Below are 57,308 nucleotides of genomic sequence, written 5' to 3' on the forward strand. Positions count from 1 at the left end.
TTCGTGTGAAAAATGCGGAGGAGAAATGTATCCCGAGTATTACAAAGGAGTACACGGTATAGAGTATAAAATTTCGGATATTCGCTAGACAAAAAGGGACCGGGCGGTTTTTGCCCGGTTTTTCTTACTGCGAAATCTCAGTCTCACAACCAACTGAAAGGACGAAGAGGAAATGTGCCAAAAATCAACGCAACACAGATCAATGCCACTGCTTAACATAGATATTTTAAGATTTTTGCTGCCATGTACGAGACATTTTGCTATTATTTAGTTGCCCGTTGCATTAAAAGGTTTTTGTTGAAACCGAACGAATTAAGGATTGTATCTAATCATTATAAATAATTGGTTATGTTTTAGGAGGGATATGAAATATATGGATATTTTTCAAGCTGCTGCACATAATGATTTGGTCAGTGTGAAAAATTTACTTAATGCAGGTTGGAACATTAATAGAGGAGATGAAGATGGATATACAGCGCTACATTGGGCAGTACAAGAGGGGAATTTAGAAATCGTAAAATATTTGTTAGAGCATGGAGCAAACATCGACAGTTTGGATCATGAAAACTACACACCTCTTGAAATTGCTTGCATAAAAGGGTATAAGGAAATGGTCGATTTACTAATAGCATGTAACTGTAATTTAGAATTACATCGTGATGGATTTACTCCTTTACATGCAGCCGTAGCAAGGGGGAGCGTTGAAATTACAAAGCGGTTACTCAAACAAGGGGTACAAGTAAACCAACAAGACCAAAACGGAAAAGGCTATTCCCCATTACACTGGGCTACGCAAGAAGGCTATATAGAGTGTGTGAAGCTATTGGTTCAATTTGGTGCGAATGTTAACTTGAAAGATCAATATGGTTTTTCTTCATTGTATATAGCCTCAAGTGAAGGGTATACGGATATAGTTAGCTTTTTATTACGTAACAACGCAAAAGTAGATACTATTTGTGAGCAATCTGGTAATTCCACACCTTTAATGATTGCTAGTATTTATGATCATCCTGATGTTGTAACACTATTGATTCATCATAATGCCGACATTGAAGCGAAAGATGATGAAGGCAGAACAGCGCTTTTTCAAGCTGCTTTAAATAAAAATAAAGAAGTTATAAGCATTTTATTAAAAAAAGGAGCGAATAAAAATATCATTGATGTAAATGGTAGGCGTCTAGTTGACATTTTAAGTGAAGATTAAGAGATTTGTTCAATGATAAAGAAATGGAAGTAATCTCAATCTATTTACTAATCCGATCAATAGCTAACTGAAAAGTCTTCATAAAAAAACAAGTGGAGGGTACTGACTTCGACTGTCTTCACTTGTTTTGGACTACAGTTCTTAATAAGAAAAATCCGCAATATATGACAAAATCCACAATTAAATAAAAAATCCCCAAAACAACTGAGATTGAGCATTAGCAACTGACTGTGCCAACGGCTTTTTCAACCTCCTCTTTTTCCTTTGAAAAATTTATAACACAATTTTTACTTCGAGCATGACTTTCCTTGTATATTTTTAGTTTTATTGGTGAAAAATGGATCTATAAAGAATGGAGGGTTATGTCATGAGAAGGATTGTATCTATGTTTCTAATATCGTTATTGGTTACATCATTCATTACCCCTGCTGTGTTTGCAGAAGAGAAAACAGGTGTTGAATTAGCGGATGATGCAAAATCCGCCATCCTTATTGAAAGAGATACTGGCACAGTACTTTATGATAAAAATAGTAATGAAAAATTACCTCCTGCAAGCATGACGAAAATTATGACGATGCTTTTAATTATGGAGGCAATTGAAAGTGGAAAGTTAAAAATGGATGAAAAAGTTCGCACGAGTGAGTATGCTGCTTCAATGGGAGGCTCACAGGTTTTCCTTGAACCAGGTGAAGAAATGACAACAGAGGAAATGCTAAGAGCAATTGCTATCGGTTCCGCTAACGATGCATCTGTGGCAGTAGCAGAAAGAATAGCTGGCTCAGAGGAAGCGTTTGTAGAAGAAATGAATACAAAAGTGAAAGAGCTGGGACTTAAAAATACCCAGTTTCAGAATACAACAGGATTACCTGCAGAGAATCATTACAGTACAGCACATGATATGGCCATAATCGCGAAAGAATTATTGAAGTATGAGGATATTACCAAATTTACTGGTACATATGAATCCTATTTGCGAGAAAAATCGGATAAAAAATTTTGGTTAGTGAACACAAATCGGCTTGTTAAATTCTATCCAGGAGTTGATGGATTGAAGACCGGGTATACGAGTGAAGCGAAATATTGTTTAACTGCAACTGCCGAGAAAAATGATATGCGAGTTATTGCTGTTGTATTTGGTGCTCCGACATCAAAAGCGCGAAATGCCCAAGTGACGAAAATGCTCGACTATGCTTTTAGTCAGTATGAAACACATCCATTATATGAACGCAATGTCTCCATTGAGAAAGCGAAAGTGAGTAAAGGAGATTTGAAAAAAGTAGATGCTGTAACAAGTGAGCCAATTTCCATCTTAACGAAAAAGGGTGAAAGCGTTAAAGATGTTCAACAGGAAATTGTAATGAACGAGAATATTAAAGCTCCTCTTAAAAAGGGTGACGAAGTTGGTCAACTAAAGCTTATGAAGGATGGAAAAACGCTTGTCCAAAGCCCATTAATTGCAAGTAAAGATGTCAAAAAGGCCAATTGGTGGATTTTATATAAGCGCTCCTTCGGCATGTTTACGAAGGCTGGAGATTAAAAACTTCATGACAACGCGTGTTAGAGGCTTTTGTCGAAATGTCTTTTATTCCAACTTTTTTTAGCGAATTGTTACTAGTTTTGTCTGCAAGAAGGAAATCGAGCACCAAATAACGAATTGACTCACTATGAAAGACTAAGGAGGTTGGAGTAGTGAGTCTAGACATTGAATTGGAAGTCAAGCAAGATGTTTTATGCATTCGTCTTAGTGGTGAGTTGGATCATCATTTCGCAGATGAATTGCGTGAACGGGCAACAAAGGCAATTGAAGAACATCAAATTCGTCATATTGTCTTGAATTTAGAATCTTTAACCTTTATGGATAGTTCTGGTTTAGGTGTGATTCTTGGTCGATATAAGCAAATTAAGCAAAAACATGGTGAAATGGTCGTCTGCGCAATTTCCCCAAGCGTCCAAAGATTATTTGATATGTCAGGCTTATTTAAAATAATACGTCTAGAGCCGACTGAACAATTTGCTTTGGAAAGATTGGGGGTAGCATAGTCAATGAAAAATGAGATGCATTTGCAGTTTAATGCGCTGAGTCAAAACGAATCATTTGCCCGGGTTACGGTTGCTGCGTTCATCGCACAATTAGACCCGACGATGGATGAATTAACAGAAATTAAAACCGTTGTTTCTGAAGCGGTGACGAACGCCATTATCCACGGATATGAAAATAATGCTGAGGGAATCGTCTATATTTCCGTCAAACTAGAAGACGATTTTGTCGAGATGACAATCAAAGATCATGGTTTGGGCATTAACAATATTGATGAAGCTCGTCAACCGTTATTTACTACAAAGCCTGAGTTGGAAAGATCCGGTATGGGCTTTACGATTATGGAAAACTTCATGGATGAAATCGAGATTCACTCCAGTTTAGGAGAAGGTACAGAGGTTCGATTAAGAAAGCATTTAACAAAGAGTAAAATGTTATGCAATTAAGGGAGTCTTGCCTATGGATGTGGAGGTAAAATCAGACAAAAATCAAACATATTTAAAGGACCATGAAGTCAAGGAGCTGATCAAAAAGAGCCAAGATGGCGATGGCGACGCAAGGGATATGATTGTGCAGAAGAATATGCGCCTTGTGTGGTCGGTCGTTCAACGATTTCTTAATCGTGGGTATGAACCGGATGATCTCTTTCAAATTGGCTGCATTGGTTTGTTAAAATCAGTGGATAAATTTGACCTCTCCTATGATGTGAAGTTTTCCACCTATGCGGTTCCGATGATCATTGGTGAAATCCAGCGGTTTATTCGTGATGACGGAACGGTTAAAGTCAGTCGCTCTCTAAAAGAATTGAGTAACAAAATCCGTAAAGCCAAGGATGAACTTTCGAAAAATCTCGGGAGAATCCCGACGATTAATGAACTGTCTGAGTTTTTAAATATTCCTTCCGAGGATATTATACTCGCTCAAGATGCGAACCGTTCGCCTTCCTCGATCCATGAGACTGTTTATGAAAATGATGGTGATCCGATCACTTTACTTGATCAGATCGATGATGGAAATGAAGGCAAGTGGTTTGACAAAATTGCTCTAAAGGAAGCGATTCGTGAGCTTGATGAACGGGAAAGATTAATCGTCTATTTAAGATACTATAAGGATCAAACCCAATCTGAAGTGGCAGAGCGCTTGGGGATCTCTCAAGTGCAAGTATCGCGCCTAGAAAAGAAAATATTGCAGCAAATGAAAGACCATATGGACGTCTAGTCCATATGGTCTTTTTACGTGTTTTTCTGAGTTCCCACTTTTTGGTGTTCATGAAGGAAATAGCTGTAACTCATACTATTTATACAAGGAAATCAATGTGTGGGATGTGATTGTAATGGAAGAAACCATTTATATTCGAATGCGACATCGGGTTCAAATTCGACCGCACGATACGGTTTACTTAAGAGATGTGGCGCAGATTATTGCCGATGAAAAAATATTGAAAAAGCTACAGGAATTAGCGATTTATCATGTAAATGAACAAGATTACAACATCATTATAATTGATGTGATCAAAGTGATCGAAAAAATTACAGCGGTTGTTGACAAATGTCAAGTTCAGACGGTTGGCCCGTCCCAAGCGATAGTGGAAGTCATCCGGAAGAAAAAAGGTGTCTCGATCCCTTTTTTTATTTTAATATGGTGCTTGCTTTTTTTCGGTGCTGCTCTTGCCATTATGTATTTTCATGAAGATGTGGCGATGCAGGCAACACAGCAGCGAATATATACAATTATTACTGGAAAAGTAGTGGATAAACCGTTATTGTTTCAAATTCCGTATTCGTTCGGTCTTGGTCTTGGAATGGTTCTTTTTTTTAATCATGTATTCCGCAAGCGTTTGAATGAAGAGCCTAGTCCCCTCGAAGTTGAAATGTTTAATTATCAACAAGATTTAGATCGCTATGTAAGCTTGACCGAAAATAAAGAAAGTATGAAGAGAATTGATGACGATTAAAATTGCGTTTATTATCTTTATCGGACTTGCAGGGGGGCTCGCAGTTGGCTCAGGTTTTGTTGCCTTTTTAACTGTGCTAGGGATCATCCCAAGACTTACGCAATTATCGAAAACAATGAAAATGATCATCGGCTACCAATGGGCCGTTGTTTTTGGTGCAGTAGTAGGAGGCTTTGTTAGTTTAAGGGATTGGACGTTTCATTTTTCTCCATACACGTTAATTCCTTTAGGTGCAGCAGGGGGGATTTTTGTGGGCATGATGGCTGCGGCGCTTACAGAAGTTCTAAATGTCTTTCCCATTTTAGCAAAACGAATTGGCTTAGAAGAAAAGATCGTTCTTTTAATGATGGCCTTTGTATTTGGTAAAATATTTGGCTCACTATATCAATGGCTTTATTTTGTTGGAGATTGATTCTGCGATGCCACAAACAAGTGCGATAATTTATCTTCACATGAAAGGAAAGGGTTTATGGGTGAACGAAAGCGCATCATAATCATTACAGACGGGGATGAATATGCCAGAAAAGCAGTTGAACATGTGGCAACAGAAATAGGAGGTCGCTGTATTTCAATGTCTCATGGGAATCCAACCGCTTTAACAGGTTCTGAAATTGTAGCTTTGATTAAGAAAGCTCCTTATGAACCAGTCCTTGTGATGTTTGATGATAGCGGTCTAGTTGGTGAAGGTTACGGAGAAAGTGCTTTGAAATTTGTGGCCAAGCATCCAGATATTGAAGTATTGGGTGTGTTGGCAGTAGCAGCAAAGACGCGGCAAGCAGAGTGGACAAGGATTGATGTTAGTGTTGACCGTTATGGAGAGTTGACCCCATATGGAGTCGATAAATATGGAGAGGCAGAACTGGAAATAGGAAGGTTAAATGGTGATACGGTTTACAGCTTAGACGAGCTCGATCTGCCTGTTGTCGTGGGGATTGGCGATATTGGGAAAATGGCAGGTAAGGATTCATATGAAATCGGTGCACCGATTACGAAGAAAGCGATTGAAATAATTTTAGAAAGGAGCGGATTTCATGAAAAGTAAAGGTCCTGTGGATGTGAAACCGATCCCTACTAGTCCTGAAGATGTAGAAAGCTATATGAAAGAAAGGATAGGTCTTGGTGAGAGCTTTGACTTAGGCGTTAGAAAAGTGAAGGTTCTCGGTAAAGAGGTTCAGTTTTATTACGTAAACGGTTTATGCGATACCGAATTTGTCATTTATATTTTAAAAGAACTTGTCGAGTTAAATGATAGAGAAAAGAAATCCGCAGATGTTTTTCATATTATTGAGAATCGCCTTCTTCATCAGTCGGTAGCTGTTGTGAAAACAATGGATGAATTAGTTGATCAGGTTCTTTCTGGCTTAATTATGATTGTAGTTGAAGGGGAAACGAGTGCATTTGCGGTAGATGTCCGCAATTATCCAGGAAGACAGCCGGAAGAACCAGCGACAGAGAAAGTCGTTAGAGGTTCGAGGGATGGATTTGTGGAGAATATTATTATGAATACAGGACTTACTCGCTTGAGAATAAGGGATGAACGATTAAGATTTGAAATTTTAAAAGTGGGAGAGCGCTCAAAAACGGATGTTGCGATTGCTTATGTAAAGGATGTCGCAAATAAGGATCTAATCGACATCATCAGAAAAGAATTGAACTCCATTGATGTCGATGGCCTAACAATGGCGGATAAAGCGATCGAAGAATATTTAGTGAAACAAGGCTATAATCCGTATCCTCTTGTAAGGTATACGGAAAGAGCAGATGTAGCGGCTACCCACTTATTAGAAGGTCATGTTCTCATTTATGTTGCGACATCTCCAAGCGTCATTATTACACCAACGACTTTTTTTCATCATCTGCAACATGCGGAAGAATATAGACAATCTCCGACGGCCGGTACTTTTATTAGATGGTGCCGATTTTTAGGGGTATTTGCTTCGTTATTTTTATTGCCTTTATGGCTAATCTTTGTTTTGGAACCATCTTTATTACCGGAACGGTTGGAATTTATTGGTCCGAATGAAGAATCGAATATTCCCATCATCCTGCAAATCTTCTTCTCGGAGCTAGGGTTGATGTTTTTGCGCTTAGCAGCTATCCATACTCCGACTCCGCTGGCAACAGCTATGGGGTTAATTGCCGCAGTATTGATAGGACAAATTGCTATTGATGTCGGCCTATTTGTGCCTGAAGTAATTTTATATGTAGCCGTATCAGCGATGGGAACCTTCTCCACTCCGAGTTATGAATTGAGTATGGCAAATAATATCGTAAAACTATTTTTATTAATATTGGTTTCAGCATTTAAAATTTCGGGATTTGTGATTGGAATGACTGCCTTCATCGTTTTCCTAGCAAGCATTCGCTCTTTAAGAAGCCCATATTTATGGCCGTTCATTCCTTTTAGTCCGAAAGCTTTTCTGCAAATCCTAATTCGGAGTTCAACTCCAGGATCAAAAATTAGGCCGAGCATTGTTCAGCCTCGTAATCGCCAGAAACAGGCATCAAACCAATAAGAATGGTATTTGTTAATCCCTAGTATAGAGATTGAAATTGATGTTTCCTCTTTTATATGGTAAAGTAATTTTTATTCATAATGAATCGAGTTCACAATATTAAAAAAAGACTAAATTTCTAGCTCTAGAATGAGGGGATACAAATGTTTTTACATGGAACTTCTAAAGTAAATGATAATGGTCATTTAGAAATAGGCGGAATTGACACAGTTGATATTATCAGTGAGTTTGGTACTCCTGTATATGTATATGATGTAGCTCTTATAAGAGAAAGAGCTCGTGGTTTTAGAGAAACCTTTGAAAAATTAGGGGTTAATTCTCAGGTTGCTTATGCAAGTAAAGCTTTTTCTACAATTGCTATGATCCAATTAGCTGAGCAAGAAGGACTCTCTCTTGATGTTGTTTCCGGTGGGGAGCTTTATACAGCTCTCTGTGCCAAATTTCCTGTTAAAAGAATTCACTTTCATGGAAATAATAAGAGCCGTGAAGAATTATTAATGGCACTTGAGCATGAAATTGGCTGTATTGTCGTTGATAATTTTTATGAATTGAATTTATTGGACGAATTATGCAAGGAGAAGCAGGTAAAGATGGATATTCTTCTTCGTGTTACTCCAGGTATTGAGGCTCATACCCATGACTATATTTTAACAGGGCAGGAAGATTCGAAGTTTGGTTTTGATTTACAAAATGGGCAAGCAGATACAGCTGTTAAAAAAGCACTTGATTCAGAAAATCTCAATTTATTGGGAATACATTGTCATATTGGTTCACAAATTTTCGAAACAACTGGTTTCATATTAGCTGCTCGAAAAATCTTTGCAAAATTACATGAATGGTCCGATACCTATCGTTTTGAATCTGAAGTATTAAATTTAGGCGGAGGTTTTGGGATTCGTTATACGCAGGAAGATGCTCCAATCCCAGCAGCACAGTATGTGGAGGAAATCATAGTAGAAGTGAAGAAGCAAGCACAGGCTTTTAATATGAAAGTTCCTGAAATTTGGATTGAACCGGGTCGTTCATTAGTTGGAGATGCAGGGACAACCCTTTATCAAATTGGTTCACGGAAAGAAGTGCCTAATGTTCGTAATTATTTGGCCGTTGACGGGGGAATGAGTGATAATATTCGCCCTGCATTATATGAAGCAAAGTACGAGGCGATTTTAGCGAATCGTCCGCTAGATCAAGTAGAAGAGACGGTTTCAATTGCTGGGAAATGCTGTGAATCAGGGGACATGTTAATTTGGGATTTACCTTTGCCAAAGGCTGGACAAAACGATATTTTAGCAGTATTTTGTACAGGAGCTTATGGTTATTCGATGGCGAATAATTATAATCGAATTCCAAGGCCTCCAGTTGTATTTGTTGAGGATGGTCGAGCACAGTTAGTTGTGAGAAGAGAGACCTTTGATGATATTGTCCATTTAGATGTACCGCTAATGGAACAAATAAAAAAATAAGCTCCTAAAAGCTTGGCTGTAAATAAAACTTGATTTGATCGAGTTTGCTTACAGCCTTTCTCTTTTTAACTCAAATCCATTTGAAAGATGTGATTGCTATTGTGGTAGTGATAAAATTTCATCTTGATCCTGTACTTAAACATGAATGAGCTAAAGAAGAGTTGACATAGGGATATAGGATACGGCCGAGAGCTTCCTCCAAGTGGAGCATACGAAGAATGATGTGGGCCACAAATGAGTATATTGATGTAGATATTAAAACGGCCTAGAACTCTAGGCCGATTAAAGTATTTGGATTATTCTTCTATCTACTGACGATAAGGGGAGCTTTTTAATTTCCGCCGCCAAAGAAGCTTTTAATAGCATCAATAAGGCTGACAAAAAAGCGTTTTAAACTGTCAAGAAATCCTTGACCTTCCTCACTTTCGAGGAACTTTGAGATTTTGTCCTTTGCTTGGTTGAGTTGTTCCCCAACTTGATTCCAGTCAATATCTAAATTTTTGAGTTTATTAAATAGAGCCATTAAGCTGGAAATTTCCTCTTCCGTTAATGTAATTCCAAGCTCATTGGCAGCTTGTTCAATGATGGCGCGTAAATCTGCATCTGTTTCGGGTGCATTTTTAGCGATTTCTTCTTTTATTTTTGCGATTAAGGCAGCGGCGTTCTCTTGACCAACAGATTCGCCAAGCTCAGCTGTTTCCACCATTTCTTCATTGGCAGCTTGCTTTACTTCTTCAGGGATTGTTGTATCCGCTGAAATTTCATAAGCTTTAATAATTCCAGTTAAAGCAGCAGTGCCGGAAACAGATGAAGGTGCTGTAATGTAAATGCTGGCATCTTTTACCCCAGCCGTAATGAGTGCGTTAATATACATTTCATCTGTAACCCAGTTAATATTTTTTGTTTTAACTTCTAAACCAGAGCCTTCTTTTCCAACTGTTATGGCCGATGAAGATATTGCCTTTGTACCAATTAACGATTTAGCAATGTAATTTCCAAGGTATTGATGCTCTTCAGAATTGGATACATAAATAATTTGTACATCATCAGGGGCTTCCATCTCAGCCAGTAAAAGATTTTTCTGTTGCTCGGTAAGGTTTTCTCCGAGCGTAACAATCATATCTCCTTCTACCATATCAGCAAAGCCTTGGATTGGTAGAAGCAAGAAAGCACAGAGAAGGGCTATCGCAATTTTTAGTTTCTTTAGCATGAAGTTTCCTCCTAATTAAAAAATCCTTTTATTTTTCACAGAGCTTCTTCGAACTGATAGACGAATGAAAGTTCAAGAAAGTTTCAATTTTATCGGTAAACGAAGAAGCTTCTACTACTATCAATATGTGCAAATATAAGCTGTTTGATAAGATATTTATAATATATGAAAGCCCGTTTAGCCTTATATTGATTTGATGCAACAAAAAATGGTTCTATATGGAATAAATCTATTATAGACTACCTATAAATAGATGCAAACTTTTCTCTCATGATAATTGAAGGATTGAAGAAATTCTATAAATCTTGTATGATAGTAACGATTAATGTAATGCTTCGCGATGTGTCTGCTGTCTTTTCCCATAAGAACCAAAATCTCTAAAACATCATACACTACATAAGGAAAAGAACTAAATGTAGATGAAAAATGAAAAGGGAGTTTAGTGAGCTAATCGTTTAAAATGAGGGAAAAATGGAAAAAATAGGTGTAGATGTTTATTCCATTAATGAGGGATCTAAATGTTAATTCGTTATAAAAAAGGTTTTGAAAAAATTGCCATGGGTTTGTTGTCGTTCATGCCAAATGAAAAAGATTTAAAGAAATTACAAAACACCATGAAGCAATATGAAGCTTCAGATAATTGGCAGCTTTTTCTCTGGAAAGATGAGGATGTCATTGGTCTAATTGGAGTTTCAATTACTGATGATGTGCACGTTGAAATACAACATATATCTGTAAATCCTTCCCATCGCCACCAAGGAATCGGAAAAAGCATGGTTAGAGCGTTAAAAAATCTCTTTCCTGATAAGGAATTAACTGCGAATGAGGAAACGGCTAAATTTATTGATAAATGTGATGTAGTCGAAGAAATGAAAGAAGACAGTGAATAATTATTCGCTGCCTTTTTTTTGTCTTAATTTAATTGCTTGTGCCCTTTCAATCATGACTTCACTTCGATCCCGAAGTAAATGGCGATGAACAATTTCATCGTTTGAAAGATCGCTTTTTTCACACCAGTTAAACCCTTTTTGCTGACAAGCTCTTTTACATGCTTCAATAAGTGAAGAATCTTTTATAGGTAATCTCATACTTACGTATTCTTTCCGTTCCTGAATATGCGTAAGTCGTGCTTTTAACATTATTAATAATTCTTCTTTGGACAATCCAAGTGAATCAAGATTATGCTGTTCGATAATTTTGAGCGACTTTTTCAGGGTCCGAGCTGCACCGCTAAAATTTCCTCTACGATGGTGATAATTCGAAACGGCAAGAAGAATCAACCCAACTAGAACAGAGTTTTTATTGTTTTTATCAACCTTTTTCCAATATTCCTCTAATATTTCATGACATTCAAAATAATCACGATCACCGTGAAAATGAACTAAGAACTCGATATACTCTTGCGGATACATCCGTTTCCTCCTAATCTCTTTTCCCTAAGTTTACCGCAGATTGAAATCGTGGTCGACCAAAAGCTATGTAATAAATATACCCAGAATAGCTCTGGGTATATTGCAAAAAAGTCTGTTAAGTGTATAGTTAATTAGAACCAAGCGGCACCAACAATAATGAGCAGAATGAACAACACCACAATTAAGGCAAAGCCTGAACCAAATCCATGTCCTGAAGACATATAAATCCCCTCCTACTTGTTTATCTTTTTAATACAGTAATAGCGTATGTTGGTGTGTATCGATCTGTTTGGGCTATTTTCCTAATGGAATGGTTTTAAAGGGTGGAAGTTAGTGGAAACCCCGCGCTATTGCTAAAATTTTATTGGATATCCTTCGTGAATCCTCTATACTAATAATAGTATTTATACATTCGAGTTAATTATATAATGTATTAAGGATAGCACCTGAGGCTATAGAGAAAAGCTCCTGTACTTCGTGATCGGGCTTTTGCCATTTTTTTAACTTGAGTAAACAATGCTGTTATAATTATGAAATCTAATAATAAAAAAGCTTTGGTGGAAAAATATGGAGCACTATAATGTAAAGATTGATGCGTTTGAAGGACCACTTGATTTACTTCTTCATTTAATCAATCGACTTGAAATTGATATTTATGATATACCTGTTTCTGAAATTACAGAGCAGTACCTGTTTTATATACATACGATGAAAGAACTTCAGCTTGATGTGGCGAGTGAATATTTAGTAATGGCGGCAACTCTTTTAGCGATTAAAAGTAAGATGCTGCTACCAAAGCATGAAGAATCTTTAGAGGATGAGTTCGAGTTTGAATATGAAGAGGATCCGAGAGATGAATTAGTTGAACGCTTAATTGAATATCGCAAATATAAAGAAGCCGCATCAGATTTAAAGAGCCTTGAATTAGAGAGAGGTTTAATGTTCACAAAGCCTCCAAGTGATTTAGCTGATTTTTCTACTGAAGTAAGTCCAGAGAGAAGAGATTTGGATGTCTCTCTTTATGATATGCTTGGAGCACTTCAAAAGCTTTTAAGAAGAAAAAAACTGCAGAGACCATTGCCAACGAAAATTTCACGCCAAGAAATTCCGATCGAGCAAAGAATGGATGAAATTTTAAGAGATTTGCAGCTTAATAAGGGAAGAAGGAGTTTCTTTGACCTGTTTCCTAGACGAGAGAAAGATCATATCGTCATTACCTTTTTGGCTGTATTAGAATTAATGAAGCGAAGAGAAATCATTGTTGAACAAGAAGGGAATTTCTCAGAAATTTTTGTGATGGGGAAGGAGTAACATTTTTGGAAGTTGTAAATTGGAAAGGAATCGTTGAAAGCCTTCTTTTCGCAGCTGGGGATGAAGGCTTGTCGATCAAACAGATTTCACAAGTATTAGAAATAGAAGAAGTATATGCAGGGGAGATTCTTCTGCAGCTTACAGAGGATTATGAAGCTGATCAAAACCGTGGTATAACAGTCGTGCAATTTGCTGGTCATTATCAGTTAGCAACAAAAAAAGAGAATTCTTCCTATTTAAAGAAGCTCGTCGAGTCGCCAACAACGAGTACTTTATCTCAAGCTGCTCTTGAAACACTGGCAATTATAGCCTACAAACAGCCAATTACACGGGCGGAGATTGAGGAAATAAGAGGAGTGAAGACGGAGAGACCGATTCATACATTGGTAGGAAAAGCTTTAATTAAGGAAGTGGGCCGAGCTGAAGGAACAGGTCGGGCTATTCTTTATGGGACGACGAAAGAATTTCTAGATTATTTTGGATTGAGAAGTATTGAGGAGCTCCCGCCTCTTCCAGAGAAAGTAGATGAAGAATATATTCAAGAGGAAGCGGATTTGTTTTTTGAAAAATTCCAGGAGACCCTTGATACTTGATTTTCTGACACAGACTAAAGAGAATATGATAGAATAAAAGAAGAATTTGCTTTAAGATGATGAATGACATAACAAAATAATGAACACGATCATCAAGCGTTAATAATTTTTAAAGAACAGAGGATGGTTACATGTTTATTACGGAATGTAAAGGGTATGAATTAGAAAAAACAAAATCAAATACTTCAGAGGATTTTTTTAATAAAAGTGAAGTTATATTTAAAGATGCAGGGATCGAGAAAACTTTCCAAGTTTTGTATGTACGATATTTTGATGAGTTTATTTCGGAATTTACACCATATCAAAGCGAACCTATTTTCGAAGCAGGAAGCAGGTCTGTTCAATTTAAAGATATTGTCGCATTAGCTTGTCTGATTAAAAATCCAGAATTTCGTAATCGTAAGCGGGTTTACATGAATTCGAAGACTGAATTCTCATCATTATTTAAAGAGCTGGATTTTGGAAAATTAACCTCCATTTTTACAGAATTAGAAAATGGGAAAGGTTTTGAACTCCGCTCTCCAGTGGAATTTATTGTCCAACCTTAGTAAACAAGTGTTATCACTAATAAGCATTTTCTTTATTTTTCTTCCGTGAAGACAACGAAAGCTGTCTAATTTATTCATAGGGGTGTATGAATTGGCAAATACAATGGTCAAATCACAACTTGAGGATGTAAGAGATTTTCTAGTAACGACAGTTAATACGCTCGAGGATTTTTTAAATCAAACTACCTTGAATTCTCTATTGGAGGAGGAACAGGGGAGTGAGGCGTACTATAAAACAATTTTGTCTAATGTTCGTAAACTTTTAGTTTACTGTGAAGAAGGATTGGAAGCTTGTGTAGTTATCCTGCAAACGGATACTTTCCCCAAAGGTGCCGCAGAAAAAACACTTTACCGCATATATCATCAATGTGTAGAGGAGTTTTTTCAACCGAAAAGTGATGCGTGGTTTGAAGATAGTCGTGCAGCATACACTGGCCACAATTCGATTAAGTTTCAAGAAAAAGTTCCAGAAACGGTTGTTAATCTATTAAAAGGATTAGAGGGAAGTTTCCAAAGTATACGAGAAGAACTCGAATATTATGAAACGGACTACCGTACGAAAATGATTCAATCTAAATAAATAATCCGCTTCTCCAAAAAAGCTGGATCAAATGTTGATAAAACATATTGATCCAGCTTTTTTTAGTGCTTACATCTATCGCAATCAGGTTTTGCTTCTGCTCCCTTCTCTCCGCCAAGTCAAGGGGGTGTATTGCATAGTGGGGAAATACATCTCGTTAAGTACAACCCGAGTTTAATGGCACAAAAGAACCCAGTGATTTTATTTTATCAAGTTTTTTATTTAGTTACGGATTGTTTAATTATAATTTCTATGCTTTATTTACGAGGCCCTTCTTTTGTGTTTGGTTACCGATTATAATTTTAATTCACACAAAAAATCGCCTAATCATACGATATGAAAGAATATGCAATCGTTCTGAAGTGTATTGATATAGTAACGAAATGAGGGTGAACAATGGGGAGATTTGAAGAGTATGTCAAAGAGGTTATGGAATGGAACGAGGAAATGAAGAAATTTATGGAAACTGAGCAAATTGATCGAGAGGATGAAATGTGGACAAAGCTGGATGATTTGGCAGAAGTGATGGAGTGTATGCAGCAACCTGGACAATTAACGAGTGAGCAATTGCTGACACTTCAATCGAGGGTTGAGGAACTCCATGATGATATGGAGGATTATTTTATTAAGCGGCAAGCACTCGGTACGATTTACATGAATGAGCCTTTTGTGGAAGCTGGAAAACATGAATTGCCTCCTTTGCCTTACGCGTACGATGCCCTTGAACCAGTTATTTCAGAAGAAATTATGAGGCTACACCATACCAAACATCATAAATCCTATGTTGACGGTTTGAATAGAGCGGAGAAGAAATTAGAAGAGGCGAGGAAAAAGGGAGATTTTTCACTTGTTAAACATTGGTCAAGGGAACTAGCTTTCCATGGTTCCGGTCATAACTTGCACACGATATTTTGGAATAATATGAGTCCTAATGGTGGAGGAAGACCTTCGGGTAAGTTGCTAAAAGAAATAGAGAGATATTTTGGGAGTTTTGAAGCCTTTAAGAAGCATTTTACTGAAGCGGCGAAAGCGGTTGAAGGAGTTGGTTGGGCCCTTCTCGTATGGTCACCAAGGGCTAGGCATCTTGAAATCCTCCAATCAGAGCGGCATATGCTGTTAACTCAGTGGGACACGATTCCTTTATTGGTATTAGATGTTTGGGAGCATGCTTACTATTTACAATATAAAAATGAGCGTGGCGATTATGTCAATAACTGGTGGGAGATTGTCAACTGGAATGATGTTGAGCAGCGATTTTTAAAAGCAAGGCAATTAACGTGGAAACCATATTAATAATGGCTCACAACCTTAAATATTCATAAATAAAACGAAGGCTCTAAAGAAGGATCTTTGCGTTTGTGCTACGCCTATAAAAACGCAAAAATTTAAGATAAGAGCCTTAAAATTTTTTTCTCATGTAGTTTTTAGTCATATCACATCTTGTCCCGCATAAACTTGTACAAACAAATAGTGCGAGGTCATGCATAATGAACATGAAGTGGAAGCTTATTATCTTTATTTTGATTTTTTCGCTCTTACTGACAAATATACCTCAGACGGCAGAAGCTTCTGTTTCGGTCAGTGCTAGAAATGCGATCTTAATGGAGCAGGAATCCGGTAGAGTCTTATTTGAAAAAAGCGCTCATGAAAAGCGTAGAATTGCTAGCATTACGAAGATTATGACAGCCATTTTAGCGATAGAATCTGGAAAGCTTGAGGATATGGTAACGATCAGTGATAGGGCAGAAGGAACCGAAGGCTCTTCTTTGTTTTTGAAAAAAAATGAAAAGGTTAAGTTGGAAGATTTGGTATATGGATTAATGCTTCGATCAGGTAATGATGCGGCAGTTGCTATCGCTGAGCATGTAGGAGGTAGCCTAGAAGGCTTTGTTTTTTTAATGAACGAAAAAGCAAGGGAGATTGGGATGGCAAACTCGCATTTTGCCAATCCTCATGGGCTGGATGATTCTGATAGCCACTATTCAACTGCATATGATATGGCGATTTTAACAAGATATGCGATGGAAAATGATACATACAAAAAAATATCTGGAACTGAAGTACATCGTGCCCCAAATCCTACCGAAAAATGGGACAGAGTTTGGCGTAATAAAAATCGCTTACTAACTGGTCTTTACGATTACTCAACCGGTGGAAAAACCGGCTATACGAAATTGGCGAAGAGAACTTTAGTTAGCACCGCTATGAAGGATGATATGAGTTTAATCGCTGTGACATTGAATGGACCAGATGATTGGAATGACCATATTGGCATGTTTGAGATGGCCTTTAAAAATTATGAAATGGTGAAAGTGATTGAAGCAGGAATAATCGAAGAAATTGATGATGATTTTTACAAAGAAAAGATTTATTTTGAACATGATTATCGTTATCCAGTGACATCAGAAGAAAAGGAAAAATTTCAAGTCGACATGAAGTTGCAAACGCCAAAAAGAGAATGGGAGGAAATGAGGGGTATCCCAACTGTAGTAGGGAAAGCAACCATAACTTTTGATAATAAATTGATCAAAGAGCTTCCTATTTATTATGCGATTGCAGATACTGAACAGCCCTCATTATTCGAACGATTCAAAAGCTTATTTACTGCTATGATCGGTGTGAACCACAATGGTTAATTTAATTTGGGTTTTTATGACAGTTTTCGGAGTGGTCTTCGCCATTTTTAATGGCACTATGAATGAGGTCAATGAAGCGGTATTTTCAGGGGCAAAAGAAGCGGTAACCTTGTGCATTGGATTAATAAGTATTTTAGTATTTTGGTTAGGAATGATGAGAATTGCTGAAGATGCAGGGATGCTAAAAATATTGGCAAAGCTTTTTCGCCCTCTTGTTAAAAGGCTTTTTCCAGAGATTCCAAATGATCACCCTGCTATGGGCTATATCCTTTCTAATATGATGGCTAATATGTTTGGATTAGGGAATGCAGCCACTCCGCTGGGGATTAAAGCAATGGAAGAAATGCGCCAATTAAACGGTGGATCAAATGAAGCAAGCCGTTCAATGATTACTTTCTTAGCAATTAATACATCGAGTCTTACATTGATCCCGACTACGGTAATTGCGATCCGAATGAATTATAATTCAGCAAATCCAACAGATATTGTAGGGACAACCCTCATTGCCACCCTTTGTTCAACGATAGGGGCAATATTGATTGATCGGTTCTTTTACTATCGAAGAAGTCGTAAAGGATGAATGATATATGGGTATTGTATCTGTAATTTCCTTATGGTTTATTCCAGTTTTAATCGCATTTATATTAATGTATGGAACCTTCAAACGGGTGCCAACATATGAGAGCTTTGTCGAAGGTGGAAAGGAAGGAGTCAAAATTGCTGTCTCTATCATTCCTTTTCTCGTAGGGATGTTAGTGGCAATCTCAGTGTTTAGAGCATCCGGAGCTTTAGATTTCCTAATGGGCTTTATACGACCAGGGCTTGAAGCGTTAGGTATTCCTGCAGATATTGCACCATTAGCAATTATCCGCCCGATTTCAGGGACGGCTGCTCTTGGTATGACAAGTGATATTATGGCAACTCATGGCCCAGACTCATTTATCGGGCGACTTGCAGCAACCATTCAAGGAAGTACAGATACGACATTTTATGTGTTAACTGTATATTTTGGAGCAGTGGGAATTAAAAAAATGGGTGATGCTCTAAAGGTCGGGTTATTGGCTGACTTCGTTGGCATTATTGCAGCTATCGTTGTTGTCACGGTAGTGTTTGGAGGATAAAAGATGAGCGATTTAAAAAAATAGCTTTTAATAAAAATAGTAGGAAGCACAGAGAAGTGCTTTTACAACCATACTCAAGTTTCGATGCTAGAACAGTTGAATAAGCTTCAATCCAAAAAAGTAAGTGAAGAAAAATGAACCATTTTTCTTCACTTACTTTTTTACTTTATCGTTATATTTAGAGGAATTTAAAACTTCACTCATCTTCTGCCATTGGCGCCCATTCAAAAAACAGTTGGCAACTCAGTTATGCCTATTTAGACGTCTCTTTTCAAGAAAATCTCGCCCTTATCTTAATAAGGTTTACTTTGAAAATAACGTGACTTATGTCATAATTCAGAAGGAAGAAGAAATGATAGACAACAACTAATTGAGGTGGCGGAAATGGAAAGATTACAGAAAGTCATAGCCCACGCTGGTTTTGCTTCGCGGAGAAAAGCGGAACAGCTCATAATAGATGGACAGGTGAAAGTAAATGGAAAAGTAGTGAAAGAATTAGGGGTTAAAGTATCTTCGACAGATAAGGTTGAGGTAAACGGAATCCCGGTAGAAAGAGAGGAGCCAATATACTTTTTGTTTTATAAACCACGAGGTGTCATCTCAAGTGTTAAAGATGATAAAGGTCGAAAGGTTGTCACCGATTTCTTACCGGACATTAAGCAAAGAGTGTACCCTATTGGGCGATTAGATTATGATACGACGGGGCTCCTTTTATTAACGAATGATGGAGAATTTGCGAACTTGCTTATGCATCCTAAAAATGAAATTGAAAAAGTATATGTTGCAAAAATAAAAGGCATTCCAGCACGAGAAAAAGTGAGAAGTCTAGAAAGAGGAGTGCAGCTAGAGGACGGGAAGACAGCTCCAGCTAAGGCGAAGGTTATTAGTATTGATAAGAAAAAACAAACCTCGATTGTAGAATTAACCATACATGAAGGAAGAAACCGTCAAGTGAGAAGGATGTTCGAAGCGATTGGGCACCCTGTTATGAAATTGAAACGGGAAAGATATGGCTTTTTAACATTACAGGGATTAAGTGTAGGAGATATGAGAGAATTGACTCCGCATGAGGTGAAACAACTAAGAACCTTATCAACAGCTACGGAAAAATAGGTTTTCTCTAGCATATTTTCAAAATAAAAGGTGTGAATAATTTCACTTATGACAAGGAAAAATTCATAGAAGTGTCACACATATTGGCAAAGATAACACGGTCAATATGTTGAAAAATGTTATAATTATTTCAACTTGTGTTCATTTAGCTTGTTACTCGGAGGGGAGAATACATATGAAAAAGCAGCGTTTATTGATTCGAACCGTGATATTGCTAGTTTTAGGAGCTGCTGTCGTCTATACTCTGTATGCTAATTTTACGAAAGATGATATTCAGAAAGTAGCAGTAGGCAAGAAGGCACCAGATTTCGTCTTAACTGATATGAATGGGGAACAACATCGCTTATCCGATTATGAAGGTAAAGGAGTTCTCTTAAACTTTTGGGCTACATGGTGTAAGCCTTGTGAAAGAGAAATGCCTTATATGGATAAACAGTATCAGGAAAACCAGGAAGAGGATGTACAAATTTTAGCTGTAAATATCGGTGAATCAAATGTAGTCGTTAATGAGTTTATAAAAAAGCATGATTTAACATTTCCAATTTTAAATGACAAAAAGCAAGAGGTACAAACCGTTTATGGAATCGGTAATTTACCCATTACGTTCCTTATTGGTCCGGATGGAAACGTCGTCAATGTCCATGAAGGTGAGATTATTAACGAACAAGTCGTTATAGATATGATCAAAGAGATAAAACCATAGGGTACGAGGAGTTTTTAAAATGAAGGAAGTTAAATGTGAGTGTGGCCATGTTAATCCACACGGTACAGTGCTTTGTGAATCATGTGGATTAACATTAATTGAAGAGAAAGCACAGGGAAAGCTTCACGATATGCGGTATGAGGGAAGTGCACGTCGTTCTCAAACTTACAATAAAACCATTGTCGATAAAATTTGGAATTTCTTCTCTTCTGTTAAAGTAGGAGTATGGTTAATTGTTATTACGCTAGTTGCATCGGCATTAGGTACGATATTTCCTCAGGAAATGTATATTCCTACGATCATGACTGCAGCTGAATATTATGAGGACCAGTATGGCTGGCTTGGCAAGCTTTATTATGATCTTGGTTTTCATAATTTATACAGTTCATGGTGGTACTTAGTTTTAATCGCTTCAATCGGTGTTTCCCTTGTTATTTGTAGCATTGATCGAGCTATTCCACTGTATCGAGCACTAAACAAGCAAAGAGTAACACGTCATGAAAGCTTTTTAAAACGTCAACGCTTGTTTACGACCTCTGCTTCTGAGAACATAGACGCTTCTTTCGAAAAGGCAAAAGAAAATTTAGCAATGAAGCGCTATAAAATACGTGAAGAAGACGGAAATATTTTAGCGGAAAAAGGTCGTTTCTCCCGTTGGGGTCCGTATGTCAACCATTGTGGCTTAATTATTTTTCTTTTAGGTGGAATACTGCGCTTCGTTCCTGGCATGTACATTGATGATATGCTTTGGATTAGAGAAGGAGAAACGAAAGTAATCCCTGAAACAAACGGGGAGTATTATCTAGAAAATAAAGAATTTACACTAGAAGTGTATGATAAGGATAAAGACAACGAAGCTTTTAGTGAAGCAATTGAAAATGCCGGAATGGTTCCGAAAAATTTCCAATCGGATGTCATTCTTTATAAAAAGGCAGATGATTCTCTTCCAGGTGAAGAAGCAAAATTAGAACAAATTAAAGAATTCAATATTCGGGTGAATGAGCCTTTGAAATTTGATGGCTATGCTCTCTATCAAACAGAGTATAGGTTAGGTGAGTTATCGACAATGTCCTTCACGATGATGAACAAAAAAAGCAAGGAGGAATTTGGAGAGCTTACTATTGAACTAAATGATCCACAAACAAAATATGACCTGGGTGATGGATACTCGGTGGAAGTAATGAGCTATTTCCCCGACTTTGAATTTAACGAAAGCGGAGAACCGACTACGAAATCACGTATCCCAAATAATCCGGCCTTCGTATTTAAAATGTTCTCGCCAGAAAAGCCAGAAGGTGAAATTAGCTTTGTAGCTATTCAACAAAACCTTGAGCCTTTCGGTGATAACGAATACCAGCTTCGCTTCTCAGGAATTGAAACAAATGATGTTACGGGGTTAACGGTCCGAAAGGATTTAACACTCTGGTTATTCGCTCTCGGCGGTTTTATCTTTATGATTGGAGTTGCCCAAGGCTCATATTGGAATCATCGACGAATTTGGTTAAGAAGAAAAGATGACGAAATTTGGGTAGCTGCTCATACCAATAAAAATTGGCATGGACTCAAGCGTGAAATTAGTACAATATTGGAGGGGACAGGGATAGAGGAACCGTTGGATCAGCTTCAAGAGAATGAAAACCAAGATTCCGAGAAAAAAAATAGTAATCATGAGTAGTGAAATATGCAGATAAGTAAGGAGGAAGTAGGTTGGCTAGTTTAAGTTCAAACCTTTTATTAATAGCATTTATTTTATACTTAGTGGCCATTCCTTTTTTTGGAGGAGCGATTAGGCAGAAAAAAGGATTGGATGAAGAAAAGAAGTCTTTTGATAAGTGGGCCAAAATTGGAATTGTTATTACCATTATTGGCTTCATAGCGCAATTAGGCTTCTTCATTACGAGATGGATTGTAGCGGGACATGCTCCATTAAGCAATCTGTTCGAATATACGACGTTTTTTGGAATGTGTTTAGTTGCTTCATTTATTTTAATATACTTTATTTATAAAACATCGATTCTAGGAATGTTTGTTTTGCCGATTGCGCTATTAATCATTGCATATGCAAGCATGTTCCCAAGAGAAATCTCACCTTTAATACCAGCATTACAGAGTCATTGGCTCCAAATCCATGTTTCAACTGTTGCATTGGGAGAAGCAATACTCGCAGTAAGCTTTGGCGCTGCACTCATTTATTTAGTTAAAGCCATTGATCATACAAAACGTAGCAAAAGTACTTTCTGGCTAGAAGTGATTATGTATTCAATTGTATCGGTTGTTGCATTTATTGCCGTTACGTCTACTTTTGCTATTACGGATTACAAGGCTTCCTACAGCTATATCGATAAAAATGGATATGAAGCAGAAATGGATTATACAATTCCAGCAGTTATTGGTCCAAACGAATGGAAGGTAATAGAAGATGGAACATTTGAGCCATGGGTTCAAGTGCCAGGTATTATAAATGCCAAAAAATTAAATACTGTAGTTTGGTCATTAGTGGTAGGGTTGGGCTTATACTTTTTAATTAGACTGATTCTCAGAAAAAGAATTGGTGCTGCCCTGCAGCCATTAACGAAGAACATTAAACTCGATTTAGTTGATGAAATTAGTTATCGTTCAGTCTTGATTGGCTTTCCGGTCTTTACTTTAGGCGGTCTAGTATTTGCAATGATTTGGGCGCAAATCGCTTGGACTCGTTTCTGGGGTTGGGATCCAAAAGAGGTCTGGGCATTGATTACATGGCTTTTCTATGCCGCTTTCCTACATCTTCGCTTAGCTAAAGGCTGGCATGGTGAGAAATCGGCATGGCTAGCTGTTATTGGTTTTGCGATCATCATGTTTAATTTAATCGCCGTTAACTTAGTTATTGCTGGGCTACACTCCTATGCTGGTTAAGAAATAAGGTTATTAGAAATTTATATATTGCCTTCACTTTTTGTGGAGGCATTTTTCAAAATAGGATGTGAGCGTTTTTAACCTAGACACTGCTGATGTTTCAACGTGTTTACATTAGTGTCTAACTTTTAGTCAATCGTTTATAATGAAGTATAAGCACGTAATACTTTTTAGAACTTATGATGGAAGTATTGAAAATGGATATGATAGGGGGAGCGATTATGGATAAAGAAGTAAAAATTTTGGTTGTCGATGATGAAGAAAGAATTAGACGTCTTTTAAAAATGTACTTAGAAAGAGAAGATTATTTAATTGATGAAGCTGAAGACGGCAATGAGGCATTAGCAAAAGCGATTGCCAATGATTATGATGTGATTTTGCTCGATTTAATGATGCCTGGAAAAGATGGGATTGAGGTATGTCGAGAATTAAGAGAAAAGAAAGCGACTCCAGTTATTATGCTTACTGCTAAAGGAGAAGAAGTGAATCGTGTCCAAGGGTTTGAAGTGGGTACAGATGATTATATTGTAAAACCATTCAGTCCTCGTGAGGTTGTACTCCGCGTGAAAGCTTTGCTAAGAAGATCTTCAAGTACGTCGTATTTACAAACGGAAACAACCACAAAAGATGTCATTGTTTTTCCTAGTCTGACGATTGATAATGACGCTCATCGAGTTTTGGCAGAAGGCAAAGAAGTTAGTTTAACACCGAAGGAATATGAACTTCTTTATTTTTTAGCAAAGTCTCCAGATAAAGTATTTGATCGGGAACAGCTCTTAAAAGAAGTTTGGCATTATGAATTCTTTGGAGATTTGAGAACGGTTGATACGCATGTTAAACGTTTACGTGAAAAGCTGAATAAAGTCTCAGAGGATGCTGCCAGTATGATTGTAACAGTATGGGGTGTAGGTTATAAGTTTGAGGTTGTCAATGAATGATGTTTTGGCGCAGTGTAGTTGGTAAGCTCTGGTTTACCATTCTTTTTCTTGTTATATTTGTCCTGTTTATTTTAACAGTGATGCTGCTGGAATTCTTTGAAAATTATCATATCAATGAGACGGAGAGTAATCTTCAGAAAACAGCTACACGTATTTCGCACTTTTTGGAAGAACAGGATGAAAGTATCGGCCTTCAGTTGGCTTGGGAACTTCTCGATGATAAGACAGAGGCGATGATTATTTTTGATGAACAAGAGTATTTTTCTTCGCCCACAATGGATGAGAACTTTGGATTACCTGTAACTTACTTTTTAACAGATCCTGAATTAATGCATGTTTTTACTGAGAACAAAACAGTTAAAAAAATGGCCAATTTTCCAATGGCAAATGATGATGAGGATTCGCGCTTATTAATCATCGGTACACCGATCGACATGGTAGGAAAAGAACAGGGTGCAGTTTTTATCATGCAATCGTTAACGGTGATGGAGGAGACATCCAATTCAACGAAGAAGTTTATTTTACTTGCTGCTGGAGTAGCCATTATTTTGACGACTATTTTTGCATTTTTCTTAGCGACAAGAATTAATGCTCCTCTGCGTAAAATGAAAGAGGCAGCCTTTGAAATTGCAAGAGGAAAGTTCGATACAAAGGTACCGATCTTAACAAATGATGAAATCGGGGAGTTGGCGACCGCATTTAACCAAATGGGGAGACAGTTAAAGTTTAATCTTAACGCCCTCAGTCAAGAGAAGGAGCAGCTATCCAGCATTCTTAGCAGTATGGTCGATGGAGTTATAACATTTAATCGTGACGGTACGATTTTGATTACGAATCCTCCTGCTGAAAGATTTTTACAGGACTGGTATTTTGAGCAGGATGGGAAATCAAGAAGTGCGGAAGAAGTTCCTTATGAAGTAATGGAGCTTTTCAAGCTTGCGGTAAACACAGAACAAGAGCAAGTCGGTGAAATCTCTGTTCAAGGAAGATTCTGGGTCATTATTGTAAGTCCTTTATATAATAATACCTTTATTCGTGGTGCTGTCGCAGTTGTTCGCGATATGACCGAGGAACGTCAACTTGACAAGCTGCGACAAGATTTTATTGCCAACGTCTCACATGAATTAAGAACGCCGATTTCGATGATGCAAGGCTATAGTGAAGCGATTGTAGATGGAATTGCCGAATCAGAAGAGGAAAAGATGGAAATGGCAAGGGTAATTTATGATGAATCGCTAAGAATGGGCCGCCTTGTAAATGAATTATTGGACCTTGCTCGTATGGAAGCAGGACATATCCAGCTTGATATTAGTTTAATAGAAGTGAAATCATATTTGGAAAGAATTATTCGAAAATTCCAAGGGTTGGCAAAGGAAAAGGGAATTCATTTAAAAGGTGATTTTTACAATTTGGAATTGACCTATTATTTTGATGGGGATCGAATTGAACAGGTTTTGACTAATTTAATTGATAATGCGATTAGGCATACAGAGGATAATGGCATCATTGTCGTTTCGGGGAAAATAGAAGAGAAAGGGCTTCATATTGAAGTATTCAATTCTGGCAAAGGCATTCTCGAAGAGGACCTTCCCTTTGTTTTTGAACGCTTTTATAAAGGGGATAAAGCAAGGACAAGAGGCCGTTCTGGAACAGGGTTAGGACTTGCTATCGCTAAAAATATTGTTGAGAGCCATAAAGGACATATTTCCGTTCACAGTAAAGACGGACATGGAACGACATTTTCCTTTTTCATTCCTCGAAATTTATAAGAACAACAAGAAAACTGACGACTCATCTTGATTCACAAGGAACATCGAAAAGCGGAAGCGGCTCGTTCATCTCCGTACAAACTGGAAGGACAGCGACTGAGATAAAGGAAAACCGAGAAGCGAAAGCGAATCGAGTTTGACTTATCGTAGGGAGGTGGGCTGAAGTTTGCAAGGAGATAGCCGCTGGAGCTAGCCAAATCGAAAAGCGGAAGTTCCCTGTTTAGCGCCGTATGGACTGGACGGGGCTGACTGAGATAAAGGAGATACGAAGAGCAAGGCTAGGTAATCTGGATAAAATAATATCGGGTCATAGCTCATCATCATCTTTTAAAAAAGGGAGGAGTTTTACAAAACTTCTTCCTTTTTTTATTGAAAAATACTATATTAGTGATATTAGTGTATTTCTTTTAAAGAAATGGAAATTGACGAAGTGACCTTGAGTGATCAACATAAATGATTTGGACAATCATAGTTACAAAAATTTCGACAATATGAATGTAACTTTTGTGGATAATATTACGACTAATTGGTTGAACGGGGAGGGAAACCAATGGACTCCGTTTTTGATGAGCTGTATTCAAAATATCATCATGACGTTTTTCAATTTATTTTTTATATGGTGAAAAATAGGGAACAAGCTGAAGATCTTGTTCAAGAGGTATATATAAGGGTACTAAAATCTTATGACCGTTTTGAGGGGAAAAGTAGTGAAAAAACATGGCTATTTTCAATTGCGAGAAACGTAGCAATTGATTATTTCCGAAAGCAAAAAGGATGGCGGCAGAAAATTGCTGAAAAGTTTGATTGGACTACTGGTCAGATTAAAGATGATAGTCCTATCCCTGAAGAAATTGCTTTACAAAATGAGGAAATTTCATTGATATATCAGTGTTTAGACCATTGTACAGTTGATCAAAGGATGGTTATCATATTGCGTTATATTCAAGAATTGACCATTATTGAAACTGCAGAAGCTTTAGGTTGGACAGAAAGCAAGGTTAAAACAACTCAACACCGAGCCTTAAAAGTATTGAAAAAAGAAATGGAAGAAAGAATGGCAAAGGAGGGGACAACAAGTGAGAAAATCAGAGTGGAGCGATGAACAGCTTGAGAAATTACTACGAGAAATGCCCAAGATCGAAGACAATCGCGATCCTCGTGATATATATCAAAACATTTCACTTAGATTGAGTAAGAGAAAGCAACGCTCCTGGCTCATCCCTTCTGCTGCTACTGCTGCAGTGATTTTAATAGTAGCAGTACTTTCTTCTAATCTTTTAGGCGAAAATTCTTCCTCTGAACAATCAGCGGAGAGTGGAAATGCGACAGAGCAAGCTGAACGATCAGAAATGAATATAATCAAAGATGAGGATGCAGGTGTCGTTTATGACAGTGCAGTTGAGGAAAAGCAAGATATCCCTACTAATGATGAGGCTACTGAAGAAGGAGTGACTTCTTCAATCACTGATATTAAGCAAGAGTACACTGCCGTATATGCTGAAGATGTAAATGGTGCGGAAGAAAATACACTTACTTTTGCGATACCAGATGAGCAAAATCAAATTATCGTACCTATAACTGTACTCATCCCAAAGGAGAAGGGAAAGTCTCTTTTTGAGCAGTATACAGAGACAATGGCAAAGTTACATGAAAAGGAATGGGGACTTGCGGAGACGTTCCCATTAAAAAATGTGGAACTATCGGTCATCAAAGATGATATTTTAAAGGTGAATGTTCCAAGTGGTCAAACCTATCAAGGTTCTGCAAACGAAATAGCTTTTACTTCTGTTATTAAGAAAACTGCTAAATCTTTAGGGTTAACGGGAATTGAATTATATACAGATAATCAACCAGGAATTGAATTGGGGAATGAAGGGGAACTCCCTGGCTTAGATCTTTCGGATGATGGAAATTATGCTTACTACTTTTACTATTCAAATGTGAATCCAGAAGTCCCTTATTTAGTTCCGTATGAAAAATCATTCACGAATATTGAAGCGGCATTAAATGCAATGAAGGAAAATGTTGATACTCATCAGTTAAGTGCGTCGATCCCTCAAAATATTGATATTGAAGAAATACACGGGGAGAAGGGGATGTTAACCCTACAGCTAAATGAAGATTCTGATATGACTAGCACAAAAACAATCCTTCAGACAATTGAAGCAATCTTACTAACAGCGAAAGAGTTTAATTATAATAAAGTAAAAATTGAGTATAGTAAACTTGAGAAAATTGGAAAATTCGTCTTTAATGAGGAAATAAATGTTCCGATTGCTCCTAATAAAAGAGAAATATTAAATTAAGATCTCTAAAGGCTGATTTTTTGTCTTAGTTTGTAAGACGTCTCATTATTTGAGCTGAAAATGTCTGTCTTGCGGCGTAAGTGACAAGTTTATAGGTGTGGGGGGCACTATTTGAAGTACCCTGTAAAAAAACAAGTGAGCTAATGGCCCACTTGTTTTTTTGAGATAAATATTGTTCCAAAAGTAAATTAGAACTGAGTTATTAACCGATACCTTTCCTTAGGATGCGTTAATGTGTAGCAATGATTTAGGGGGCGCAACCTATTCTTACATAGTCATACTTTATGCCTGCTAAAAAGATTAGTTTAACTTCAAAGAAATGAACTTTCGACAACCCATTTTTTTGTAATTGGACCGAAATCAATAATTTTTGTATAAAAAAACGAAAACTATCCAAATAATAACAAATGTCTTTCTAAAAAAGAATTTTACATAGCGAGGAGAGGATTTGACAGGTTTTTCATTTTACTCCGCTTAATTAGTAGTTCTAACAACGTACAAGCTGTCATATCGTGTAGGGAAAAGCTCAAATTAAGGAGGATTCTAATGAGAGACTTTGCAAAGCGTTTGTTAATTGCTGGGATTATGGCCTTTTTTATAAGCCTGTTATTTATAGGAGGAAAAAATATTCAAGCAGAGACAATAGATATAAAGGAAGCCGCAGCACATTGGATGTGGCCGGCGGATGGGATTGTAACCGATACATACGGAACACGGAATGGACAGCATAAAGGAATTGATATAGCAGGAGGATTAGGAACACCGATTTATGTAGTAGATGAAGGAACGGTTAGTAGATCCTATTATTCAAGCTCATATGGTCATGTCGTATTTGTAAAACACCCAAATAATTTTGAAACGGTTTATGCCCATCTTAGGAAACGAAATGTAAGTGAGGGTCAGAGTGTTAAACAAGGGGACATTATTGGGGAAATGGGCAGCACGGGTCGTTCTTCAGGAGTACATCTACATTTCGAAATACATAAAAAAGAATGGACGGTTAATAAAGAGAACTCGCTCAACCCTGTAGCCATTCTTGGAGAAGTTGGTGTAGGAGAAACCGTTCAAGCAATGGTACAGCAAAAGGAGCATGTTGAGGTTGCAGGAGTGATGGAGGAAACGGATGCTATAGGCGAAGCAGATGAAGCTTTAAATGAGGATATAGCAAAATATTTACTCACTGACGATTATCAATTATTAGTTAGTGAGGAAAAAGATTTGGAAGATGAGATAGAGAGTACGAAAAGCAAGGAATATAAAGAGGAAGAAACGAAGGGTGTTATTCACGTCGTTCAAAGTGGAGATACTTTATGGGAATTAGCGGAAAAATACGAATCGTCCGTTGTTACGATTATGGAATCGAACCAATTAGTAAATGATGTAATTCTTCCAGAGCAAGAATTAATCATTGAAGAACCCTCTGAAGAGCAATATATTGTTAAACAAGGGGATTCATTAACTAGTATCGCAGAGGAAGTTCATTTATCAGTTGAAGAACTGATGGAGATCAATCATTTAAGCAGTGAAATAATTCAGCCACAGCAAATTTTAACGATTAAGCAGCAATAAACAATCGGAGGAGTTTTTTCCTCCGATCGATAGATATGAATAAGTTTAAAGAGTAATTTGATTCATTAAAACGATGTCGTCTAGTTCAGATAGTAATTGGAGAGCGGTCGAGTCCAGTGGTTTGTCAAAAGACAGCACCATTATAGCTTCTCCACCTACTTCTTTTCGACCTACTTGCATAGTCGCAATATTGATGGCGAGATCACCTAATATTTTACCAACACGGCCAATGACACCGGGGCGATCCATATGTTGGATGTATAATAAATTTCCTTCTGGATGGAAATCAATATTAAAGTCATTCATATGAACGATCCGCGGACCATAATGATCAATATAAGTACCTCTTAATGAAAATTGTCTATTTTCAATCTTGGCTGTAACGGTAATACAATTTGCATATCCAAAAGAGTTTGTTGAAATTTTCTCTCCGACGGTTATGCCTCGCTCCTTTGCGGTCAGCAGGGCATTTACTTCGTTGACATGTACGTCAATACGGTTTTTAAAGAAACCAGATAATAGCGCTTTTGTTAAATATGAGGTTTCGAGTTCAGTGACGCTACCGGCGTAATTGATTGATAACTCCTCGATCCCTTCTTTTACACATTGTGATAAGATCGAGCCCAGCTGTTTTGATAAATGGTGAAACGGTTGAATCTTATCATAAATATCCTTAGACATTGCTGGAAGATTAATGGAATTTGTAACTGGACGATCTTCAAAATAGGTTCTTACTTCTTTAGCGACTTGTGTTGCCACATTTAATTGGGCTTCTTTCGTGGAAGCACCTAAATGTGGAGTGACGATGACATTATCAAATTTTAGAAGGGGATGCTCTCCAGGAGGCTCCTCTTCAAAAACATCCAAAGCAGCTCCACCAACATGGCCGTTTCCGAGATAGACAGCTAATGCCTGCTCATCGATTATGCCACCGCGGGCACAGTTAAGGAAATAGACCCCTTTTTTTGTTTTTTTAATGGCTGTTTCATTTATCAAGCCTTTTGTTTCTTTCGTAAGAGGAGTATGTACAGTAATGATATCCGCCTGTTCCAGTACTTGTTCAAGAGTACAGCTCTCAACATTAATACTATGGGCTCTTTCTTTTGTAAGAAACGGATCAAAAACAAGCACTGTCATTCCAAATACTTTTGCGCGTTTTGCTATTTCTGTTCCAATTCTCCCTAAGCCTATAATTCCTAAAGCTTTCCCATTTAGTTCATTTCCAACGAAAGCATTCCTGTTCCATTCTAAATTTTTGACAGATGCGTGCGCTTGAGGGATGTTGCGAATTAATGAAGCCATCATTGCAAAAGTATGTTCAGCAGTTGAAATGGTGTTTCCGTCCGGTGCGTTGACGACAATAATTCCGCGTTTTGTTGCCGCGTTAACATCTATATTATCAACGCCTACTCCCGCTCGTGCAATGATTTTTAATTGAGGCATTTTTTTTAGGAGTTCTTCGGTTACTTTTGTAGCACTTCTTACAAGTAAAGCATCGATTGTCTCTAATTCAACATCTGTGTCTGTTACTTTTTTTTCAATTACTTGAGCATCTGCATAGTCTAATAATGGCTGTAAGCCTTCTGCGTTAATCGCATCGGCTACTAAAACTCGATACATTTGAACATCTCCTACCAATTATCAATTTTCTGATTATTTTACAAAACGAATATTAATCTGTCAATGAGGAATTAATGTTCGTTATCATAAGAAAACGCTTACTTGGGGTATGTGTCACAAATAAATAAGAATCGCAGGCAATAGCGTCTGCGATTCTTATTTATTTGATTTATCTTTTATTAAATACATCCGTTAAAACAGGTACAATTTGTTTTTTGCGGGAAACAACCCCTTTTAATAAGGCGGTATGATTCTCTAATTTCACACCGTAGGCTTCTTCGACAGCATCAGCTGAGCGACCAAGAGCAATAGCAGTAGAATCACTATTTAATATGTCCGTGATGACAAAGACAAATAAATCTAAGCTCTTATCAGCGATGACAGCTTGAAGAGCCGATTCGATTTCAGCTTGCCTGGAGAGAACATCTTGGATATCCACAGTATTAACCTGAGCAACTTCAACTTTACTATTGCCCATTTGGAACTCTTTTGCATCGAGGGAGATGAGCTGTTCAACTGATTTTTTGCTTAAGTCAGCACCAGCTTTAAGCATGTCTAAACCATATTTTTCTGGATTTACTCCTGCGATTTGAGCTAGTTCATGTGCCGCTTGAATGTCTTCATCTGTGCAAGTAGGAGATTTAAATAATAAAGAATCGGAAATAATTGCCGATAGCATTAGTCCGGCTATATTTTTTTCAATTTCTACATTATTTTCTTTAAACAGTTTCTTCAGAATCGTCGCAGTACAACCGACTGGCTCAGCTCGATAGTAGAGCGGTTCACTTGTTTCAAAATTAGCTATTCTGTGGTGATCAATAACTTCTAAAACACGTACATCATTAATGTCGTCTGCACTCTGTTGTCGCTCGTTATGGTCGACTAAGATAACACTGCTTGCTTCAGCTGATACGGATTGAACAAATCGCGGAACTTCTTGCTCAAATGTTTTTAGAGCGAACTCAGTTTCTCCGTTAATCTCACCTAAGCGGATAGGCTCGGTATTCAAGCCAAGTTGATTTTTTAAGTAAGAATATGCAATGCTTGAGCAAATGGTATCCGTATCCGGATTTTTGTGACCGAAAATAAGTATTTTATCCATTTTTATCTCCTTCTATATAAATGTTTATGTTTTTTTCTGAGGCGATAAAATGCCTATCTTTTTATGAAATTACTATTATAATTTACCATAAAATCGGTGAAAATAACAAAAAATATCGAGCATAAGGTTAACTTCTTCACAAAGTTGCTTCAGTACGCTATAATAATGGTGTAATTAAATATTGGTCTATCTTCGGGGCAGGGTGTAATTCCCGACCGGCGGTAATGAGAGTTAGTCTCTGAGCCCGCGAGCCAATTATAAGCATAAGTGAATTTAAGAAGTTTCTTCTTGAGCTTAACGAAATGCTTTGGCAGGATTTGGTGCAATTCCAAAGCCGACAGTATAGTCTGGATGGGAGAAGATGGAGGTTCTGCAAGCGTTCAAATTTGCTAGTTTGAATGTTTATTAAGCGTGCCGTTTTATTCTCCCTCAAGTAAACTTGGGGGAGTTTGTTTTTGGAGGGAATATTCAAGATGTAAAACATCTAGCCATTTCGAAATAATGCGATAAAAACGAGCATTAATCCATAGATTTTTTCACTGGAGTTTATCTTCCAGAAGAACGAATTGGTTGTGCATTTTTTCACTTTATTTATTGAGAAATGGATTCAACTAGGTTGTGAGCATCTTGTTGTTCTTTATCAATGGGTATAGCTTAATAACGCTGAACCTTTCTTCTTTAGGAGAGATGGATCCCTTAAAAGGAGAGAGGAAAATGAAGAAGTACGACATCAAAGCTTTAGTTTCAATCGGAATGTTAAGTAGTATCGGATTTGTTCTGATGCTTCTAAACTTTCCATTACCACCTTTTCCAAAATTTTTAATGGTCGATTTTAGTGATATTCCAGCTTTAATCGCTGCATTGATTTTTGGACCAGTTGCTGGGATATTGGTTGAATTATTTAAAAATGTATTGGATTATATTTTGACAAGCAGTGATACCGGTATTCCAGTTGGCCATTTTTCAAATTTCGTGGCAGGAGTTCTATTCGTCATTCCAACATACTATATTTATGAAAAATTAAAAACGAAAAAAGGAATGACCTACGCATTAATTGTTGGAACGATATTGATGGCTGTTGTCATGAGTGTATTAAATTACTTTGTTATCCTACCAGCCTATACAATGTTTATGGGGTTCCCGGCAATGTCCGGTGAGGAAACAAGGCAAATGATTGTCGCCGGTATACTTCCATTCAATATTGTTAAAGGGATTTTAATATCAATCGTTTTTATGCTTCTCTTTACTAGAATGAGTACTTGGATTGGAAAGCAGAGAGCATATCGAATATAAATAAAAAATAACAGAGAAAAGCTCATGCCTTTAAAAGAAAAACTCCTCTCACAAAAAAGAGAGGAGTTTTTCTTTTGTTTCCGAAATATCGATTGCTTCGATGAAACACTCTTTCAAGTGGTTAATCTGATCGGTGCAAGTAGCCAAAGCCTAACAAACTTTAGATATTTACTGCTTACGATTAGTCGGCCAAGAATTGCTATCACAATTAAGGCTTCCTATATCGAAAGGACAGCCCCTTCTAGTTAGAAACGGCACGAGTTGACCCTTGCGCTTGCTTACTTCTATTCAAACTTTAATGGATCTCCATCAAATGGTTCGTCTGCAATTTTAATGGAATCAGTTGGACAGCCTTCAAAAGCATCCATCATATCGTCTATTAAAACATCTGGAATTTCAACAATTCCTTCGTTATCATCAAGCGTTACAAATGCGATACCCTCATCATCATAATCGTAAATATCTGGCGCAGCAGCTCCGCAAGCCCCACATGCGATGCATGTTTCTTTGTCAACAATTGTATATTTTGCCATGTAAAAACCTCCCAATGAATTAAACATTTATTTTCATACATTTCATAAAAGCTTCTGAAACGTATTCCCTCATTCTTTATTGTAAAACTGTATGAGTAACATTTCAATAAAAAAATAATGAGAATGCTTATCATAACAACGTTTTGGAACGGAATAGGAGCCTTTATTTCATTTTCATGTTAAAATAAATAGGGAAACACGTCGAATTATGATATATAAGAATACCGTTAAAAACGTGTTGTTGCTCTCTCGTGAGGAACTTTTTTTCAAAATATAGTAATAGGGTGATAGGATGCCAACTCGATTTATATATTTTGTTGTTCTTTTCTGTTTACATAAAATAAATGACGAGAGAACTATATACTCTTTATATCATCTCCTATCTGGAAAGAAATCTTTCCAGACGATACAAGATGCCCATCTTTTCCAAATTGCGCAATTTTATAAAACATGTGATTTCTTAACAAGAAAGCAATTTGATGAGATCATTGAGGAGCTTGAAAAACAAAATTTAGTTACGGCAACGAATGAGCAGTATTATAAGCTTACAAGAGATGGTTTAACCTATATGAAAAAAGAGTCTGAAAATCATCCGTTTTTATCCTATTTGAACGGTTGGGATTACCAATACGCTAATATCTTTTGGCAGAGGATCTCGTTATTGGTTCAAGTAACTTCACATTTGGCTAACCAAGATCGAAATTATATTCCCATCCAGCGAAAGAAACCTTTGCTCAAATGGTTGAAAAATTATCTTCTCCATAATCGATTTAATCGCAAAGAACTTAGCGATCGCTTATATCATGAGCTCATTCATGTTTTGGAAGATTGCCGAGAAATCGATCCAAGTGTTTTTGTCATTCGTTTAACTGGATTTGAGACAATTGGTTTGACAGAAAAACAGGCATGTGAGTCCTTAAAAATAGAGCAAACCCTGTATCATTTTCAATTTCAGGCATTGTTACATTATATTTTGTTTAGAATTCAAAAAGAACCGAAAACATTCATGTTGTTAGCATCGCTTATAACAGATATTGAAACAAATCTTCTTTTAACAGATACAAGTAAGAAAACGTTGGTACTCTTAAATAAAGGATTTTCACTCGAACAAATCGCTCAAATCAGAAAATTGAAAGTTAGTACAATACAGGATCATATTGTTGAACTTGCCCTGCAAATGAATTCATTTCAAATTGAACCGTTTGTAGGGAAGGAAAAAATAAAACTGATTACGGCTGCGCATAAACAGGCAACTTCTAAACAATTGAAACAGATCCGTGAATTGGTTCCAGAAGCAACCTATTTTCAAATCCGATTAGTTTTGACTAGGCTTGGTGAAGATAATGAATTTTGAGCTAGAGAAAAAATTGCAGGAACATTTCAGCTTTTCTGCGTTTCGCCCCGGACAGAAAGAGGTTGTGTCATCTGTACTAAATAAGAAAAATACGATTGCTGTTTTACCTACTGGCACAGGGAAGTCATTGTGCTATCAGCTTCCAGGATATGTACTTTCAGGTATCGTTGTGATCATTTCACCACTTTTGTCGCTCATGCAAGATCAGGTCGAGCAAATGCATATGCAAGGAGAAAAAAGAGTAATAGCGCTCAATTCATTTTTAACTGGCGCAGACAGAAGCAAAGCTTTACGTCAGCTAAACAAATATAAATTTATTTACATTTCCCCTGAAATGTTAAACCTTGATGAAATAAAACAAAGGTTGCAAGGCTTGCCGATTTCTTTGTTTGTGATCGACGAAGCTCATTGTATTTCACAATGGGGATATGATTTTCGTCCAGATTATATGAAGCTGGGAACAATAAGAGAGCAACTTGGTAATCCACTTACATTAGCTTTGACAGCAACAGCTACGAAAGAAGTAGTTACAGATATTGCCCAAGTATTAAAACTAACTTCTTGGGATGAACATATTTTTTCAATGGATCGTCCCAATATTGCGATTAAGGTAGAGCAAGTGGCTGCTCCTGAGGAAAAGGAACATCACCTGATAAAGTTGCTTTCGTCTCTTCAAGGACCAGGTATTATTTATTTTTCCAGTCGCAAAAAGGCAGAAGCGCTAGTTGAACGATTAAAGGCAGATGGTTTTCATAAAGTTATGGCTTATCATGGGGGAATCGATCAGGAAAGCCGTATCCTTATTCAACAGCAATTTATCCATGGACAACTCGATTTAATTTGTGCAACCAGTGCATTCGGTATGGGTGTAAATAAAGAAGACATCCGCTTTGTCATTCACTATCACATGCCCTTGCAAATGGAATCTTATATACAAGAAATTGGTCGTGCTGGTCGAGATGGAAAAAAAAGCTTAGCGATATTACTATATTCACCAGGAGATGAGGCACTATCCTATCACTTGGTGGAAAATGAACTTCCAAATGTGGTTCAGATTGATTGGATTAGCCAATGGATGAAATCGAAGAACCGAAGTGAAGAAGAAATGCGGGCACTTGTTGGGTTAAATGATATTCAATGGCGCTTAATAAGTGATTTCTTTGAAAATCTTGAAAACACCGGTGCTTTGGACTCGTCAATAGAGAAGTTCAAGCTCTTTGTTGAAGAGAGAACGCGACTAAAAAGAAAAAAGATTGAGGAAATCAAGAATTGGATACACTCTTGCCAATGCCGAAGAGAAAATATCTTGAATTATTTTGGTGAAAAAAAGAAAAGAACGATTAAGGATTGCTGTGATGTGTGTGGCATCAATTTAGACCAGTTTCAAAAAAGAGATGAAGATGCGGCCAATTTTTCTTTCTCATTTGATTGGAGAGCCTATTTATCCAGCATTTTATTAAAAGGGTGAGCGTGTAAACATGAAAAATAAATATACGGAAATAGTTCAGGAGTTAAGCGATCGGGAAATCACGTTTCACCTAATAGCAACCCAAGTACTGCTACTAGTAATGGCGCTAGTAATAGGGTTTTTTTTGTTTGATGATTTTTCATCATTTTGGGAGTTGTTTATTTGGGATGATAAGAAAATTTGGTATGTTGGCGTTGGGGCTGGATTAGCCATTGTCGCATTGGACCTCCTGCTGATGAAGGTGCTGCCACCTTCCTATTATGACGATGGCGGCTTGAATAAGCGAATGTTTAAAAATAGAACTGTGTGGCAAATTGCCGGAATTGCTGCAATGGTTGCAGTCAGTGAAGAAATATTATTTAGAGGTGTGCTCCAAACCCATTTTGGACTAGTTGTCACAAGTCTTTTGTTTGCATTAATTCATTACCGATACTTGTTTAACAAATTTCTTTTCGTAAATATTTTACTTCTTAGTTTTTTTATTGGTTACATTTATATGATGACAGAGAATTTGCTTGTCACGATTGTTTTGCATTTTATTGTTGATTTTTTATTAGGATTAGCCGTTCGCAACGATAAACAACCACCTCATGAACAGGAGGGAATGATATGAATAAAGAAGAGCCGTACCGTGATCAGGCGGAACGTTTAAGAAAGAGAATTAGTAAAAAAGAGGAATCTGAAACGATTAATGATTCATCGCAGGAACTGCCGCCAAGAAGCAGGGTTCATTATCAAAAGGCAAAAAGAACAAAGGTGAAGTTAAAATATCCTCTGATTCGATTATTAGCTATTTTTTTCATTCTCCTACCAATTGTGAGCTTTAGCATTTATTCTATTAATGAAAGCAAATCGAATCGTTCTGCATCTGTTGATCATCCTTTAGCAGGAAATATTGAGGCGGTTGATGTTAAAAATGATGAGCCAAGCGAACAGGGAATGGAAGAAGAACGAACGGGTGTTGACCTCGATGAAGATTTGCCGGAAATAGAAGAAGATGAAGTAGTTGGGGAGCCAGAATCGGAAAAAGTTGAACCGGTGAAGGTGGATAGTACGCTTCCAGAGAAGGAATCTCCTAATGATAAAGCACCTGTGAAAGAAGAGATTATTTACCATACAGTACAAACTGGAGAAACGCTCTTCCGAATTTCAATGAAATATTATCAATCACAATCAGGAATTGAAATCATTAGAGAAGCAAATGGGATCCAAGGAAATGAGATCCGGATTGGACAAACTTTGAAAATACCGATAGAACAGTAGGGATTAAAGACGATGTTATGGTTGAAGTAACATCGTCTTTTTTTGTTTAGCAGTGAGCTAAATATCAATAGATCAATATAATCGCTATGTTTTAAATCATAACTAGAAGGACAAGATCATATATTTTTATAAATAGCATGACGAGGAATTGTTTAGAATGGGGAGGAAGTTAATGGAAACATCGATTAAAATGCTTGATGAGAGAACCGATAAGGCAACGAAGCAAATGCTCCAAAAGGTAGTGGAGCGAAAAAGAAAATTTGATGCTTTTACATTCAGGCATTTCCTTGTTATTTGGTTAACGATATTTTCAGCTTTTATCTACCTCTTCATCTTATATAAAACGTTGGTAATCCCGTATTCGTATTCCTTTGCAGCCATGTTTTCAGCATTTCTGGCTCAGACCTATAATTTGTACGCCCTTATTTTTATTTTTGGATTGTACGGTTTGATGAATTTGTTAAAAGAGAAGAAGGATAAGGCGGAAAAGGAATACCATGCGTTGCGTTGTGAAATTATTGATAAGAGCAAGGATCTATGGAAACAGGAGGACGCGTGGAGAAATCGTCATCTTGTTTTTGAAATGATGAAAAAGAATTACGATATCAATCTTTATCATGAAAATAAATAAACACTTATCCAAGGGTAAGAGGCAGGGATTTTGCCGCTGCCTCGAAAGATTAAAAGAATTTCTTTTTATCGCGCTCGTCTTTGAGAATTTCGACAGCTTCTCTGAAACGTTGAGAATGGACAATTTCTCGTTCTCTTAAAAACCTCAATCCATCATTTAAATCCGGGTCATCGCTCACATTAATGATCCATTGGTAAGTGGCTCGCGCTTTTTCTTCAGCGGCGATATCTTCATATAGATCTGCAATTGGGTCTCCCTTTGCTTGAATATAGCTAGAAGTCCATGGAACTCCAGCAGCATTGTGATAAAAGAGGGCATTATCATGATTGACATAGTGGTCACCAAGTCCAGCAGCTTTCATTTGTTCAGGAGTCGCATCTTTCGTAAGTTTATAAATCATGGTAGCAATCATTTCTAAATGGGCAAACTCTTCTGTGCCAATGTCCGTAAGTAAACCGATTACTTTGTCTGGAATCGAGTAGCGCTGATTTAAATACCTGAGTGCGGCAGATAATTCTCCATCTGCCCCCCCATACTGTTCAATAAGAAATTTGGCGAGCATTGGATTACATGTGCTGACTTTAACAGGGTATTGGAGCTTTTTTTCATAGATCCACATATTCTATCCCTCCTATTTTTCAAGTGTTGAAGTTTTATAGCTGCCATGGCCAAGGAGAGTCATCCCAATCCCATGGTTGCCCAGAATAACTATGTCCGAATTGCATTAAAGGTCCATACACGGCTTCGACTGCTTTTCTTAACTTTTTCCTTTCCTTTACATAGTGATTAAATTGATTAATCGCTTCTAAATCGTTGTTATGAGTATCTAAGTATAAGCTTAGCTCTACCAGCACAAAATCAACTGCTTGAAGTTGTTCCATGAGTTCATAAAACTCCGGTGGCAATTGTTTTTTCATGAGGGTTTGCCTCCCTTAGCTAATTCTCTGGCATTGTAATAAGGATCATATAGAGGCTTCCAAAGTGTTCCAGCTCTTAATGCTTCCATTGGAGTGAATTGAGGGAAATTATTTGGTTGAAATCCTATATATAAATGTGGTGGAGTTGAGTAGCTTTTTACCTTGATAGGTTTACAAGGATCAAATGGACTTACATAAGGGGAATAGGTTTTATTAGGTGTAAACATAGTTGCCCTCCTTTTATAGATATATCATTCAATTTTATGAAAAAAAACGACAGACATGACAGTTATTTTCACGAAAAGGAAAGGAGTTCTTTTTGATTTTGTAGAATATATTAATAGTGTACATATTAAATCGGAGGTGAAAAAATGTTTGTAAAGAATATCATGATTCCAAAGCATCAAACATTTACCGTTCAGGCTGATGAACCATTAAGAGCTGCCTTGGACAAATTAGAGGAGCACAAAATAGATGGTCTGCCGGTATTACAAGGTCATCAATATGCCGGCATTGTGACAAGGCATAATCTCTATGAGAATTTTTTTACCTCTAACCAGTCAAGGGAAGAATTTTTAGAAAAAAAGAGCTGTGGTGATATCGCAACATATAGAGATAAATATTTAAAAGGGCAAGAAATTTTTGAGAAAACTCTGCTTGAGTTAAAAGATTTTCCATTGCTTGCAGTTGTTAATGACAAAAATGAATACTTGGGAATTGTGACAAGATTTGATGTATTAGAGCAATTTCAATCCGCTTTTGGTGTCAGAAAATCAGGGGTGAGAATTGCTTTCACCTCGATTGAAACGGAAGGGCGTCTTGCTCGTCTTGCTGATATTGCTCATCAATTTCATGAGCATATCATTTCACTTGTTACATTCGATGAGACGGATAAGCTTGTGCGTAGAATTGTGATGAAAATTGAGAAAAAGGATAATGTTGATAAATTCGTAAAAAAACTTGAGGATTCTGGATTCCGAATTCTTGATATTTATGAAGATTAAATAGTTGTCACCAGTTTTGATAAGCAAGAAAAATGGACCCCTCTCATAGATTGTTATGAGGGGATTTTTTCTATTTTTAATAACTTTATGGTATGATTCCATTAGATTTTAGAAGAAAAGCGTAATCGGGAGGAACTATGGTTTTCATATTTGTTTTCATCATCTTGTCTTTAGCCATCGGGCTTATTATTTATATGTATAAGTTGGCCCATTCTGATCAAGTCCTTTATCAAGAAATTTCATTTGCAAACTTTCCGGATAGCTTTGGTGAAATAAAGCTGTTTTTTATTTCTGATATCCATAAGCGATTGATATCAGAGGATATTGTTACGGAAGTGAAAGGAAAAGTAGACCTAGTGATTATAGGTGGGGACCTTTTAGAAAAAAGGGTGCCAATTGAGCGTGTTGAACAAAATATTAAATTGCTGACGGAAATAGGACCAACCTATTTTGTGTGGGGGAATAATGATTATGAAATTAATCCACGGCTACTGGATGCTGTCCTTTTAAAGTATGGAGTAAAAATCCTCGATAACACGGCAGTCTCCTTCGAATCCGAAGAAGGGGCTCGTTTTGTTTTATTAGGGATTGATGATATTTCAAGAAAAAGAGCTCGTTTAGATTTGGCTTTACAAGACGCTGGTCCAGAAGGGTTTAAAGTTTTGGTAAGTCATGATCCGAAGATTCAAAAACAAATCAAGCGTGAAGATCAAATCGCGCTTGTGTTAAGTGGGCATACACATGGAGGTCAGATTAGAATTTTTGGCATCGGTCCTTATGAAATAGGGAAGTTAAGGAGAACCGAGGAGACAGCAATCCTCGTGAGCAATGGTTACGGTACAACTTCATTGCCGCTGCGCTTAGGTGCCAGCCCCGAGACTCATGTCATTACGTTAAAAAAGGAATGGAAGAATAGCAAAAACCCTAATTAGACGACTCACCATCCCTATTTATTTACATAAACTACATTAAGAGTTGTCACAGTAGGGGGCAAAAAATATGCGCATAGAGCGGTTGAATTATAATAAAATTAAGATCTTCCTTACGTCAGACGATTTAATGGAACGAGGCCTTACAAAAGAGGATATTTGGAAGGATTCCTTAAAATGGCATCAGCTTTTTCACGATATGCTTGAAGAGGCGAGTGATGAGTTTGGTGTTAAAATTGAAGGCTCTGTTGCAGTTGAGATTTTTTCTATGCATGCTCAGGGGATGATTATGATCGTTACGATGGAAGAAGAGGAAGATCAATCCCTACATGATGGGTTTATAGATATGGCTGTTATGGCTAATAATACTGATGAGATACTTTTTGAGTTTAACGATTTTGAGGATGTAATCCAGCTATCGCGACAATTACAGAATTTAAATGTTCGTGGTGGAAGCTTGTACAGTTTCGAACAAAAATATTTTTTATCGTTCAAAGAGGATGCGCTTCGTCAGTCAGATAGCATGATCGCTGTCTTATCGGAATTTGGTGATATTTCGTTAAGAAGTATTCATTGGTTAGAAGAATATGGCCAAAATGTCATGAGCGGCAATGCAATCGAGACGGTGATTGAACACTTTGTAACGAAATAAAAGGAATAAAGGCTTCGATATAAGAGTATTACTCTTATTGGAGTCTTTTTCTGTCTTCTTCGGAAAAGGTGAAACGGCCTTTTTTATCTTAAAAATGATGATGCGATGCGAGCGATTGAAAAAACAAACAATATCGTTACTAATTATTGATGATTGTTTAATTTTGTACAAGTCACAGATTGCTCTTATATGAACTAGAAGTACGCATTTATGAAGTGGACTCATCATTATAACATTAAAATGATAGCGGTTACAATTTTTATTAAATGTGTGTAAAAAAGGCTCTCATTCATCTTGCATTAATTATCCAAAGGTGTATACTTGTGACTGAAAGAGGACAATTATTGAAAGCGATTTTAGGAGGTTTATTTTAGATGGTAGCCGAGAAAGGTACTGAAAATATAAATCATGAAGACAAGCTTGATGTCTTAAAGTCTACTCAAACTGTCATACACAATGCTCTTGAAAGACTTGGATACCCTGAAGAAGTCTACGAGCTCTTGAAAGAACCTTTAAGATTGATGACGGTCAAAATTCCAGTAAGAATGGATGATGGATCTGTAAAAGTCTTTACTGGCTACCGGGCCCAGCATAACGATGCTGTTGGTCCTACAAAAGGTGGAATTCGTTTTCATCCGAATGTGACGGAAAAGGAAGTAAAGGCACTTTCCATTTGGATGAGTTTAAAATGTGGAATTGTTGATTTGCCATACGGTGGGGGAAAGGGTGGAATCGTTTGTGATCCACGGGATATGTCATTTAGAGAACTTGAGCGCTTAAGTCGTGGTTATGTGCGAGCAATCAGCCAAATTGTTGGTCCTACAAAGGATATCCCGGCACCAGATGTCTTCACCAATTCACAAATTATGGCATGGATGATGGATGAATATAGCCGTATTGATGAATTTAATTCTCCGGGATTTATTACAGGAAAACCGCTTGTTTTAGGTGGATCTCATGGTCGAGAGTCGGCAACAGCAAAGGGTGTAACCATTTGCATTGAAGAGGCGGCTAAGAAAAAGGGAATTGAATTAAAGGGTGCTCGTGTTGTTGTCCAAGGATTTGGGAATGCGGGAAGCTTCTTATCAAAGTTCATGCATGATGCTGGTGCAAAGGTCGTCGGGATATCAGATGCATACGGTGGTTTATATGACCCAGATGGCTTAGACATTGATTATTTACTTGATCGTCGTGACAGTTTTGGAACGGTAACTAAATTATTTAATAATACAATCTCAAATAAGGAATTATTGGAGTTGGATTGTGATATTTTAGTACCTGCGGCAATTGAGAATCAAATAACTGAAGATAATGCTCATAATATTCGAGCGAAAATAGTTGTTGAGGCTGCTAACGGCCCGACAACATTAGAAGCAACACAAATCCTAACTGATAGAGGAATCCTTCTTGTACCAGATGTTTTGGCATCTGCGGGCGGAGTGACGGTTTCTTACTTTGAATGGGTGCAAAATAATCAAGGTTATTATTGGACAGAAGAGGAAGTAGAAGACAAATTAAGAGCCGTTATGGTAAAAGCTTTTGAAAATATCTATAGCACAGCTCAGACTCGTAGAGTAGATATGAGGCTTGCAGCATATATGGTCGGTGTAAGAAAAATGGCGGAAGCATCCAGATTCAGAGGCTGGATTTAAAAAGAAAAGCGGAAGCGACTCGTTCATCTCCGTACAAACTGGAAGAACAGCGACTGAGATAAAGGAGATACGAAGAGCGGAAGCGATTCGCTATCGACTTATCGTAGGGAGGTGGGCTGAAGTTTGCTAGGAGATAGCCGCTGAAACTGGACAAAGAAAAGCGGAAGCGGCTTGCTGACAAGTGGCTTGAAATGGTAAACATTACAATAAAAAACGAGGACTTGCCAATTGGTGAGTCCTTCCTTAGTTATAATCAAGGAGTGTTTTTCATGAAGAAAGAAGAAGTAATCATCGTTGGTGGCGGCCCGTGTGGAATTGCTGCGGCAATCTCTTTAAAGAGGAAAGGACTGCATCCGCTCATTATTGAGAAAGGTAATATTGTTAACGCTATTTATCATTATCCAACCCATCAAACATTCTTTAGTACGAGTGAGAAGCTTGAAGTAGGAAATTATCCATTCGTAACGGAGCATTATAAGCCAAAGCGAAATCAAGCGTTAGTTTATTATCGTGAAGTTGTGAAGAGAGAAGAGTTGCGTGTAAATACATATGAGAAAGTACAGTCAGTAAAAAAAGAAGAGGATGACTTCTTTACTGTAACTACTGATAAACAATTATACTCTTGTCAGTATGTCGTGATTGCTACAGGTTATTATGATAACCCTAATTACATGAATGTTCCTGGTGAAGACCTACCTAAAGTATTCCATTATTTTAAAGAAGCTCATCCTTATTTTGATAAAGATGTTGTCGTTGTTGGTGGGAAAAATTCGAGTGTAGACGCGACCATTGAACTTGTAAAAGCAGGAGCTAGAGTGACAGTTCTATACAGAGGATCCGAATTTTCTTCAAGCATTAAGCCGTGGATTCTTCCAGAGTTTGAATCTTTAATTCGCCATGGAGTTGTGACAATGGAATTTAATGCTCAGGTCAAGGAGATCACAGAAGATAAAGTCATTTATGAAAAAGAGGGCCAGCAAGTTGCGGTGAAAAACGATTTTGTGTTTGCCATGACTGGTTATCACCCCGATCACGACTTTCTTAAACAAATGGGTGTTGAGATTGATGATGAGTCTGGGAGACCAATCTTTAACGAAGAGACGATGGAAACGAATGTTCCTGGTATTTATATTGCAGGGGTCATTGCAGCAGGTAATAATGCCAATGAAATTTTTATTGAAAACGGTCGTTTTCACGGAGAACAAATTGCCAGTGCGATAAGCAAAAAATAATTAATAATGTATTTAAGAATCCTGAGTTTTTTGTTAAACTCAGGATTCTTGGTATATGAATGTTTAATATAAGTAAAACTTATTGTTGGTTATAGAAAAATGGTCATATTCCTTATGGAGTATCGTGCGTTAAAATGAGGATGAACGAGCTCAGGTGAGGAGGATTTATCATGTTATTTTTAATTAAAGCAATCGATCATATTCAATTGGCTGCACCGAAAGGTTCGGAATCGCGAGCAAGAGATTTTTTCATAGGGATATTAGGATTTACAGAATTAGAGAAACCGGAGGCTCTAAAAAAGAGAGGTGGAGTATGGTTTTCTAATGGAGAGATTCAAATTCACATTGGCATTGAAGAACCTTTCTTTCCATCAAAAAAGGCACATCCTGCATTCGAGGTGAAGAAGATAGAGGAGCTAAAACGACATTTGAAAACGAACTATGTTATGTTCGAAGAAGACATTCATTTACCTAATGCCCATAGGATATTTGTTTTCGATCCATTTGGTAATAGATTAGAGTTCTTGGAGTGGCAAAGTAAAGAAGGTCCTTGTCGTTAACCATTAGAACGATTTTGGAAAAGTAAGTAAAGGCTAAAAGAAAATGCTGAGCGTGTCATGAGCTGCACGCTCCACATTTGCAGTATACGCATGGATATTTCTTCTCATGCGTTCTATGATAGCTTTTAAATAGCGAAAGCTTGTTCAATTAGATTTCGATCAGAGGTAGTTGCTAGTAAAATTAACAATTTTAACCTGGCTTTTTGACCGTTTAAACCATTTGAAAAGATGACACCCATTTCTTTCAATTGTTTTCCTCCGCCTTCATAAGCATACGTGTCTTGCGCGATCCCATTAAAACATCGTGATACAAAGACGACAGGGATATTGTTTTTAATTAGTGCCTTTATTCCTGGTATTGTGTCGGGTGGAAGATTTCCTTGACCGAGCGCTTCGATGACAATTCCATCACAGGGCAATGCATTTATGGCATCTAACAATGTTGAGTCCATTCCAGCGTGCGCTTTTATGAGAACAACCTTTTTTGAAACGTCAGTAATTGGGTAGCATTCTGTCCGGTTTGGAATATGGTGGAAGACAACACCTCGCTTCGTCACGATGCCAATAGGTCCATATTGTGGACTTTGAAAAGTGGCGATATTACTTGTATGCGTTTTTGTCACATTTTCTGCTGTATGAATCTCGTCATTTAAAACAACGAGAACCCCTTTTTCCTTCGCCTCCTCACTTGCCGCTACTTTTATAGAGGAGATTAAATTATATAGTCCATCTGCCCCGATTTCATTGCTTGAGCGCATAGCACCTGTTACGACTATTGGTATCTTACTTTCAATTGTTAAATCGAGGAAATATGCGGTTTCCTCGAGTGTGTCTGTCCCGTGGGTGATAACAACACCATCTATATCATCGGTTAAACTTCTCTGAGAAATTAGTTTTCGAATTTTTAACATCTCAGTTGGAGTAATATGTGGAGAAGGAAGATTAAATGGTTCTTCTATAATTAAATGAGCAAATGCCACTAATTCCTCGGTTTTTTTAGTTAGTGGGTTTGACTCATTAGGTTTCACGGTACCTGTTTGTTCATCTTCACTCATAGAAATGGTCCCACCTGTATGAATTACTAATATCTTTTTCTTCATAATGAAGCCTCCGTTTGCATTTCTCATTTTCATTCTATCTATTCCATGATACGATTAAAGAAGGGATTTTCTCAATGGTTTTGTCCAATTTCTTTTATATTGGGCTTGAGAGTATTGCTATTTCAAAGATTTAGTACTCCTTGCGTAACTTAGTTTCTTTCACAAGGGGGCAGGAATTTCCAGAATTATATAAAAAACGCTATTTTTAATCGTTGAATTAATTCAGATATTTTTGAATTTGAGTATTTTAGAAAAAGCTGTTGAAAAGAGGAACATACATGCTGGGGATATTATCGGCTGGGATAGCGCCTGGGTTGGCGCTATTAAGCTATTTTTATTTAAAAGATGAATATGAGTCGGAACCCGTTACATTTGTTTTTAGGGCGTTTGTTTATGGAGCCTTGCTTGTGTTTCCAATCATGTTTATCCAATATGTTCTGGAAGTAGAGAATTTGGTTCAGTCGGAAATTATCCACGCTTTCTTTTCAACCAGTCTTTTGGAAGAGTTTTTTAAATGGTTCATTCTCATCTATACAGTTTATCAACATATAGAATTTGATGAGCCATATGACGGAATTGTATATGGAGCTGCTGTTTCTTTAGGGTTCGCAACTGCTGAAAATATTTTTTACTTGCTAGGAAATGGGTTAGAATATGCTATGGGAAGGGCGTTATTGCCGGTATCAAGTCATGCCCTTTTTGGCGTTATTATGGGGTATTATTTAGGCAAGGCAAAATTTAATCAAGCATCGAAAGTAAAATGGTTTATCCTCTCGCTACTGCTTCCATTTCTCTTACATGGGATTTATGATTTTATCCTCTTATCTTTGGAAAATTGGGTGATCTACATGTTCCCATTCATGATTTTTTTATGGTGGCTAGGATTAAGAAAGGCGAAGCATGCTAGAACCTTAAATTCACAACATCGTATTGAAGTCAATAAAGGCCTTCCATTTTAAAAATGACTGTAGACAAACGCGGGTGAAACCGGGGGTTTGTCTACATTTTTTTTATGTAAAGGATTTGTTAAATGACGTTTGATGCAGAAGCTCGAAACCAATATCGATTTTTTCTCCATTTATGGAGAAGTCTCCGTTCACCACAGAAGGATTAAAAGAAATTGATAAGCGTTAAAAAGTAATCTTTCGAGGTAAAAGAAAAGCGATTTAAGCAAACGTTAGAGAAATAGAAATAATAAAATTACAGCAGTATTAAAAAAAGCTACTCTCCTTATTCCCCATAAAGAGTCAAACACAACCATATGCCAGACCCCTGAAAAGCGCGAGGGGTTGGAGCCGAAAGCACCAAATTTTTCCGCCGTTCAGTCAATCATAACAAAAGATACCTTCCATTTTTTAAATGGAAGGTTATTTATTTGAGCATTCTTTTAAAGAGTGTATCTTACCATATAAGCAGCCTAGCTTTCACTCTCTTTCTTTTGGAATTTCGGGTGTTCATTTTAAGAAAGCGAGTTGATTTTTGAATAAAAACCCACTTAATACAAAAAATAGGCTCAAGTGGAGTACATTGCCTTTTAACACAAGATAAAGAAACAAAGTTCATCTAGGAATCAAATTCAATTGGGGGTGCATTCATGAACAAGAAGCTTTTATTATCAAAAGTCTTTCTTATTATTTCAATTTGTATAATTTGTGTTCCATTAAGTACCAGTGAAAAGACTGTAGAAGCTTTCTCCGCTCAAGTTATCCAGCACGGAGCAGTAGGAGATGATGTTATTGAATTACAGTCGCGACTCCAGTATTTAGGCTTTTATAACAAGAAAATTGACGGAGTTTTTGGCTGGAGTACTTATTGGGCGCTTCGAAATTTTCAATATGAATTTGGCCTGCCAATTGATGGATTAGCAGGTCAGAAAACAAAAGATATGTTAGTTAGGGCATCGCAATATCATGAACAACATGTGAAGGAACAAATTAACAAAGGAAATAAATTCACGCATTATGGTGGTATGGACTTAAACAAACAAAAAGGGCCTGAAAAATCAGGAGGCGGTGCTAAAGGAAAAGAAGGACAAAAGGCACCTGCTCAAAAGTCAGCGCCAAAAGCACCGGCGCAGCAAAAGACCGAACAGAAGGCTCCACCCCAGCAACAAAACACTGGTCAGCAAACACCAGCGCAAAATACGGGGCAAGAGACACCGCCACAACAAAATCAAGGGCAGAATAATGAGGCTCCACAAGAAAATGAGCAGCCTCAACAGCCTACAGCTGCGAATGTACCAAACGGTTTTTCACAAAATGACATTCAGCTTATGGCTAATGCCGTTTACGGTGAAGCACGAGGAGAGCCTTATGTTGGTCAAGTTGCAGTTGCTGCTGTAATTTTAAATCGCGTTGAAAGTGCCACTTTTCCTAATACTGTCTCAGGTGTTATTTTTGAACCTCGTGCATTTACGGCGGTTGCTGATGGACAAATTTGGTTGACTCCTAATGAACAAGCGAGAAAAGCGGTGCTAGATGCAATTAATGGCTGGGATCCTACCGGTGATGCCATTTACTATTTCAACCCAGATACGGCAACAAGTGGCTGGATATGGACAAGGCCGCAAATTAAACGGATCGGAAAGCATATATTCTGTAAATAGAGGGGTGAGATAAAGATGATTAGAGGAATTCTTATCGGAGTATTAGCTCTAGGCGTCGCTGGAACAGCATTTTGGGGTTATCAAGAGCATCGGGAAAAGAATGCCATTCTGATTAATGCAGAAAATAACTACCAAAGGGCTTTTCATGATTTAACATACCAAATCGACCTACTAAACGATAAAATTGGTACGACATTGGCAATGAACTCGCGTAAATCTCTATCTCCTGCACTTGCCGATGTTTGGAAAATTACTGCACAGGCACATAGTGATGTAGGGCAGCTTCCTCTCACATTACTCCCTTTTAACAAAACGGAGGAGTTTTTAGCCCAAATTGGGGATTTCAGCTATCGCACGGCAATTAGAGATTTGGAAAAAGAACCGTTATCAGATAAAGAATATAATACCCTTAAGGACTTGTATGCACAGTCTGCCGATATACAGAAAGAACTAAGGGAGGTTCAGCATACGGTATTAAATAATAATTTAAGATGGATGGACGTAGAACTTGCTCTTGCTTCCGAAGAACAGCCGTTAGACAATACGATTATAGATGGTTTTAAAACGGTTGAAAAAACAGTAGAAAGCTATGGAGAAACGGATTTTGGTCCAACTTTTGTTAGCTTGAAAAAGAAGGACAATCTTTATCAATATTTAGAGGGCGATGAAATAACGAAACAAGAGGCGGAAAAAGCAGCGAAAAGATATACAGGATTCGGAGACCATGTAAAGGTACAAGTCACAGATAACGGAAAAGGTGCCGATGTTGGTTTCTACAGTGTTTCCGTAATGGATAAAAAATCAAAGTTGGAAGCGGATATGGACATTACTAAAAAAGGTGGCTATCCAATCTGGTTTATCGTCTCAAGGGATGTAGAAGAACAAAAGATCAGTTTGAACGATGCCAGTAATAAAGCGATCAAATTTTTAAAAGATAATAACTTTGAAAATCTAGATTTATTTGAAAGCAGTCAGTTTGATAATGTTGGGGTTTTCACCTTTGTAACAAATGAAAATGATGTTCGTGTTTATCCTGATGCCATTCATGTAAAAGTTGCATTAGATGATGGCAATATCATTGGTTTTTCTGCAGATGATTATTTGAAAGCGCATCATACGAGAGAAATTGCCAAACCGACGATGACTGCGGATGAAGTAAGAAAAGAAATTAATCCAAATGTCGAGGTAATGGAAGAGAACTTAGCAATCATCATTAATGATTTAAATGAAGAAGTTCTCTGTTATGAATTTTTAGGAACTCTTGGAGACGATACTTATCGCATTTTTATTAATGCTAATAGTGGTGTAGAGGAAAAAGTGGAAAAGTTACAGAATGCAGAACCTATTTATGAAGATGTTGTTTAATTACATTAAATTTTTGTATCAATACAAGGACTACTTCAGCTTTTCTGGGGTAGTCCTTTGTAGATAGGTACTTTGTCGCCATTTTAGCTTGCACACTTATATTCCGCCGTGTCATAATGAAAAATAATAGGTCAATTTTCGCATATAGTTTGATCGTGCTTATGAATTGATCAAAAGAATAATGACTTATGGAAAGTGTGATGAGATGTTAAAAATCGGCGACCCACTTACATTGGAATTGAAGAATAGGGATAAAGTGGAAAAGTATAAATGCAAGTTAGCAGAAAGAAAAGGAACACATCTTTATATTGATTATCCGATAAACATAATGACAAGTAGAACAGCTTTTTTTATTGATGGCACTCAACTTAAATGTTCTTTCGTAATGAAGGATGGTACCGTGTATTCGTTTGAAACAGAAGTGATTGGAAGAATTAAACAAAACATTCCAATGATGATTCTCTCCTATCCAGGAGATGAACTTCTTATGAAGGTTCAGCGACGTCAATATGTTCGTATTGAAACTTCTGTCGATGTGGCAATTCATCCTTTAGAAGGTGAATTAAAACCATTTGTAACTGTTACAGATGATATAAGTGCGGGTGGAGCGGCAATCATCGTTCCAAGTGAATTAAATTTATATAACGGATTGATGGTTCAGGCATGGATGGTTTTTCCGATGCAGAATGGTGAGTATCATTATTTCTGTTTTCAAGCTAAAGTGGTGCGGGTTATTCCGCTCGATGGAAAAAGGAATAAGGTTTCCCTTGAGTTTAATGGTGTAGATTCACATCAACGGCAGATTTTGTTGCGTTTTTGTTTTGATCGTCAAGTTGCCATGAAGAAAAAAGGACTGCTAGAATAAAGATAATATTGAAAATTGAATAAGTTTCTTCTAATTATCCCATAATGCAAATAGGTTAAATTTGCATTGGGGGCGTTAAGATGAAAACGATAGAAAGAATTATGATCAAAATAATTATTGTACAATTTTTATTTTTGTTATTAACGCAAATTTTTTTACATAAATGGAATGTATTACCTGAATTAAAAGAAATTACGCAGTATGAGGGTGTAACAGACACAAATTTTTCTGATTTGCTGGAGACTTTTAATGGAATGAAATGAAGCAGGGGACTGCTTCATTTTTTGATCGATCAACTTTAAACATAAATCCTATGCGGAGATGAAAAAATAAAAATAGCTGTCTTTTTTCTAATGTCATTTTGGATTCATATGTTAAAATAGAGTCAGCAAATGAAGTTTTTGCTTTGAAGATGAAGCCAAATATTCATCTGCTAGATTTTAGTAGATATGGTGCAACAACTAGGAGGAATTATGAACAGAATTTCCATTGCTATAGATGGTCCTGCTGCTGCAGGAAAAAGTACAGTCGCTAAAATTGTGGCCAATAAATTGAGTTACATATATGTAGACACAGGTGCCATGTATAGGGGATTAACCTTTTTGGCGTTACAGGCAGGGATCGATCTCCAAGAAGAAGTACAATTAATGGAGCTGTTAAAAAAAACAGAAATATTATTAAAACCTTCCGAGAATGGCCAGCGGGTATTGGTAAATGGAAGAGATGTTTCCAGTGAAATTCGTGGCGCTGAAGTGACGAATCAAGTTTCTATTGTGGCTAAACATCGATTGATTCGAGAAGAGATGGTTAGAAGGCAAAAAAGCTTAGCAGCAGAGGGCGGAGTGGTGATGGATGGTAGGGATATCGGAACACATGTCATTCCGACTGCCGAGGTTAAAATCTTTCTACTTGCAAGTGTAGAGGAAAGAGCCCAGAGGCGACATGCTGAAAATATCGAAAAAGGTTATCCTTCCGATTTAGAAACATTAAAAGAAGAAATTGCCGCAAGGGATAAGCTTGACTCTGAGAGGGAAGTCGCTCCTTTAAAAAAAGCTGATGATGCTGTTGTTATTGATACAACGTCTAAATCAATAGATGAAGTCGTTGAATCAATTATGACATTGGCAATGGAAAGGATCGGATGAGATGTCTTTTTATACATTTGCAAAATCAGTTGTCTATGGAATTTTAAAACCAATCTATCGGATGGAAGTGATAGGCAAGGAGAATTTTCCGAAAGAAGGCGGGGTTTTGCTTTGTGCAAACCATATCCATAATTTTGACCCTCCGATAGTAGGAATTGTTGCTCCGCGGACGATTCATTTTATGGCCAAAGAGGAGTTATTTTCAGTACCTATTCTTGGGAAATTGCTTCCTCATTTAAACGCATTTCCTGTCAAACGAGGCATGAGTGATCGAGAAGCACTTCGCAAAGGACTTAAAGTATTAAAAGAAGGAAAGGTCCTCGGTCTCTTTCCCGAGGGAACTCGGAGTAAAACAGGAGAGCTTGGCAAAGGATTAGCGGGAGCTGGTTTTTTTGCCTTAAGAACAGATGCTGAAGTTGTGCCATGCGCGATCATTGGTCCTTACAAAGCTTTTTCAAAGTTAAAAGTTGTGTATGGAAAGCCTATTGATATGCGACAACTGAGAGAAACAAAGGCTTCGCCTGAGGAGACAACAGAAGTGATTATGAATGAAATTCGCCTTTTAATTGAGGCCCATAAGAGGGATGTGTGATTCTTCTTTCTTGACAAAAAGAAGCATTTGTAAGAAGTTATAGAAAAGTGCAGATTGCTTGTACATGACATTTGAATTGTCTGAAGGGTTATATGTTTTTAACTATAATTCTTTTGGAGTGATGTTTGGAAAATGAATTAATTCATTAATATTTTTCTTTTTTAGGAAGTAGCGATTGGATTAAGGAGGAGTACATATGTCCGAAGAGATGAATCAAGTAGAAGTGAAAAATTTTGAGATCGGTGATAGTGTCATCGGTACTGTTTCCAAAGTTGAAGAAAAGCAGGTAATCGTAAATATTGAAGACAGCAAGCTTGATGGAATTATTCCCATTAGTGAGCTTTCTAGTCTGCATATTGAAAAGGCTAGCGATGTTGCCGAAGTTGGTCAAGAGCTTGAACTTGAAGTAACTAAAGTTGAAGAAGATGCCTTAATTTTATCTAAAAGAAAAGCAGATGCTAAAAAGGCATGGAGCGTTTTAGAGCAAAAATATCAATCTGGAGAGATTTTTGAGGCGGAAGTTAAAGATGTCGTTAAAGGCGGTCTCGTTGTGGACTTAGGTGTAAGAGGATTTGTTCCCGCATCTCTCGTTGAAGCTCATTTTGTTGAAGATTTCTCGGAATATAAGGATAAGACATTAACTTTTAAAATTGTTGAATTGGACCAAGAGAAAAACCGCTTAATCCTTTCTCACCGTGCCGTTGTTGAGGAAGAAATAGGCAAGCAGAAATTAGCTCTTCTTGATTCACTCCAACCTGGGCAAGTTTTGGAAGGAACAGTTCAAAGGATCACCGATTTTGGGGCATTTGTTGATATCGGGGGGATTGATGGTTTAGTCCATATTTCTCAGTTATCGCATGAACATGTTCAAAAACCAGCGGATGTTGTCCAAGAAGGTCAGAAAGTTAATGTTAAAGTATTGAATGTAGATAGAGACAATGAGAGAATTTCATTGTCCATTAAGGAAACCTTACCAGGACCATGGCATAATCTTGCTGAAAAAGCTCCGAAGGACTCTGTTCTTGATGGAGTTGTAAAACGTCTTGTATCCTACGGTGCTTTCGTCGAAGTGTTCCCAGGTGTAGAGGGATTAGTCCATATTTCTCAAATTTCCCATAAGCATATTGGAACTCCTCATGAAGTACTTCAAGAGGGACAAACAATTAAAGTAAAAGTTCTTGAAGTAAATGAAGATATCCAAAGATTATCTTTAAGTATAAAAGAGCTTGAAGAGAAGGAACCGGAATTTTCTGATTATGAACTTCCAGAAGAATCTAAAGGATTCCAATTAGGGGAAATGATCGGTGAACAACTTAAAAAGATAAAAGAATAGAGTCATTTTGATTCACTGTTATGATGAATATATGATAATGGGCAAAAATATATAGAAAAGACTTTCAAAAAGGTGATAATAGGTGACGAGAGCAAAAAGGAAATCAGAACATATACAGCATGCTTTAAAAATTGGCCAAAGCAGACTCACTGGTTTCGATGACATTACTTTTATTCACCAAAGCTTACCTGATTGTTCTATAGAGCAAGTGCAATTAAGAACTAAAATTGGCGAACTTACTTTAAGTTCGCCAATTTTTATAAATGCAATGACAGGTGGTGGCGGTGAAGCGACATGGAAAGTTAATCGAAAATTAGCGATTGTAGCAAGAGAGGCAAATGTTCCGATCGCAGTCGGTTCACAAATGTCTGCCTTAAAGGATCCTTCTGAGGAGAGAACCTTTAAAATCGTACGTGAAGAGAATCGGGACGGGCTTGTTTTTGCAAATTTAGGAAGTGAAGCTACTGTCGAACAAGCAAAAGCAGCGGTTGATATGCTTGAGGCGAATGCATTGCAAATTCATTTAAATACCATTCAGGAGTTAACGATGCCTGAAGGAGATCGAAGTTTTGTCGGCGCCCTTAGGAGAATCGAGTCTATCGTAGACAATCTTGAGGTTCCGGTTATCGTTAAGGAAGTCGGTTTTGGAATGGGGCGTGAAACAGTTGAAAAACTTCAGAGTGTTGGAGTGACGGCTGTTGATGTTGGAGGTTTTGGCGGTACAAATTTTGCCAAGATTGAAAACGAAAGAAGAAGCAAACTTTTAACCTTTTTTAATGATTGGGGCATTCCAACCGCCATATCTATTATCGAAGCAGCTAAAGTGAGTCGAAATGTTTCAGTAATAGGTTCTGGCGGAATTCAAAATAGTCTCGATATTATTAAAGCGATCTCACTCGGTGCTTCAGCAACAGGTCTTGCTGGGCAAATTTTAAAAATACTTGTTAATGACGGATATGAAGCGCTGATTGAGGAAATTGAAGAGATGAAAAATGAGCTACGAATTATGATGACCGCACTTGGAGCAAAAACATTATCAGAGCTCCAGCATGTTCCTTTGCTTATATCAGGTCAAACTCATCATTGGCTAACTGAAAGAGGAATTGATTCAAAAGGATACAGCCAACGAACATAAACTTTAAAAGTAAAGCTCCCTGTGCGAAAAAGCGCTGGGAGCTTTACTGTTCTTCATGAACATACGGTGCTAAACAGGGAACTTCCGCTTTTCTTTGTCCAGCTACAGCGGCTATCTCCTAGCAAACTTCAGCCCACCTCCCTACGATAAGTCGATAGCGAATCGCTTCCGCTCTTCGTATCTCCTTTATCTCAGTCGCTGTTCTTCCAGTTTGTACGGAGATGAACGAGCCGTTTCCGCTTTTCTTTGTCCAGCTACAGCGGCTATCTCCTAGCAAACTTCAGATCCTCTCCCTACGATAAGTCAAACTCGATTCGCTTTCGCTTCTCGGTTTTCCTTTATCTCAGTCGAGGCCCTTCCAGTTTGTACGGAGATGAACGAGCCGCTTCCGCTTTTCTCTGTCCAGCTTCAGTTCCCTAACGCCTATTGGACTTCCGGTTGCCTCCCTACGATAAGTCGATAGCGAATCGCTTCCGCTCTTCGTATGTCCTTTATCTCAGTCAGCCCCGTCCAGTCCATACGGCGCTAAACAGGGAACTTCCGCTTTTCTTTGTCCAGCTACAGCGGCTATCTCCTAGCAAACTTCAGCCCACCTCCCTACGATAAGTCGATAGCGAATCGCTTCCGCTCTTCGTATCTCCTTTATCTCAGTCGCTGTTCTTCCAGTTTGTACGGAGATGAACGAGCCGCTTCCGCTTTTCTATTTCCCATTGTTTAGTTTTTCTGCTTCTTGTGGGCTGGACATTTTTGTGGCTCCTGGATAATGGAGTGCTTGATCACGATCAGATTCTGCTTTTTTATTTTTGGCTATCTTTTTTTGTTGACGATCTTTTCCCATGCTGGCCACCTCCTAACTTATAACATCCATCATTTTTTATCATCCTATTCAGCTTTTTGTGGTTCGTAAAAGTTTATTTCGTGCAGATTAAAGTACATAACGATGAGACATAATGGAGATGATAGGAGGTAACAGAATGGAAGGGATTTTCTTTTTTTGGTTATTTTGGATTTTTTGGATTATCACCACTTTTTTTATGAGTAAAAGTCGTTTAAGACTTGTACTATCTGCTGCTATTTTA

The 57,308-nt window shown here is 37.5% G+C and carries 62 protein-coding genes and 1 riboswitch (1 of these 63 running past the window's edge); of the genes, 50 read left to right on the plus strand and 12 right to left on the minus strand.

Features of this window, described 5'->3' with window-relative positions; all coding sequences use genetic code 11:
• The first annotated feature begins 364 nt into the window (after positions 1–364).
• The 10 genes from PZE06_RS05570 to lysA all read left to right on the plus strand — a co-directional run bounded on the left by PZE06_RS05570 (position 365) and on the right by lysA (position 9,175).
• Positions 365–1,204, plus strand: a complete 840-nt coding sequence (locus PZE06_RS05570) for an ankyrin repeat domain-containing protein (RefSeq protein WP_150914827.1) — start codon at positions 365–367, stop codon at positions 1,202–1,204.
• Positions 1,205–1,571: 367 nt separating this feature from the next.
• Positions 1,572–2,741: a D-alanyl-D-alanine carboxypeptidase family protein gene (locus tag PZE06_RS05575; RefSeq protein WP_191963163.1), complete on the plus strand. Its 1,170-nt coding sequence runs from the start codon at positions 1,572–1,574 to the stop codon at positions 2,739–2,741.
• Between the two features lie 152 nt (positions 2,742–2,893).
• Positions 2,894–3,244: an anti-sigma F factor antagonist gene (gene spoIIAA, locus PZE06_RS05580; protein WP_095306629.1), complete on the plus strand. Its 351-nt coding sequence runs from the start codon at positions 2,894–2,896 to the stop codon at positions 3,242–3,244.
• Between the two features lie 3 nt (positions 3,245–3,247).
• A complete protein-coding gene (spoIIAB, locus tag PZE06_RS05585; protein WP_150914825.1) occupies positions 3,248–3,688 on the plus strand; it encodes an anti-sigma F factor in 441 nt (146 codons plus the stop codon).
• 13 nt (positions 3,689–3,701) lie between these two features.
• Positions 3,702–4,460, plus strand: a complete 759-nt coding sequence (gene sigF, locus PZE06_RS05590; RefSeq protein ID WP_095306627.1) for an RNA polymerase sporulation sigma factor SigF — start codon at positions 3,702–3,704, stop codon at positions 4,458–4,460.
• Positions 4,461–4,575: 115 nt separating this feature from the next.
• Positions 4,576–5,196: a stage V sporulation protein AA gene (locus tag PZE06_RS05595; RefSeq protein ID WP_150914824.1), complete on the plus strand. Its 621-nt coding sequence runs from the start codon at positions 4,576–4,578 to the stop codon at positions 5,194–5,196.
• On the plus strand, positions 5,186–5,608 hold the full coding sequence (locus PZE06_RS05600) for a stage V sporulation protein AB (RefSeq protein ID WP_150914823.1): 423 nt from the start codon (positions 5,186–5,188) through the stop codon (positions 5,606–5,608). Before PZE06_RS05595 ends, PZE06_RS05600 begins: the two co-directional genes overlap by 11 nt.
• 57 nt (positions 5,609–5,665) lie before the next feature.
• On the plus strand, positions 5,666–6,238 hold the full coding sequence (spoVAEA, locus tag PZE06_RS05605) for a stage V sporulation protein SpoVABEA (protein ID WP_150914822.1): 573 nt from the start codon (positions 5,666–5,668) through the stop codon (positions 6,236–6,238).
• Positions 6,228–7,712, plus strand: a complete 1,485-nt coding sequence (locus tag PZE06_RS05610) for a spore germination protein (protein ID WP_150914821.1) — start codon at positions 6,228–6,230, stop codon at positions 7,710–7,712. The genes spoVAEA and PZE06_RS05610 overlap by 11 nt, the downstream gene beginning before the upstream one ends.
• Before the next feature lie 143 nt (positions 7,713–7,855).
• Entirely contained in the window at positions 7,856–9,175 is a 1,320-nt protein-coding gene (gene lysA, locus PZE06_RS05615) for a diaminopimelate decarboxylase (protein ID WP_150914820.1), read from the plus strand.
• A gap of 331 nt (positions 9,176–9,506) precedes the next feature.
• On the opposite strand, the gene PZE06_RS05620 is transcribed toward lysA, so the two are convergent.
• Complete coding sequence (locus PZE06_RS05620) at positions 9,507–10,385, minus strand: DUF1002 domain-containing protein (protein WP_150914819.1); 879 nt, start codon at positions 10,383–10,385, stop codon at positions 9,507–9,509.
• Positions 10,386–10,903: 518 nt separating this feature from the next.
• Here PZE06_RS05620 and PZE06_RS05625 point away from each other — a divergent pair.
• A complete protein-coding gene (locus tag PZE06_RS05625) occupies positions 10,904–11,275 on the plus strand; it encodes a GNAT family N-acetyltransferase (protein ID WP_150914818.1) in 372 nt (123 codons plus the stop codon).
• On the opposite strand, the gene PZE06_RS05630 is transcribed toward PZE06_RS05625, so the two are convergent.
• Both PZE06_RS05630 and PZE06_RS05635 read right to left on the minus strand, forming a co-directional pair.
• Positions 11,276–11,797 carry a DUF309 domain-containing protein gene (locus PZE06_RS05630; RefSeq protein ID WP_150914817.1) on the minus strand — a complete coding sequence of 174 codons (522 nt, stop codon included), beginning with the start codon at positions 11,795–11,797 and terminating at the stop codon, positions 11,276–11,278.
• Between the two features lie 131 nt (positions 11,798–11,928).
• Complete coding sequence (locus PZE06_RS05635; RefSeq protein WP_150914816.1) at positions 11,929–12,018, minus strand: YjcZ family sporulation protein; 90 nt, start codon at positions 12,016–12,018, stop codon at positions 11,929–11,931.
• Positions 12,019–12,364: 346 nt separating this feature from the next.
• On the opposite strand from PZE06_RS05635, the gene PZE06_RS05640 reads away from it, so the two are divergent.
• The 17 genes from PZE06_RS05640 (at position 12,365) to PZE06_RS05720 (ending at position 29,879) form a co-directional block, all read left to right on the plus strand.
• A complete protein-coding gene (locus PZE06_RS05640) occupies positions 12,365–13,108 on the plus strand; it encodes a segregation/condensation protein A (protein WP_150914815.1) in 744 nt (247 codons plus the stop codon).
• A 5-nt stretch (positions 13,109–13,113) separates the two neighbouring features.
• Positions 13,114–13,701 carry an SMC-Scp complex subunit ScpB gene (gene scpB, locus PZE06_RS05645; RefSeq protein WP_150914814.1) on the plus strand — a complete coding sequence of 196 codons (588 nt, stop codon included), beginning with the start codon at positions 13,114–13,116 and terminating at the stop codon, positions 13,699–13,701.
• A 131-nt stretch (positions 13,702–13,832) separates the two neighbouring features.
• A complete protein-coding gene (locus PZE06_RS05650) occupies positions 13,833–14,249 on the plus strand; it encodes a hypothetical protein (RefSeq protein ID WP_150914813.1) in 417 nt (138 codons plus the stop codon).
• A gap of 91 nt (positions 14,250–14,340) precedes the next feature.
• Positions 14,341–14,829, plus strand: a complete 489-nt coding sequence (locus tag PZE06_RS05655) for a YpuI family protein (RefSeq protein WP_150914812.1) — start codon at positions 14,341–14,343, stop codon at positions 14,827–14,829.
• A 396-nt stretch (positions 14,830–15,225) separates the two neighbouring features.
• Positions 15,226–16,122 carry a superoxide dismutase gene (locus PZE06_RS05660; RefSeq protein WP_150914811.1) on the plus strand — a complete coding sequence of 299 codons (897 nt, stop codon included), beginning with the start codon at positions 15,226–15,228 and terminating at the stop codon, positions 16,120–16,122.
• 200 nt (positions 16,123–16,322) lie between these two features.
• A complete protein-coding gene (locus PZE06_RS05665) occupies positions 16,323–17,465 on the plus strand; it encodes a D-alanyl-D-alanine carboxypeptidase family protein (RefSeq protein WP_483314056.1) in 1,143 nt (380 codons plus the stop codon).
• A complete protein-coding gene (locus PZE06_RS05670) occupies positions 17,458–18,045 on the plus strand; it encodes a nucleoside recognition domain-containing protein (protein ID WP_150914809.1) in 588 nt (195 codons plus the stop codon). The genes PZE06_RS05665 and PZE06_RS05670 overlap by 8 nt, the downstream gene beginning before the upstream one ends.
• Before the next feature lie 7 nt (positions 18,046–18,052).
• The gene (locus PZE06_RS05675; RefSeq protein WP_150914808.1) at positions 18,053–18,586 is read left to right on the plus strand and encodes a spore maturation protein; all 534 of its coding nucleotides are present in this window, start codon (positions 18,053–18,055) and stop codon (positions 18,584–18,586) included.
• Between the two features lie 384 nt (positions 18,587–18,970).
• Positions 18,971–19,699, plus strand: a complete 729-nt coding sequence (gene rluB, locus PZE06_RS05680) for a 23S rRNA pseudouridine(2605) synthase RluB (RefSeq protein WP_150914807.1) — start codon at positions 18,971–18,973, stop codon at positions 19,697–19,699.
• A gap of 175 nt (positions 19,700–19,874) precedes the next feature.
• Positions 19,875–20,402, plus strand: coding sequence for a thiol-disulfide oxidoreductase ResA (gene resA / locus PZE06_RS05685; RefSeq protein ID WP_150914806.1), 528 nt, complete (start codon positions 19,875–19,877; stop codon positions 20,400–20,402).
• A gap of 19 nt (positions 20,403–20,421) precedes the next feature.
• Positions 20,422–22,077 (plus strand): cytochrome c biogenesis protein ResB, encoded by a 1,656-nt coding sequence (resB, locus tag PZE06_RS05690; protein WP_150914805.1) that lies wholly within the window; start codon positions 20,422–20,424, stop codon positions 22,075–22,077.
• A 32-nt stretch (positions 22,078–22,109) separates the two neighbouring features.
• Entirely contained in the window at positions 22,110–23,297 is a 1,188-nt protein-coding gene (gene ccsB, locus PZE06_RS05695) for a c-type cytochrome biogenesis protein CcsB (RefSeq protein ID WP_150914804.1), read from the plus strand.
• Between the two features lie 221 nt (positions 23,298–23,518).
• Positions 23,519–24,235, plus strand: a complete 717-nt coding sequence (locus PZE06_RS05700; RefSeq protein WP_150914803.1) for a response regulator transcription factor — start codon at positions 23,519–23,521, stop codon at positions 24,233–24,235.
• On the plus strand, positions 24,232–26,004 hold the full coding sequence (locus tag PZE06_RS05705) for an ATP-binding protein (protein WP_150914802.1): 1,773 nt from the start codon (positions 24,232–24,234) through the stop codon (positions 26,002–26,004). Before PZE06_RS05700 ends, PZE06_RS05705 begins: the two co-directional genes overlap by 4 nt.
• 550 nt (positions 26,005–26,554) lie before the next feature.
• Positions 26,555–27,106, plus strand: a complete 552-nt coding sequence (gene sigX, locus PZE06_RS05710; RefSeq protein WP_095306604.1) for an RNA polymerase sigma factor SigX — start codon at positions 26,555–26,557, stop codon at positions 27,104–27,106.
• A complete protein-coding gene (locus tag PZE06_RS29835; protein ID WP_150914801.1) occupies positions 27,081–28,310 on the plus strand; it encodes a GerMN domain-containing protein in 1,230 nt (409 codons plus the stop codon). The genes sigX and PZE06_RS29835 overlap by 26 nt, the downstream gene beginning before the upstream one ends.
• 546 nt (positions 28,311–28,856) lie before the next feature.
• The gene (locus PZE06_RS05720) at positions 28,857–29,879 is read left to right on the plus strand and encodes a M23 family metallopeptidase (protein WP_150914800.1); all 1,023 of its coding nucleotides are present in this window, start codon (positions 28,857–28,859) and stop codon (positions 29,877–29,879) included.
• 45 nt (positions 29,880–29,924) lie between these two features.
• On the opposite strand, the gene serA is transcribed toward PZE06_RS05720, so the two are convergent.
• Together serA and PZE06_RS05730 are read right to left on the minus strand one after the other, a co-directional pair.
• Positions 29,925–31,499: a phosphoglycerate dehydrogenase gene (serA, locus tag PZE06_RS05725; RefSeq protein WP_150914799.1), complete on the minus strand. Its 1,575-nt coding sequence runs from the start codon at positions 31,497–31,499 to the stop codon at positions 29,925–29,927.
• Between the two features lie 169 nt (positions 31,500–31,668).
• A complete protein-coding gene (locus PZE06_RS05730; protein ID WP_150914798.1) occupies positions 31,669–32,601 on the minus strand; it encodes a manganese-dependent inorganic pyrophosphatase in 933 nt (310 codons plus the stop codon).
• Positions 32,602–32,785: 184 nt separating this feature from the next.
• A riboswitch (FMN riboswitch) is annotated at positions 32,786–32,968 on the plus strand.
• Between the two features lie 347 nt (positions 32,969–33,315).
• On the opposite strand from PZE06_RS05730, the gene PZE06_RS05735 reads away from it, so the two are divergent.
• Positions 33,316–33,894, plus strand: a complete 579-nt coding sequence (locus PZE06_RS05735) for an ECF transporter S component (RefSeq protein WP_150914797.1) — start codon at positions 33,316–33,318, stop codon at positions 33,892–33,894.
• 284 nt (positions 33,895–34,178) lie between these two features.
• Here PZE06_RS05735 and PZE06_RS05740 read toward each other — a convergent pair whose 3' ends face one another.
• The gene (locus tag PZE06_RS05740) at positions 34,179–34,427 is read right to left on the minus strand and encodes a ferredoxin (RefSeq protein WP_150914796.1); all 249 of its coding nucleotides are present in this window, start codon (positions 34,425–34,427) and stop codon (positions 34,179–34,181) included.
• Positions 34,428–34,719: 292 nt separating this feature from the next.
• On the opposite strand from PZE06_RS05740, the gene PZE06_RS05745 reads away from it, so the two are divergent.
• The 5 genes from PZE06_RS05745 to PZE06_RS05765 all read left to right on the plus strand — a co-directional run bounded on the left by PZE06_RS05745 (position 34,720) and on the right by PZE06_RS05765 (position 39,143).
• Positions 34,720–35,781: a YpbB family protein gene (locus PZE06_RS05745; protein WP_150914795.1), complete on the plus strand. Its 1,062-nt coding sequence runs from the start codon at positions 34,720–34,722 to the stop codon at positions 35,779–35,781.
• Positions 35,771–37,249: a RecQ family ATP-dependent DNA helicase gene (locus PZE06_RS05750; RefSeq protein WP_150914794.1), complete on the plus strand. Its 1,479-nt coding sequence runs from the start codon at positions 35,771–35,773 to the stop codon at positions 37,247–37,249. The genes PZE06_RS05745 and PZE06_RS05750 overlap by 11 nt, the downstream gene beginning before the upstream one ends.
• A 10-nt stretch (positions 37,250–37,259) precedes the next feature.
• The gene (locus tag PZE06_RS05755; protein ID WP_150914793.1) at positions 37,260–37,862 is read left to right on the plus strand and encodes a CPBP family intramembrane glutamic endopeptidase; all 603 of its coding nucleotides are present in this window, start codon (positions 37,260–37,262) and stop codon (positions 37,860–37,862) included.
• Entirely contained in the window at positions 37,859–38,512 is a 654-nt protein-coding gene (locus tag PZE06_RS05760) for a LysM peptidoglycan-binding domain-containing protein (RefSeq protein ID WP_150914792.1), read from the plus strand. The genes PZE06_RS05755 and PZE06_RS05760 overlap by 4 nt, the downstream gene beginning before the upstream one ends.
• 172 nt (positions 38,513–38,684) lie before the next feature.
• Positions 38,685–39,143: a YpbF family protein gene (locus PZE06_RS05765; RefSeq protein WP_150914791.1), complete on the plus strand. Its 459-nt coding sequence runs from the start codon at positions 38,685–38,687 to the stop codon at positions 39,141–39,143.
• A 49-nt stretch (positions 39,144–39,192) separates the two neighbouring features.
• On the opposite strand, the gene PZE06_RS05770 is transcribed toward PZE06_RS05765, so the two are convergent.
• From PZE06_RS05770 to PZE06_RS05780, 3 genes are read right to left on the minus strand one after another with little or no spacing between them, the layout of a single operon-like run.
• Positions 39,193–39,762 (minus strand): manganese catalase family protein, encoded by a 570-nt coding sequence (locus PZE06_RS05770; protein ID WP_150914790.1) that lies wholly within the window; start codon positions 39,760–39,762, stop codon positions 39,193–39,195.
• A 34-nt stretch (positions 39,763–39,796) separates the two neighbouring features.
• The gene (locus PZE06_RS05775) at positions 39,797–40,060 is read right to left on the minus strand and encodes a spore coat protein CotJB (RefSeq protein ID WP_150914789.1); all 264 of its coding nucleotides are present in this window, start codon (positions 40,058–40,060) and stop codon (positions 39,797–39,799) included.
• Positions 40,057–40,287, minus strand: coding sequence for a spore coat associated protein CotJA (locus PZE06_RS05780; RefSeq protein WP_150914788.1), 231 nt, complete (start codon positions 40,285–40,287; stop codon positions 40,057–40,059). The genes PZE06_RS05775 and PZE06_RS05780 overlap by 4 nt, the downstream gene beginning before the upstream one ends.
• A gap of 144 nt (positions 40,288–40,431) precedes the next feature.
• Between PZE06_RS05780 and PZE06_RS05785 the strand changes: the two genes are divergently transcribed.
• From PZE06_RS05785 to PZE06_RS05810, 6 genes are all read left to right on the plus strand, one after another.
• The gene (locus PZE06_RS05785) at positions 40,432–41,064 is read left to right on the plus strand and encodes a CBS domain-containing protein (RefSeq protein WP_150914787.1); all 633 of its coding nucleotides are present in this window, start codon (positions 40,432–40,434) and stop codon (positions 41,062–41,064) included.
• A gap of 137 nt (positions 41,065–41,201) precedes the next feature.
• Positions 41,202–41,996 (plus strand): metallophosphoesterase, encoded by a 795-nt coding sequence (locus PZE06_RS05790; RefSeq protein ID WP_150914786.1) that lies wholly within the window; start codon positions 41,202–41,204, stop codon positions 41,994–41,996.
• Between the two features lie 67 nt (positions 41,997–42,063).
• Complete coding sequence (locus PZE06_RS05795; protein ID WP_150914785.1) at positions 42,064–42,645, plus strand: genetic competence negative regulator; 582 nt, start codon at positions 42,064–42,066, stop codon at positions 42,643–42,645.
• Between the two features lie 374 nt (positions 42,646–43,019).
• Positions 43,020–44,297, plus strand: coding sequence for a Glu/Leu/Phe/Val family dehydrogenase (locus PZE06_RS05800; RefSeq protein WP_150914784.1), 1,278 nt, complete (start codon positions 43,020–43,022; stop codon positions 44,295–44,297).
• A gap of 269 nt (positions 44,298–44,566) precedes the next feature.
• Positions 44,567–45,529, plus strand: coding sequence for a YpdA family putative bacillithiol disulfide reductase (locus tag PZE06_RS05805; protein WP_150914783.1), 963 nt, complete (start codon positions 44,567–44,569; stop codon positions 45,527–45,529).
• Between the two features lie 170 nt (positions 45,530–45,699).
• Positions 45,700–46,089, plus strand: a complete 390-nt coding sequence (locus PZE06_RS05810) for a VOC family protein (RefSeq protein ID WP_150914782.1) — start codon at positions 45,700–45,702, stop codon at positions 46,087–46,089.
• Positions 46,090–46,214: 125 nt separating this feature from the next.
• Here the strand turns inward: PZE06_RS05810 and PZE06_RS05815 are convergent, their stop codons facing one another.
• Complete coding sequence (locus PZE06_RS05815; RefSeq protein WP_191963164.1) at positions 46,215–47,189, minus strand: asparaginase; 975 nt, start codon at positions 47,187–47,189, stop codon at positions 46,215–46,217.
• A gap of 278 nt (positions 47,190–47,467) precedes the next feature.
• Between PZE06_RS05815 and prsW the strand changes: the two genes are divergently transcribed.
• From prsW to fni, 9 genes are all read left to right on the plus strand, one after another.
• A complete protein-coding gene (prsW, locus tag PZE06_RS05820) occupies positions 47,468–48,148 on the plus strand; it encodes a glutamic-type intramembrane protease PrsW (protein ID WP_150914781.1) in 681 nt (226 codons plus the stop codon).
• Positions 48,149–48,783: 635 nt separating this feature from the next.
• Positions 48,784–49,794, plus strand: a complete 1,011-nt coding sequence (gene sleB / locus PZE06_RS05825) for a spore cortex-lytic enzyme (RefSeq protein WP_150914780.1) — start codon at positions 48,784–48,786, stop codon at positions 49,792–49,794.
• A 15-nt stretch (positions 49,795–49,809) separates the two neighbouring features.
• Complete coding sequence (gene ypeB / locus PZE06_RS05830; RefSeq protein WP_150914779.1) at positions 49,810–51,159, plus strand: germination protein YpeB; 1,350 nt, start codon at positions 49,810–49,812, stop codon at positions 51,157–51,159.
• Positions 51,160–51,364: 205 nt separating this feature from the next.
• Complete coding sequence (locus PZE06_RS05835) at positions 51,365–52,024, plus strand: flagellar brake protein (protein WP_150914778.1); 660 nt, start codon at positions 51,365–51,367, stop codon at positions 52,022–52,024.
• 80 nt (positions 52,025–52,104) lie between these two features.
• Complete coding sequence (locus PZE06_RS05840; protein ID WP_150914777.1) at positions 52,105–52,287, plus strand: DUF5359 family protein; 183 nt, start codon at positions 52,105–52,107, stop codon at positions 52,285–52,287.
• Between the two features lie 207 nt (positions 52,288–52,494).
• Positions 52,495–53,169, plus strand: a complete 675-nt coding sequence (cmk, locus tag PZE06_RS05845) for a (d)CMP kinase (protein ID WP_150914836.1) — start codon at positions 52,495–52,497, stop codon at positions 53,167–53,169.
• Between the two features lies 1 nt (position 53,170).
• Positions 53,171–53,761, plus strand: coding sequence for a lysophospholipid acyltransferase family protein (locus PZE06_RS05850; RefSeq protein WP_150914776.1), 591 nt, complete (start codon positions 53,171–53,173; stop codon positions 53,759–53,761).
• 196 nt (positions 53,762–53,957) lie between these two features.
• On the plus strand, positions 53,958–55,094 hold the full coding sequence (rpsA, locus tag PZE06_RS05855) for a 30S ribosomal protein S1 (RefSeq protein ID WP_150914775.1): 1,137 nt from the start codon (positions 53,958–53,960) through the stop codon (positions 55,092–55,094).
• Positions 55,095–55,176: 82 nt separating this feature from the next.
• The gene (gene fni, locus PZE06_RS05860) at positions 55,177–56,229 is read left to right on the plus strand and encodes a type 2 isopentenyl-diphosphate Delta-isomerase (protein ID WP_150914774.1); all 1,053 of its coding nucleotides are present in this window, start codon (positions 55,177–55,179) and stop codon (positions 56,227–56,229) included.
• A gap of 118 nt (positions 56,230–56,347) precedes the next feature.
• Here fni and PZE06_RS05865 read toward each other — a convergent pair whose 3' ends face one another.
• Both PZE06_RS05865 and PZE06_RS05870 read right to left on the minus strand, forming a co-directional pair.
• Entirely contained in the window at positions 56,348–56,506 is a 159-nt protein-coding gene (locus PZE06_RS05865; protein ID WP_191963165.1) for a hypothetical protein, read from the minus strand.
• A 423-nt stretch (positions 56,507–56,929) separates the two neighbouring features.
• Entirely contained in the window at positions 56,930–57,067 is a 138-nt protein-coding gene (locus tag PZE06_RS05870; protein ID WP_150914773.1) for a YpzI family protein, read from the minus strand.
• A gap of 136 nt (positions 57,068–57,203) precedes the next feature.
• On the opposite strand from PZE06_RS05870, the gene PZE06_RS05875 reads away from it, so the two are divergent.
• A protein-coding gene (locus tag PZE06_RS05875) for a YphA family membrane protein (protein ID WP_150914772.1) crosses the window boundary here: on the plus strand, positions 57,204–57,308 show its start. The gene runs 501 nt beyond the window's last position; the window shows 105 of its 606 coding nt (coding positions 1–105); the start codon lies at positions 57,204–57,206; the stop codon falls past the right edge of the window.

The organism is Robertmurraya sp. DFI.2.37 (genome assembly GCF_029211245.1).
Lineage (GTDB): Bacteria > Bacillota > Bacilli > Bacillales > Cytobacillaceae > Robertmurraya > Robertmurraya methanolica_A.

Coding starts and splice junctions, on each gene's coding strand:
- PZE06_RS05630 (WP_150914817.1), bottom strand. CDS start 11,797: ATGTATCCGCAAGAGTATATCGAGTTCTTAGTTCATTTTCACGGTGAT.
- PZE06_RS05745 (WP_150914795.1), top strand. CDS start 34,720: ATGCCAACTCGATTTATATATTTTGTTGTTCTTTTCTGTTTACATAAA.
- PZE06_RS05795 (WP_150914785.1), top strand. CDS start 42,064: ATGCGCATAGAGCGGTTGAATTATAATAAAATTAAGATCTTCCTTACG.
- spoVAEA (WP_150914822.1), top strand. CDS start 5,666: ATGGGTGAACGAAAGCGCATCATAATCATTACAGACGGGGATGAATAT.
- PZE06_RS05600 (WP_150914823.1), top strand. CDS start 5,186: ATGACGATTAAAATTGCGTTTATTATCTTTATCGGACTTGCAGGGGGG.
- PZE06_RS05740 (WP_150914796.1), bottom strand. CDS start 34,427: ATGGCAAAATATACAATTGTTGACAAAGAAACATGCATCGCATGTGGG.
- PZE06_RS05620 (WP_150914819.1), bottom strand. CDS start 10,385: ATGCTAAAGAAACTAAAAATTGCGATAGCCCTTCTCTGTGCTTTCTTG.
- PZE06_RS05610 (WP_150914821.1), top strand. CDS start 6,228: ATGAAAAGTAAAGGTCCTGTGGATGTGAAACCGATCCCTACTAGTCCT.
- PZE06_RS05765 (WP_150914791.1), top strand. CDS start 38,685: ATGGAAACATCGATTAAAATGCTTGATGAGAGAACCGATAAGGCAACG.
- PZE06_RS05770 (WP_150914790.1), bottom strand. CDS start 39,762: ATGTGGATCTATGAAAAAAAGCTCCAATACCCTGTTAAAGTCAGCACA.
- PZE06_RS05850 (WP_150914776.1), top strand. CDS start 53,171: ATGTCTTTTTATACATTTGCAAAATCAGTTGTCTATGGAATTTTAAAA.
- PZE06_RS05595 (WP_150914824.1), top strand. CDS start 4,576: ATGGAAGAAACCATTTATATTCGAATGCGACATCGGGTTCAAATTCGA.
- PZE06_RS05660 (WP_150914811.1), top strand. CDS start 15,226: ATGGGGAGATTTGAAGAGTATGTCAAAGAGGTTATGGAATGGAACGAG.
- PZE06_RS05790 (WP_150914786.1), top strand. CDS start 41,202: ATGGTTTTCATATTTGTTTTCATCATCTTGTCTTTAGCCATCGGGCTT.
- PZE06_RS05570 (WP_150914827.1), top strand. CDS start 365: ATGAAATATATGGATATTTTTCAAGCTGCTGCACATAATGATTTGGTC.
- PZE06_RS05780 (WP_150914788.1), bottom strand. CDS start 40,287: ATGTTTACACCTAATAAAACCTATTCCCCTTATGTAAGTCCATTTGAT.
- PZE06_RS05840 (WP_150914777.1), top strand. CDS start 52,105: ATGAAAACGATAGAAAGAATTATGATCAAAATAATTATTGTACAATTT.
- PZE06_RS05760 (WP_150914792.1), top strand. CDS start 37,859: ATGAATAAAGAAGAGCCGTACCGTGATCAGGCGGAACGTTTAAGAAAG.
- PZE06_RS05730 (WP_150914798.1), bottom strand. CDS start 32,601: ATGGATAAAATACTTATTTTCGGTCACAAAAATCCGGATACGGATACC.
- PZE06_RS05775 (WP_150914789.1), bottom strand. CDS start 40,060: ATGAAAAAACAATTGCCACCGGAGTTTTATGAACTCATGGAACAACTT.
- PZE06_RS05735 (WP_150914797.1), top strand. CDS start 33,316: ATGAAGAAGTACGACATCAAAGCTTTAGTTTCAATCGGAATGTTAAGT.
- PZE06_RS05700 (WP_150914803.1), top strand. CDS start 23,519: ATGGATAAAGAAGTAAAAATTTTGGTTGTCGATGATGAAGAAAGAATT.
- PZE06_RS05675 (WP_150914808.1), top strand. CDS start 18,053: ATGGGTATTGTATCTGTAATTTCCTTATGGTTTATTCCAGTTTTAATC.
- PZE06_RS05755 (WP_150914793.1), top strand. CDS start 37,260: ATGAAAAATAAATATACGGAAATAGTTCAGGAGTTAAGCGATCGGGAA.
- PZE06_RS05720 (WP_150914800.1), top strand. CDS start 28,857: ATGAGAGACTTTGCAAAGCGTTTGTTAATTGCTGGGATTATGGCCTTT.
- PZE06_RS05665 (WP_483314056.1), top strand. CDS start 16,323: ATGAAGTGGAAGCTTATTATCTTTATTTTGATTTTTTCGCTCTTACTG.
- PZE06_RS05705 (WP_150914802.1), top strand. CDS start 24,232: ATGATGTTTTGGCGCAGTGTAGTTGGTAAGCTCTGGTTTACCATTCTT.
- PZE06_RS05800 (WP_150914784.1), top strand. CDS start 43,020: ATGGTAGCCGAGAAAGGTACTGAAAATATAAATCATGAAGACAAGCTT.
- prsW (WP_150914781.1), top strand. CDS start 47,468: ATGCTGGGGATATTATCGGCTGGGATAGCGCCTGGGTTGGCGCTATTA.
- PZE06_RS05625 (WP_150914818.1), top strand. CDS start 10,904: ATGTTAATTCGTTATAAAAAAGGTTTTGAAAAAATTGCCATGGGTTTG.
- sigF (WP_095306627.1), top strand. CDS start 3,702: ATGGATGTGGAGGTAAAATCAGACAAAAATCAAACATATTTAAAGGAC.
- PZE06_RS05750 (WP_150914794.1), top strand. CDS start 35,771: ATGAATTTTGAGCTAGAGAAAAAATTGCAGGAACATTTCAGCTTTTCT.
- PZE06_RS05650 (WP_150914813.1), top strand. CDS start 13,833: ATGTTTATTACGGAATGTAAAGGGTATGAATTAGAAAAAACAAAATCA.
- ypeB (WP_150914779.1), top strand. CDS start 49,810: ATGATTAGAGGAATTCTTATCGGAGTATTAGCTCTAGGCGTCGCTGGA.
- spoIIAB (WP_150914825.1), top strand. CDS start 3,248: ATGAAAAATGAGATGCATTTGCAGTTTAATGCGCTGAGTCAAAACGAA.
- sigX (WP_095306604.1), top strand. CDS start 26,555: ATGGACTCCGTTTTTGATGAGCTGTATTCAAAATATCATCATGACGTT.
- PZE06_RS05635 (WP_150914816.1), bottom strand. CDS start 12,018: ATGTCTTCAGGACATGGATTTGGTTCAGGCTTTGCCTTAATTGTGGTG.
- resB (WP_150914805.1), top strand. CDS start 20,422: ATGAAGGAAGTTAAATGTGAGTGTGGCCATGTTAATCCACACGGTACA.
- rpsA (WP_150914775.1), top strand. CDS start 53,958: ATGTCCGAAGAGATGAATCAAGTAGAAGTGAAAAATTTTGAGATCGGT.
- PZE06_RS05810 (WP_150914782.1), top strand. CDS start 45,700: ATGTTATTTTTAATTAAAGCAATCGATCATATTCAATTGGCTGCACCG.
- PZE06_RS05670 (WP_150914809.1), top strand. CDS start 17,458: ATGGTTAATTTAATTTGGGTTTTTATGACAGTTTTCGGAGTGGTCTTC.
- PZE06_RS05870 (WP_150914773.1), bottom strand. CDS start 57,067: ATGGGAAAAGATCGTCAACAAAAAAAGATAGCCAAAAATAAAAAAGCA.
- rluB (WP_150914807.1), top strand. CDS start 18,971: ATGGAAAGATTACAGAAAGTCATAGCCCACGCTGGTTTTGCTTCGCGG.
- PZE06_RS05785 (WP_150914787.1), top strand. CDS start 40,432: ATGTTTGTAAAGAATATCATGATTCCAAAGCATCAAACATTTACCGTT.
- resA (WP_150914806.1), top strand. CDS start 19,875: ATGAAAAAGCAGCGTTTATTGATTCGAACCGTGATATTGCTAGTTTTA.
- PZE06_RS05815 (WP_191963164.1), bottom strand. CDS start 47,189: ATGAAGAAAAAGATATTAGTAATTCATACAGGTGGGACCATTTCTATG.
- lysA (WP_150914820.1), top strand. CDS start 7,856: ATGTTTTTACATGGAACTTCTAAAGTAAATGATAATGGTCATTTAGAA.
- PZE06_RS05805 (WP_150914783.1), top strand. CDS start 44,567: ATGAAGAAAGAAGAAGTAATCATCGTTGGTGGCGGCCCGTGTGGAATT.
- PZE06_RS05575 (WP_191963163.1), top strand. CDS start 1,572: ATGAGAAGGATTGTATCTATGTTTCTAATATCGTTATTGGTTACATCA.
- serA (WP_150914799.1), bottom strand. CDS start 31,499: ATGTATCGAGTTTTAGTAGCCGATGCGATTAACGCAGAAGGCTTACAG.
- PZE06_RS05835 (WP_150914778.1), top strand. CDS start 51,365: ATGTTAAAAATCGGCGACCCACTTACATTGGAATTGAAGAATAGGGAT.
- sleB (WP_150914780.1), top strand. CDS start 48,784: ATGAACAAGAAGCTTTTATTATCAAAAGTCTTTCTTATTATTTCAATT.
- PZE06_RS05640 (WP_150914815.1), top strand. CDS start 12,365: ATGGAGCACTATAATGTAAAGATTGATGCGTTTGAAGGACCACTTGAT.